General features: G+C 35.4%; 52 protein-coding genes and 1 tRNA gene (2 of these 53 cut by a window edge). 10 read left to right on the forward strand and 43 right to left on the reverse strand.

The features are described 5' to 3' along the window. Positions 1–897, forward strand: partial view of an aminopeptidase gene (locus BLT48_RS04675; protein WP_089975692.1) — the 3' portion only. It extends 342 nt beyond the left edge of the window; 897 of the gene's 1,239 nt are visible here — the last part of the coding sequence; its start codon lies off the left edge, out of view; it ends in the stop codon at positions 895–897. Positions 898–963: 66 nt separating this feature from the next. On the opposite strand, the gene BLT48_RS04680 is transcribed toward BLT48_RS04675, so the two are convergent. After that, the gene (locus BLT48_RS04680) at positions 964–1,851 is read right to left on the reverse strand and encodes a hypothetical protein (protein ID WP_226776616.1); all 888 of its coding nucleotides are present in this window, start codon (positions 1,849–1,851) and stop codon (positions 964–966) included. A gap of 344 nt (positions 1,852–2,195) precedes the next feature. Here BLT48_RS04680 and BLT48_RS04685 point away from each other — a divergent pair, with 344 nt between their 5' ends. Both BLT48_RS04685 and BLT48_RS04690 read left to right on the forward strand, forming a co-directional pair. After that, complete coding sequence (locus BLT48_RS04685; protein ID WP_089975695.1) at positions 2,196–2,810, forward strand: TetR/AcrR family transcriptional regulator; 615 nt, start codon at positions 2,196–2,198, stop codon at positions 2,808–2,810. 89 nt (positions 2,811–2,899) lie between these two features. Further along, a tRNA-Arg gene (locus tag BLT48_RS04690) sits at positions 2,900–2,973 on the forward strand. A 154-nt stretch (positions 2,974–3,127) separates the two neighbouring features. On the opposite strand, the gene asnB is transcribed toward BLT48_RS04690, so the two are convergent. From asnB to BLT48_RS13820, 6 genes are all read right to left on the reverse strand, one after another. After that, positions 3,128–5,020, reverse strand: coding sequence for an asparagine synthase (glutamine-hydrolyzing) (asnB, locus tag BLT48_RS04695; protein ID WP_089975698.1), 1,893 nt, complete (start codon positions 5,018–5,020; stop codon positions 3,128–3,130). 189 nt (positions 5,021–5,209) lie between these two features. After that, the gene (locus BLT48_RS04700; RefSeq protein ID WP_089975701.1) at positions 5,210–6,466 is read right to left on the reverse strand and encodes a hypothetical protein; all 1,257 of its coding nucleotides are present in this window, start codon (positions 6,464–6,466) and stop codon (positions 5,210–5,212) included. 15 nt (positions 6,467–6,481) lie between these two features. Further along, positions 6,482–7,315: a hypothetical protein gene (locus BLT48_RS04705; protein ID WP_089975704.1), complete on the reverse strand. Its 834-nt coding sequence runs from the start codon at positions 7,313–7,315 to the stop codon at positions 6,482–6,484. Then, complete coding sequence (locus BLT48_RS04710) at positions 7,312–8,001, reverse strand: ABC transporter ATP-binding protein (protein ID WP_089975708.1); 690 nt, start codon at positions 7,999–8,001, stop codon at positions 7,312–7,314. The genes BLT48_RS04705 and BLT48_RS04710 overlap by 4 nt, the downstream gene beginning before the upstream one ends. Then, a complete protein-coding gene (locus BLT48_RS04715) occupies positions 7,998–8,378 on the reverse strand; it encodes a GntR family transcriptional regulator (RefSeq protein ID WP_089975711.1) in 381 nt (126 codons plus the stop codon). The genes BLT48_RS04710 and BLT48_RS04715 overlap by 4 nt, the downstream gene beginning before the upstream one ends. Positions 8,379–8,807: 429 nt before the next feature. Beyond that, on the reverse strand, positions 8,808–8,969 hold the full coding sequence (locus BLT48_RS13820; protein ID WP_176944072.1) for a hypothetical protein: 162 nt from the start codon (positions 8,967–8,969) through the stop codon (positions 8,808–8,810). Positions 8,970–9,271: 302 nt separating this feature from the next. On the opposite strand from BLT48_RS13820, the gene BLT48_RS04720 reads away from it, so the two are divergent. Then, positions 9,272–9,865 (forward strand): hypothetical protein, encoded by a 594-nt coding sequence (locus tag BLT48_RS04720; protein WP_089975714.1) that lies wholly within the window; start codon positions 9,272–9,274, stop codon positions 9,863–9,865. A 92-nt stretch (positions 9,866–9,957) separates the two neighbouring features. Here the strand turns inward: BLT48_RS04720 and BLT48_RS04725 are convergent, their stop codons facing one another. The 6 genes from BLT48_RS04725 to BLT48_RS04750 all read right to left on the reverse strand — a co-directional run bounded on the left by BLT48_RS04725 (position 9,958) and on the right by BLT48_RS04750 (position 17,236). After that, a complete protein-coding gene (locus BLT48_RS04725; RefSeq protein ID WP_244885801.1) occupies positions 9,958–11,265 on the reverse strand; it encodes a DEAD/DEAH box helicase in 1,308 nt (435 codons plus the stop codon). Between the two features lie 161 nt (positions 11,266–11,426). Further along, positions 11,427–12,428 (reverse strand): Gfo/Idh/MocA family protein, encoded by a 1,002-nt coding sequence (locus BLT48_RS04730; RefSeq protein WP_089975720.1) that lies wholly within the window; start codon positions 12,426–12,428, stop codon positions 11,427–11,429. A gap of 77 nt (positions 12,429–12,505) precedes the next feature. After that, the gene (locus BLT48_RS04735) at positions 12,506–14,035 is read right to left on the reverse strand and encodes an AcpB/EbpR/MafR family transcriptional regulator (protein ID WP_244885802.1); all 1,530 of its coding nucleotides are present in this window, start codon (positions 14,033–14,035) and stop codon (positions 12,506–12,508) included. A 607-nt stretch (positions 14,036–14,642) separates the two neighbouring features. Further along, complete coding sequence (locus BLT48_RS04740) at positions 14,643–15,533, reverse strand: aldo/keto reductase (protein WP_089975726.1); 891 nt, start codon at positions 15,531–15,533, stop codon at positions 14,643–14,645. Positions 15,534–15,701: 168 nt separating this feature from the next. Beyond that, positions 15,702–16,547: a metallophosphoesterase gene (locus tag BLT48_RS04745; RefSeq protein WP_089975729.1), complete on the reverse strand. Its 846-nt coding sequence runs from the start codon at positions 16,545–16,547 to the stop codon at positions 15,702–15,704. Positions 16,548–16,735: 188 nt separating this feature from the next. Further along, the gene (locus BLT48_RS04750) at positions 16,736–17,236 is read right to left on the reverse strand and encodes a hypothetical protein (protein ID WP_089978658.1); all 501 of its coding nucleotides are present in this window, start codon (positions 17,234–17,236) and stop codon (positions 16,736–16,738) included. A gap of 266 nt (positions 17,237–17,502) precedes the next feature. On the opposite strand from BLT48_RS04750, the gene BLT48_RS04755 reads away from it, so the two are divergent. Then, complete coding sequence (locus BLT48_RS04755) at positions 17,503–18,681, forward strand: IS256-like element ISEf1 family transposase (protein ID WP_089975732.1); 1,179 nt, start codon at positions 17,503–17,505, stop codon at positions 18,679–18,681. Positions 18,682–18,786: 105 nt separating this feature from the next. Here the strand turns inward: BLT48_RS04755 and BLT48_RS04760 are convergent, their stop codons facing one another. From BLT48_RS04760 to BLT48_RS04770, 3 genes are all read right to left on the reverse strand, one after another. Beyond that, entirely contained in the window at positions 18,787–19,287 is a 501-nt protein-coding gene (locus BLT48_RS04760) for a signal peptidase I (protein WP_089975735.1), read from the reverse strand. 98 nt (positions 19,288–19,385) lie between these two features. Continuing rightward, positions 19,386–20,516, reverse strand: coding sequence for a carbohydrate kinase (locus BLT48_RS04765; protein WP_089975739.1), 1,131 nt, complete (start codon positions 20,514–20,516; stop codon positions 19,386–19,388). Positions 20,517–20,580: 64 nt separating this feature from the next. Then, the gene (locus BLT48_RS04770; RefSeq protein WP_226776614.1) at positions 20,581–22,044 is read right to left on the reverse strand and encodes a UDP-N-acetylmuramoyl-L-alanyl-D-glutamate--2,6-diaminopimelate ligase; all 1,464 of its coding nucleotides are present in this window, start codon (positions 22,042–22,044) and stop codon (positions 20,581–20,583) included. A 239-nt stretch (positions 22,045–22,283) separates the two neighbouring features. On the opposite strand from BLT48_RS04770, the gene BLT48_RS04775 reads away from it, so the two are divergent. Beyond that, positions 22,284–22,916, forward strand: a complete 633-nt coding sequence (locus BLT48_RS04775) for a hypothetical protein (protein WP_176944073.1) — start codon at positions 22,284–22,286, stop codon at positions 22,914–22,916. Positions 22,917–23,601: 685 nt separating this feature from the next. Here the strand turns inward: BLT48_RS04775 and BLT48_RS04780 are convergent. From BLT48_RS04780 to BLT48_RS04790, 3 genes are all read right to left on the reverse strand, one after another. Beyond that, positions 23,602–24,270 (reverse strand): P-II family nitrogen regulator, encoded by a 669-nt coding sequence (locus BLT48_RS04780; RefSeq protein WP_035023629.1) that lies wholly within the window; start codon positions 24,268–24,270, stop codon positions 23,602–23,604. After that, positions 24,263–25,753, reverse strand: a complete 1,491-nt coding sequence (locus BLT48_RS04785) for a DUF1538 domain-containing protein (RefSeq protein WP_089975748.1) — start codon at positions 25,751–25,753, stop codon at positions 24,263–24,265. Before BLT48_RS04785 ends, BLT48_RS04780 begins: the two co-directional genes overlap by 8 nt. Before the next feature lie 511 nt (positions 25,754–26,264). Further along, the gene (locus BLT48_RS04790) at positions 26,265–27,527 is read right to left on the reverse strand and encodes a mechanosensitive ion channel (protein WP_089975751.1); all 1,263 of its coding nucleotides are present in this window, start codon (positions 27,525–27,527) and stop codon (positions 26,265–26,267) included. Between the two features lie 224 nt (positions 27,528–27,751). Here BLT48_RS04790 and BLT48_RS04795 point away from each other — a divergent pair, with 224 nt between their 5' ends. Then, positions 27,752–29,098: an MATE family efflux transporter gene (locus tag BLT48_RS04795; protein ID WP_089975754.1), complete on the forward strand. Its 1,347-nt coding sequence runs from the start codon at positions 27,752–27,754 to the stop codon at positions 29,096–29,098. Between the two features lie 69 nt (positions 29,099–29,167). On the opposite strand, the gene BLT48_RS04800 is transcribed toward BLT48_RS04795, so the two are convergent. The 3 genes from BLT48_RS04800 to BLT48_RS04810 all read right to left on the reverse strand — a co-directional run bounded on the left by BLT48_RS04800 (position 29,168) and on the right by BLT48_RS04810 (position 31,227). Beyond that, the gene (locus BLT48_RS04800; RefSeq protein ID WP_089975757.1) at positions 29,168–30,043 is read right to left on the reverse strand and encodes a DegV family protein; all 876 of its coding nucleotides are present in this window, start codon (positions 30,041–30,043) and stop codon (positions 29,168–29,170) included. Between the two features lie 23 nt (positions 30,044–30,066). Beyond that, positions 30,067–30,495: a DUF1801 domain-containing protein gene (locus BLT48_RS04805; RefSeq protein WP_035023639.1), complete on the reverse strand. Its 429-nt coding sequence runs from the start codon at positions 30,493–30,495 to the stop codon at positions 30,067–30,069. Between the two features lie 309 nt (positions 30,496–30,804). Beyond that, positions 30,805–31,227, reverse strand: coding sequence for a VOC family protein (locus BLT48_RS04810; RefSeq protein WP_089975759.1), 423 nt, complete (start codon positions 31,225–31,227; stop codon positions 30,805–30,807). A 252-nt stretch (positions 31,228–31,479) separates the two neighbouring features. Here BLT48_RS04810 and BLT48_RS04815 point away from each other — a divergent pair, with 252 nt between their 5' ends. After that, on the forward strand, positions 31,480–32,322 hold the full coding sequence (locus tag BLT48_RS04815) for a glycosyltransferase family 8 protein (RefSeq protein ID WP_089975762.1): 843 nt from the start codon (positions 31,480–31,482) through the stop codon (positions 32,320–32,322). Between the two features lie 46 nt (positions 32,323–32,368). Here the strand turns inward: BLT48_RS04815 and BLT48_RS04820 are convergent, their stop codons facing one another. The 6 genes from BLT48_RS04820 to BLT48_RS04845 all read right to left on the reverse strand — a co-directional run bounded on the left by BLT48_RS04820 (position 32,369) and on the right by BLT48_RS04845 (position 36,587). Beyond that, positions 32,369–32,650, reverse strand: a complete 282-nt coding sequence (locus BLT48_RS04820) for a DUF503 domain-containing protein (protein ID WP_089975765.1) — start codon at positions 32,648–32,650, stop codon at positions 32,369–32,371. A gap of 98 nt (positions 32,651–32,748) precedes the next feature. Next, positions 32,749–33,468: a pseudouridine synthase gene (locus BLT48_RS04825; protein WP_035023646.1), complete on the reverse strand. Its 720-nt coding sequence runs from the start codon at positions 33,466–33,468 to the stop codon at positions 32,749–32,751. 148 nt (positions 33,469–33,616) lie between these two features. Next, positions 33,617–34,696, reverse strand: a complete 1,080-nt coding sequence (locus BLT48_RS04830) for a S66 family peptidase (RefSeq protein WP_089975768.1) — start codon at positions 34,694–34,696, stop codon at positions 33,617–33,619. Between the two features lie 940 nt (positions 34,697–35,636). Beyond that, on the reverse strand, positions 35,637–36,023 hold the full coding sequence (locus BLT48_RS04840) for a putative periplasmic lipoprotein (protein ID WP_089975774.1): 387 nt from the start codon (positions 36,021–36,023) through the stop codon (positions 35,637–35,639). Positions 36,024–36,072: 49 nt separating this feature from the next. Continuing rightward, the gene (locus tag BLT48_RS13825) at positions 36,073–36,228 is read right to left on the reverse strand and encodes a hypothetical protein (protein WP_176944074.1); all 156 of its coding nucleotides are present in this window, start codon (positions 36,226–36,228) and stop codon (positions 36,073–36,075) included. A 140-nt stretch (positions 36,229–36,368) separates the two neighbouring features. After that, on the reverse strand, positions 36,369–36,587 hold the full coding sequence (locus tag BLT48_RS04845; RefSeq protein ID WP_035023651.1) for a hypothetical protein: 219 nt from the start codon (positions 36,585–36,587) through the stop codon (positions 36,369–36,371). A 456-nt stretch (positions 36,588–37,043) separates the two neighbouring features. Here BLT48_RS04845 and BLT48_RS04850 point away from each other — a divergent pair, with 456 nt between their 5' ends. Beyond that, on the forward strand, positions 37,044–37,439 hold the full coding sequence (locus BLT48_RS04850; protein ID WP_089975777.1) for a hypothetical protein: 396 nt from the start codon (positions 37,044–37,046) through the stop codon (positions 37,437–37,439). 497 nt (positions 37,440–37,936) lie between these two features. Here the strand turns inward: BLT48_RS04850 and BLT48_RS04855 are convergent, their stop codons facing one another. From BLT48_RS04855 to BLT48_RS13650, 7 genes are all read right to left on the reverse strand, one after another. After that, positions 37,937–38,596 carry a DNA alkylation repair protein gene (locus BLT48_RS04855; RefSeq protein WP_089975780.1) on the reverse strand — a complete coding sequence of 220 codons (660 nt, stop codon included), beginning with the start codon at positions 38,594–38,596 and terminating at the stop codon, positions 37,937–37,939. Positions 38,597–38,869: 273 nt separating this feature from the next. Beyond that, positions 38,870–40,246: a 23S rRNA (uracil(1939)-C(5))-methyltransferase RlmD gene (rlmD, locus tag BLT48_RS04860; protein WP_089975783.1), complete on the reverse strand. Its 1,377-nt coding sequence runs from the start codon at positions 40,244–40,246 to the stop codon at positions 38,870–38,872. A gap of 349 nt (positions 40,247–40,595) precedes the next feature. Further along, positions 40,596–41,654 carry a diacylglycerol kinase gene (locus tag BLT48_RS04865; protein ID WP_089975786.1) on the reverse strand — a complete coding sequence of 353 codons (1,059 nt, stop codon included), beginning with the start codon at positions 41,652–41,654 and terminating at the stop codon, positions 40,596–40,598. A gap of 30 nt (positions 41,655–41,684) precedes the next feature. Continuing rightward, complete coding sequence (gene gatB, locus BLT48_RS04870) at positions 41,685–43,115, reverse strand: Asp-tRNA(Asn)/Glu-tRNA(Gln) amidotransferase subunit GatB (RefSeq protein ID WP_089975789.1); 1,431 nt, start codon at positions 43,113–43,115, stop codon at positions 41,685–41,687. 15 nt (positions 43,116–43,130) lie between these two features. Next, positions 43,131–44,585, reverse strand: coding sequence for an Asp-tRNA(Asn)/Glu-tRNA(Gln) amidotransferase subunit GatA (gene gatA, locus BLT48_RS04875; protein ID WP_089975792.1), 1,455 nt, complete (start codon positions 44,583–44,585; stop codon positions 43,131–43,133). 1 nt (position 44,586) lies between these two features. Beyond that, positions 44,587–44,892, reverse strand: a complete 306-nt coding sequence (gene gatC, locus BLT48_RS04880; RefSeq protein ID WP_035024233.1) for an Asp-tRNA(Asn)/Glu-tRNA(Gln) amidotransferase subunit GatC — start codon at positions 44,890–44,892, stop codon at positions 44,587–44,589. 143 nt (positions 44,893–45,035) lie between these two features. Further along, positions 45,036–45,236, reverse strand: a complete 201-nt coding sequence (locus tag BLT48_RS13650) for a hypothetical protein (RefSeq protein ID WP_143019102.1) — start codon at positions 45,234–45,236, stop codon at positions 45,036–45,038. Between the two features lie 81 nt (positions 45,237–45,317). Between BLT48_RS13650 and BLT48_RS04890 the strand changes: the two genes are divergently transcribed. Then, positions 45,318–46,058 (forward strand): alpha/beta fold hydrolase, encoded by a 741-nt coding sequence (locus BLT48_RS04890; RefSeq protein ID WP_089975797.1) that lies wholly within the window; start codon positions 45,318–45,320, stop codon positions 46,056–46,058. A gap of 354 nt (positions 46,059–46,412) precedes the next feature. Here the strand turns inward: BLT48_RS04890 and BLT48_RS04895 are convergent, their stop codons facing one another. The 8 genes from BLT48_RS04895 to BLT48_RS04930 form a co-directional block, all read right to left on the reverse strand. Then, positions 46,413–47,522 (reverse strand): CamS family sex pheromone protein, encoded by a 1,110-nt coding sequence (locus tag BLT48_RS04895; RefSeq protein ID WP_089975800.1) that lies wholly within the window; start codon positions 47,520–47,522, stop codon positions 46,413–46,415. 4 nt (positions 47,523–47,526) lie between these two features. Then, the gene (ligA, locus tag BLT48_RS04900) at positions 47,527–49,548 is read right to left on the reverse strand and encodes an NAD-dependent DNA ligase LigA (RefSeq protein WP_089975803.1); all 2,022 of its coding nucleotides are present in this window, start codon (positions 49,546–49,548) and stop codon (positions 47,527–47,529) included. A gap of 781 nt (positions 49,549–50,329) precedes the next feature. Continuing rightward, positions 50,330–52,576 carry a DNA helicase PcrA gene (gene pcrA / locus BLT48_RS04905; RefSeq protein ID WP_089975805.1) on the reverse strand — a complete coding sequence of 749 codons (2,247 nt, stop codon included), beginning with the start codon at positions 52,574–52,576 and terminating at the stop codon, positions 50,330–50,332. Between the two features lie 239 nt (positions 52,577–52,815). Beyond that, positions 52,816–53,466, reverse strand: a complete 651-nt coding sequence (locus BLT48_RS04910; RefSeq protein ID WP_089975808.1) for a GntR family transcriptional regulator — start codon at positions 53,464–53,466, stop codon at positions 52,816–52,818. A gap of 352 nt (positions 53,467–53,818) precedes the next feature. Further along, positions 53,819–54,718 (reverse strand): DMT family transporter, encoded by a 900-nt coding sequence (locus tag BLT48_RS04915; protein WP_089975810.1) that lies wholly within the window; start codon positions 54,716–54,718, stop codon positions 53,819–53,821. Positions 54,719–54,865: 147 nt separating this feature from the next. After that, positions 54,866–56,164: an adenylosuccinate lyase gene (purB, locus tag BLT48_RS04920; protein WP_035023679.1), complete on the reverse strand. Its 1,299-nt coding sequence runs from the start codon at positions 56,162–56,164 to the stop codon at positions 54,866–54,868. Between the two features lie 15 nt (positions 56,165–56,179). Continuing rightward, complete coding sequence (gene purK, locus BLT48_RS04925) at positions 56,180–57,310, reverse strand: 5-(carboxyamino)imidazole ribonucleotide synthase (RefSeq protein ID WP_411155647.1); 1,131 nt, start codon at positions 57,308–57,310, stop codon at positions 56,180–56,182. Between the two features lie 133 nt (positions 57,311–57,443). Next, positions 57,444–57,671: the final stretch of a DUF2179 domain-containing protein gene (locus BLT48_RS04930; RefSeq protein ID WP_035023684.1), read on the reverse strand. Its footprint extends 330 nt past the window's final position; only the last 228 of its 558 coding nucleotides appear in the window; its start codon lies beyond the right edge, outside the window — the gene reads right to left on this strand; it ends in the stop codon at positions 57,444–57,446.

Genomic DNA, 57,671 nt, shown 5'->3' on the forward strand with positions numbered 1-57,671 from the left:
GACAGCGATAAAATCGCTGCTTATCAATCTGCAGCCGGGAAAGCTTTAAGTGAACAACGTAAAGCAACTCAAGCGAATAAAGTGAGTTGGACAGTGGCTGCAGCTGCTGGTGCTAAATGGGCAGCTAAAGTCTTCCCTAATTTACCAACTGAAGAAGAACAAGTTGATGCATTATGGGATGCTATCTTTAAAGCGGTTAATCTTTATGACGCTGATCCTGTTGCATCTTGGGCTAAAAAAGATATCACGTTGAATGAAAAAGCTGATGAATTAAATAAAGAACAATTTGTAGCTTTGCACTACACAGCTCCTGGTACTGATTTAACGGTTGGTTTACCTGAAGGTCATCGTTGGGAAGGTGCCGGTAGTGATAACGTTCGTGGCGAACGTTTCATGGCAAATATGCCCACTGAAGAAGTCTTCACTGCTCCTGACGCTAATCGCGTTGACGGCGTAGTTCGTAGCACTAAGCCATTAAGCTATGCTGGTAACACGATTTTGAACATGGAATTCACATTTAAAGACGGTAAAGTCGTAAATGTTACTGCTGAACAAGGCGAAGAAGTTTTGAAGAATTTAGTTGCGACAGACGAAGGTTCTGCACGTTTAGGTGAAGTAGCTTTAGTTCCTGATCCTTCTCCTATTTCTCAATCCGGTATCGTATTTTTTAATACTTTATTCGATGAAAATGCCTCCAACCATTTGGCTTTAGGCTCTGCTTACGCTTTTAGTTTGATTGGTGGGACAGAAATGTCAGAAGAAGAATTAAAAGCTGCCGGCTTAAATCGTTCAACGATTCATGTTGACTTCATGATTGGTTCTGACAAAATGGATGTGGATGGTATCCGCAAAGATGGTAGTACTGTTCCTGTTTTCCGTAATGGCGACTGGGCTTAATGTTGAGACTCACAAAAAACGACTAGGCACTTGTCTAGTCGTTTTTTGTATTTATACTGTTATCCATTACTCTTTTTTTACCAAACGAACAATTTTTCCTCGGACCCGTTTGTCTTCTTTTAAGACTTGTGTGATTCTGAAGGAAACTTTATCGCCTTCTCTTACTTCTAAATGTGTCGGAATAGAGCATAATGCATCTAAATTTGGTGCAATTCTTACAAAGATACCCCATTTTTTAATGTTTCTAACAGTTCCTAGCACAACTTGATTGGCTTCCATATCCTCTAAAGAAACGGAAACTTCATTTTTGTATTTCACAATAGGCTCTACTCTTAAATTTTTATTTTCCGTAATCCGGTTAAACCTTACTTTAATTGTATCTCCTATAGTTAAGACATCCCCAATCGTAGTATGATCTTCAGCAAAATCTTTATTCAACATCTGAACAGAGGTATTTCCAATTAAAAAGTAAGCCCCATAACGCAAATGCTTGGTTAATTTAGCTTCGACTATTTTTCCCTCTTTCAATTCTTTATGTAGTAAATCAAATTCTTTTTCTCTTATTTTTTTTACTGAGCCTAGCATCGAACCTTCTTTTTCATTTATACTGATGAGTTGAAACTGAATTTCTCCCCCTACATAATGCATTAGTGACAATTGATGCGGTTTAAAGTCCAGCTCATTCCGTTCGATAAAAACTGGGATTCCATCTATTTCTACTTTTACAACATCGCTGGCTAATCCTTCATCGTATTGAGACGATAAAATAGTGCTGGTCAATTCGACTTCTTGATCGATCATCTTATAATAAACTTCATAGTTTAGAGGTTGAATCATTTCTTCATCGGCAGCAAAAAAAACGTTTTCACTTCTTTCCATGACTGCAACATCTGTTGACCCTACTTCGTTAGTGTGAATTCCTATCCATTTTTTTACTAGATCCCTTATACCCATCTTTAATTTCTCACTCCTCAAAAAATAATAAATGATTTGTTTAGTCAACCTTATTATAGCACATGTTTTTTTATTTTTATGTACTTTTTTCCTTCATTTGACAGCCATCTTTTTTTGAATCGTTCAAAAATTTTTTTTAGGCACAATATCGCTATTTATATTAGCAATTTCTTGAACATTTAATGACAAATTGTTGGGTTGTCACCAATTGTTCACTTATTAATTCTTTCACTTTATCTTTTAAAGATTTTTTTACTGTATACTAATAATCATACATAGCACCATTTAACTATCTTTTATATGTAAATCACATAAACAGCACGCTAATTTCAGGAGGAAACCTTATGTCACAAAAAGAAGTAGTCGATATTCGCTTTATGCGTAGCAAAAAGGCTATATCTGAAACGTTCATCAGCTTATTGAATGAACGCGATTTTAAGACGATTTCAATTACTGAAATTGTCAATAAAGCCGGCGTTAATAGAGGAACATTTTATAAACATTATGCCTATAAAGAAGATATTTTAAAAGAGATACTAGATCAATTTCTAGATCATCTAACGATTATGTTGGAAGATAACTACCGAGATATCTGTTATTCTAATTTAAAAACCATTCCTTTATCAGATGCCCTCTTTGTATTTATCTGTGAACACCGTAATTATTTTCATTTAGCTATTCATTCTGTTGGTTTCCTAAACTTCCAATTGCAATTTTCTGCTGTGTTAAAAAAATTTTTGAACGAAAGCTTTTTCTCCACTGTTCAATATTCTTTAAAATCGCAAAAACCTCTTGGTGCTTATATCGCTAATGGAGTTTACGGTTACTTAGTTGAATGGGATGAAACAAACTACGCTTCTTCTACTACTGAAATGGCACAACAACTGACAGATATCTTTGTTTTAGATCGTAGTATTTTTCAATTGCCACTGTCCAATTTTGTAACTGAAAACGACTAACTTAGGTCATCAATGATACAAATTTGAGCTTTCATTTTAAACCTAGACATTTATTTTAAACTGTGAGAAAATAGAGACTGTGTTCATACGGTCCTATAGCTCAGGTGGATAGAGCAAACGTTTCCTAAACGTTAGGTCGGGAGTTCAAATCTCTCTAGGATCATTTTACATCAATAAAGAGAAAATCAATATTTTTAAAATAGAAAGAAGAGCTATTTTTCTTTCTATTTTAAATTTTATCAAAACTGAGAAAATCAAAAACAGAACCTTGCTTGAATAAGGTTCTGTTTTTGATTTTATTTAGTTTTAACTTTTGATTAATGCTGTACAATAACGCTGAGGGGTTCAGTCAAAAATTCTTGTGATTCTTCGACATAAATACGGTGCCAAACCATAAAAGTTAAAGCTGTCCATATTTTGCGTGAATAGTCTATCTTACCTATGCGATGATTGATTAAAAGGTCTTCAATATAACCTTTATTCAAGATATGTTCTGTTTGAGATTCCCGTATAATCGTCAATGCCCAATCATACATTTCATCTTTTAACCAATGACGGATTGGAACTGGAAAACCTAATTTTTTACGGTAAATAACATTTTCTGGAACAATTCCTTCAACTGCTTTTCTTAAAATATATTTAGTCGTTCCATGAGCAAGCCTTAAATGTGCAGGTATTTCTCTAGCAACCTTAAATACTTCTTTATCTAAAAACGGCGTTCTCAATTCTAATGAATGAGCCATTGTGGTTCTATCTGCATTTAAAAGTAAATCTCCACTTAACCACGTATTAATATCAATCAATTGCATTCTATCTACTGGATGATAGCCAATTGTTTGTTGATAAATCGGTTCTGTTACGTTCTGAAAAGGATGGTTAGGATTATAATTAGTTAATAAGTTATTTTTTTCACGTTCGTCAAAAATCTTTGCATTTCCTACATACCGGTGCTCTAGCGGAATGGTTCCTCTAAGAAGAAAACTTTTTCCTTTTACTCCCTCGGGCATTAGCCGGGCTAACTGATGGATAACTTGATTAGTAACTTTACCATTGCGATTGAACATTCTCAATGCATGCGGTTCGTTATAAATACCATATCCCCCAAATAATTCATCCGCTCCTTCGCCTGATAACGCAACTTTTACATGCTTTCGAGCTAATTCTGACAAAAAGAATTGTGGCATAGCTGCAGGATCAGCCAAAGGGTCATCCATATGCCAAATAAAACGTGGAAATTCAGCCATAAATTCTTCTGCAGTAATCGTGTGACTAAAGTTTTCTACTTTTAACTCTTCTGCCGTTTCTTCAGCTAAGTTAATTTCATTGTATCCATCTCTTTCAAATCCAACGGATAATGTCTTAAGTTTAGGATTAAACTCACGTGCCATCGCTACAATGATTGACGAATCAATTCCTCCTGATAAGAAGGAACCAACTGTAACATCAGATCTCATGTGTTTTTCAACAGAATCCCATAAGCTTGTTCTAATTTCCTTTGCAACTAGTTCTTCTGATTTATTACTAGGTAAAAAATCTGCTTGCCAATATCTAGTAATTTTTACAGTTTCATTTATCTTCTTTGTCATAAAATGACCTGGTGGAAGTTCCTTAATCGCTTGGTGCATCGTTTCTGATCCTGGAACATACTGAAAGGTTAAATAATTTTGTAATGCAATTTGATCTAATTGTCGATCTTGAACCACTTTTAGAATAGCTTTTTTTTCAGAAGCTACATACAAACCTTGATCTTCTACTGCGTAATAAAAAGGTTTGATTCCAAAATGATCACGAGCTCCAAAGAACACTTTTTCTACTTTATCCCAAATCACAAATGCAAACATTCCTCTTAATTTATCCACTACTTTTTCTTTGTATGCTGAATAAGCTGCAATGATGACTTCTGTGTCACTATCCGTTTTAAACGCATAGCCTTGAACACTTAGTTCTTTTCTTAATTCTATATAATTATAAATTTCACCGTTAAAGATAATCCAATAGCGTTCATCTTCATAAGACAATGGTTGATGTCCTTTTTCAATATCGATAATACTTAATCTTCTAAAACCTAACGCAATCGTATCATCGCTATAATAGCCTTCTTCATCTGGCCCTCTATGTACAATCATTTTATTCATTTGATCAATCGTGTTCTCAATTGTTTTTTGTATTGTATTTTCTGTATTAGAAATATACCCAACAAATCCACACATAGTTGTGCTCTCCTTTATAAACAAACTGTTTTATACTTTCTGTTATCAACGGTTAAATAGCTTTTAAATGAAAACACTAAAGACTAGTTTTTAGCGTTTTCATTACATTTATATTACAACTATTACTTTAATATATCAATAGTTTTTTTATTTTATTTAATTTAATAGAAAAAACGCCTGTCTTCTGTTTTACTGTTGAAATAAAATTTCGCTTAGATACAACTCATCTCTTTTAGATGGTTGATTAACTTTTTCATCGATTGTTCCTTCAAAAACAAGTTCCCCTGAATTACTGTCAATTGCCATGATTTGCATAGCTTTATCTGTTACATTAGAACTTTCTGCAAAGAAAACAATCCCATCTTTCACTTGCAGAATGACATCTGCTTTTAAAATTGCTAGTTGTTCTTTAGTTAATTCAACGGATTCAAGCTCTAATAACTCTCTTTGCTCTAAGGAATAAGAGTAAAGAGACAACGTTGTGTCATTCTTTTTGTAAAAATACAAAGTAGAATTTTCAATAAGTATCGTATTTCCTAAAGCTTTGTTATCTAATTTATCTGAAACATCTATTAAAAATTGTTCTCCTGTTTCTATGTTTACACCGATTAGTCCAAAAACAGGTTGAGTTATTATTTCGTTTTCATCATATACTTCCGTTTCTGTTTGTGGAACATCAAGAGTTACACGGTAAACTAAAATTTTTGAAGAATGGATATCATTTCCTGCATTCAGTAATTCAACATATTGAATTTCTTTGTCTTTTGAATCCACTAAATCCATTTTAATTTTTTCATCTTTTTCAATTTTCTCATTTGGCAAATCGATTGAATACAAATGCTGCTCATCTTGTCCGTTTTCGCTATTTATTGAGTACCCATTTGTCACCACAATTAATTTATTATTGGCAACTTGAACGTCTTCAATATACATTGAAAAGTAATCCGTTGCTTTAGGAAAATCTACTGAAAAAGAAATCACATCATTTGTTTTTTTGTCCAATACTTCAATAAGAAATTTTGAATCTTCAGTAACAGCCGACATGGAATCTAACGTTATATCTGCATAAGCTAATATAGAATCGTCTTCAAAATAATTGGCTAATTGTGGTTCTTTTCCACGCATAAAACTCCGATATTTTTTTTGCAATTGAGTCATTTTTTCATTGCCGTTTACACTACCCTGTAGTTGATTTAGATAAGGCTGAGTTGAATAGTAAGTTGTAGCCTCGTTCGCAATTTCTACTTCTGTTCCTATTCCATAAAGATTATTTTCATAGTAATACCCTTCTATGGTCATATCCTCTATTAATGTTTTGTCGCCACTTTTTGCTGAGACTGAAAATTGTGGTCTTGTCTCTCCCGTAAAAATAGGTTGAATATAATAAATACCAATTGAAAGAACAGCTAATCCTGCAATGATGCCTAATTTTCCATAACGTTTCATACTCTCTGCCTCCTCTTAAACTGTTACTTTTTTATTCAATAAGTAATGACTCATCCAGCTACTTATCGCAATAACAAGTACCCCTAGAATAATCTCGGTGATAATGATTTCATTTGGATAAAGCCAGTTTAAACCGACTATATCGTTAGCAATAACTGGTGATAAAAACACAAGAAATAAAACAATACTAAAACCTATTCCCATCATTATTCCTTTTAATCGGAAACTTCTCTCAAATAAGATTGTTGTGTAGGTTAAGAAGAGCAGTATAAATCCTGTACCATAGTAGATGATAAAAGATAGAAATGATTGTGGCATAAAGAGAGAAAGATAATAAGATAGTTCACTTAATTGTTGCAGCGATAGATCTAAGCGAATATCACTTGCAACTAACAGCTTTAATAGTTGACTTTCAACAATTAGTAATATGAGTTGAATAGAAACTAATCCAAAAATCATTAAAGCTATGGTTGTGATTTTAGACCAGAAGATAGTCATACGAGACGTTGGCAGCATCAATAACCGATAAATAAATGTATTCTTCCCCATCCACTCAACGTACCAGATATAAAAACTATAGAATAACACAGCCGTTACACTGATAAGAATAGGCAATAAAAACCAAATATTATTAACTACCCAAAACATGCTCATTTCACCTGTTTCACTTAAAAATTGAGTTTTTGGTATTTTATTTTGATAAACTGCTTCATTTAATTGATTTATGTAATTTTTAGACTCTATAAAAACTGCAATAAGTTGCGATACAATAGTTAACCCAATTAAAGAAACATACAGTTTTATGCAACGGTTAAATTCAAAATTTACTAGTTTTAGATAATTTTTCATGGCTGGAACACCTCTCTCATAACATCAACAACAGACTTTCCTTCTTCTTCGCGTACTTGTTCTGCATTAAATTCTTTCAATACTACACCTTCATCAATCAACACAACTTTATCAATCAAATGCTCAATATCATTAATTTCATGTGTCGTTATGATAACTCCGCGATCTTCAATCAAGTGGCTTGTAAACACATTGGCAATCTGTTCTCGGCTAAAAATATCGATTCCAGAAAAAGGTTCATCCATTAATAAATAATCAACGTCTAAAGCCAAACCTAACATCAAATTCACTTTAGCCGTATTTCCTTTAGAAAGGGTAGAAATTTTATCCTCTTTTGTTAATTTAAAAAAGCCTAGTAATTCTTCAGCTCGTCCTTGATTCCACGATTGATAAAAATTTTGCATAAACTGCATGGCTTGTTCAATTCTAAAACCTGGCAGCATAGTCATTGTATCGGGAATAAATGTGATCTTTTCATAAATTTTTTTATTTATCTTCTCTCCGTCAATCAGAATCTCACCGCTGTTCATTGGAGTTAAATTCATGATTCCATTTAAGATAGTCGTTTTACCCACGCCATTAATGCCGATGATACAAGTGATTTCGCCTTTATTGGCTGTAAACGAAATTCCTTTCAAAACTTTTTTTCGGCCAAATTTTTTCGTGATTCCTTTTACTTCAATCATTTTATTCCTCCTGATTCAGCAACATATTTTTCTTTGATTAACCCTATGACTTTATCTAGCGGTACTTGAATCGGTCGAATCGCAGATACAAAAGAAGAAACAGCTTCTCCCAACAATTCATCTTGGACGGCTCCCAAAACACTTCGATTTTCTGAAATTTTACTTGGTGAATTGCTTTCTGTATATATTAAGCCTTGTTCCTCCATTTCCTTATACGCTCGCTGGGCTGTATTCGGATTGATTTTTAACTGACTGGCTAGCTCCCGTCTAGACGGCATTTCTTGACCCGGCAATAATTTTCCTGCTGCGATTTCTTCTTTAAAATGTCGAACAACTTGTTCATACAGCGGATCTCGTTTATTAAAATTAACGTTCATAGCAGCCTCCATTTTGATTTCATTTTCTTGCGACTGTATTAACCGGTTAATACGCACTAGGTAAAAAAATGCGTATTAAATGATTCCTACATCTCTCTGCTGTATTATATCCTTCATACACTTTTATTGTCAATCACTTTTTTGTTTTGGAATAATGATGGTTTAACTTCAGACGGTTTCTAGGCAACTCAGTAAATGGATGGCTCTCCACAAGCAAACCCGTCTATTCCAAAAAAAATTTCATTTTATTCTTATAATCACCATTTGACGAAGATTCGCTTTCTTTCACTCAAAAAGAAACCAGGAAAGACTAATCAATCTCACTGGTTTCATAATTTTATTTAGTTGATTATTCCTTATATGGAGGATCGTTCTTATTCCATTCTTCTTATCTTTTTGCTACTTCCAGCATGATTTACTTTTGAATAGTTAATCTTCTTTCTTTTCACCTTTATTGTATAACACAAAACCTAAGACAATCAGTATTATGCCAATTCCTAAAATGAGTATGCGGTGCTCGTTTAGGCCTGTGAGCCCCAATATAATGGCAACAAATCCGATTGTCATCATAAACAATCCATTCTTCAGCATGATTCCTCATCCTCGCTATTTTGTATTTCATTCTTCAGTCTATAATTGACTATTCTTCTTCACATATCTATTTTCATCAATATGAAAGCGTGTGTCAAATTTTTGGTCTTGTTTTGGAGGATAATACATAAATAACGCTTCCACTTTATTTCAGGTTGTGCTATCATACGAAAAAGCTTACCAATTCTCGTTACATACCCTTGCCTCGTCAGCTTGTTCAATAGCATATTCCTTTGTTTCTTTACTAAATCTTGTTACACTAATGTTAACAAGTTTGACTAAATTGGAAATGAGGTAGTTCGATGAAACAGTTAAAGGTGAGCCATTATTCCAAGTGGACATATTTCATTCTTATCCTTACTCTTTTTCTTGCTGGATCAATGAGTACTGGCTGTGGAGCAACTGCTAATCACAGTGCAGATAGCAGTTCTACTCAACAAAAAGAGTCCCTTTCTGCTTCTAAATCTGATACCGCGGTAGCTACACCAGTCGAATCGACCATTATAAAAGAAGATGATGGTGTGATTACATTTGATGATTTCAAAGGGTATTGGGCTACTTTTGATTCAAAAGATTCTGTTCCTTTTCAATCGAAAATTGGAAAATATACGGTTGCAATAACAGATGACTCCTTTATTCCAGGTGAGTGGGGAACAACTTTAGGCGGTAGTGATATCCTTGGTTATACAATTGAGGGATCTATGCTAACATTAGAACTTTATACACCTGATTCAGTTTTAGAAGGTGCAGATGAGACCTATTTATTGACACTAGAACTTGTAAAAAAAGACGGTCTGTTTGTTTTAAAATCAGCTAACGGATCAGTTATTTTTTACCCTGTTACTTCCCAAGAATTTCTAGATGCTGGTTGGAAGATACCTAGCGATAGCTTGTAGAATAGGTTAGCTTTCAGCTTAGTTTTTAAATTATCATTAAAAAAAAGACTAGGACAAATACATTTCTGTATTTGTCCTAGTCTTTTTTTGCTTTATTCGACTTCTTTGTTTTTTGTTTTTCTTCGTGCACCCTTATTTTTATCTACTTTTTTGCGGTGTTTCTTCTTTTTCTTAACAGGTTCGATGATTTCTTTTTTAGTTGCCTCAACGATTGGTTTAATCGTCTTTTTCACTTTAACAGGTGCTTTTACTGCTTCAGAGGTTTCCGGCTGTTCCTCAGCTAATGGACGCTCTTTCACAATTTCTCCACCATACAAGTAGACTTGGTTCAATTTGATTTCCAATGAAGAAATTAATTTTTTGAATTCTCTTAATTCACGTTCATTAACCAAGGTCAAAACAGTTCCAGTTTTCCCCATTCGCGCTGTACGACCTGAGCGATGAATGTAACTTTCTTTCGTTTGTGGAACATCGTACTGGATTACGTATGGCAAGTCTTGAATATCTAATCCTCTAGAACCTACATCCGTCGTTAACAATAATTTGATTTTGCCATCGCGAAATTGTTGCAAAGCTTGTTTGCGCTCTGTTTTGTATTTTTCACCGTGTAAAACAGCTACAGAGATGCCTTCGTAATTTAATTTCTCAAAAGCTAATGTTAAATTGGCTACATTGTTTACAAAAACAAGCCCTCTAAAATCTTTCATATGCGTCAACCGTCTAAGCGTCTCTACTCTTTTACGTGTAGGTGTTTCAATATACGCGTGAAGGACTTCACCTTTAGACTGATCCTCTTCTGTTGCATCGATCCATTCCGGTTCTACATTAAACCATTTGGCTAAATCTTGCATCAATTCATTGCTGGTAGCTGAAAAGAAGCCCATTTGGCGTTGCCCAGGCATTTTATTGACTAGCTTTCTTACCGTTGCCAATTGTTCTTGTTGTAGTAGTTGATCTGCTTCATCCAAGATAACCGTTTGTACTGTATGCAATTTCAATTTTTTTGTCTCAGAAATTTCAAAGATTCGTCCAGGAGTACCGACAATAATTTCTGGTTTTTCTTTCAATTTATCCAACTGGCGGTTTAAATTGGCTCCACCAATAATTGTCTGACTGTTTAAGCCTAGTTGGCTTGCCCACTCTTGGACTACTTCTCCCACTTGAATCGATAATTCTTGTGAAGGTGTCAAAATAACTACTTGGACACCAGCTTTTGGTTCAACTCGTTCTAAAGTTGGAAGTGTATAGGCTACTGTTTTACCAGTTCCTGTAGGTGAGATACCCACCACGTCTTTTCCTGTTTTTAGCGGTTCATAAACTTTTTCTTGAATAGCAGAAGGTTCTTTATATGCTAATGCTTCCCAATGCTGTTTAAATGCGGGTAAACTGTTTTCTATCATCATTTAGTCCTCGTTTCTTTGCGTACCTGTTGCTGTCAAGCTCTATCATATCAAAATTATACCTTTTCAGCTAACTTTTCTACTGTTATTTTTTTATTCCACAAAATTAAAAAAGGAAACTCGAATAAATTATTCGGGCTTCCCTTTTAATGAATGTTTCTTTATTTTTCATCTGCCGCAAAAACAATGCCAGCATCTTTACGTAAATCTGTCATCACTTGATTCACTTCTTGGCTTAGTGTCAACCATTCCTTATATTCCTTTTGTTTAGCAATATCATTAGGGGAGTTGATCACATCTGCAAAGTCTTTCGCTTCATCCATCATTGGATTCTCAGAAGCCTTTTGAGCAATGCTTTCTTTCAATTTAGTTTTGCCATTAATCACTTCAATCGTTGTGATCGATTCAATGCTGTCCATCGATAGTGTTTTATTCAAACCATAAATTTCAGCTGGCAAGTAAGAATTCACCATTTTACCGGCTAGTATAGTTACATCAAATCCTTTGTAGCGTAAGATGATGGTTCCCTTTCCATCGACTCCTGTAGCAATTTTCGTACAGAAATAATGGCTAGTTTCCGGCATACCGAACCATGAAATGGCAGCGTATAACGGATAAACACCTAAATCGGCTAAAGCTCCACCTGAATAATTTAACGAGAAAATATTTGGTTCTTCGCCATTTAAAACTGCGTCATATCTAGAAGAATATTTCATATAGGCAAAGGTCGCTCCTTGAAGACTTTCAATCGATTTCACTTCTTTTTTTACAATTTTAAAGTTTTCTTCATGAACATGACGTGCCGCTTCAAATAAAAACACCTTATTATCTTCAGCTACCTGAGCTGCAGCGACCCACTCACGCGGATTAGAAAAAATAGGTTTTTCTACAATAACATGCTTACCTGCGTTCATTAAGGTAACGGCTTGTTCATAGTGCATGCTATTAGGTGACGCAACATATACCACATCAATATCTGAGTTTGTAGCAAAGGCTTCTAAACTTGTTTCAAAAACAGTTGCACGATAAGGTTCTCCAAAAGCTTTAGCTTTTTCAAACGATCTTGAATACACGCCGACTAATTGATACTCTTGCGTTGCGATTGCTGCATCTACAAATTGATTCGTGATCCAATTTGTTCCGATAATTCCTAAATTTAACATCCTATCAACCTCACTTAATAAAACATTCACACGTCAAGTGCAAGCGCTTTTTCTTTTATCATACCATAGTATTCCCTTTAATTGAAATGAGAGTAAGCATTTAACCAGCTTTTGCCATTCTCTTTGGTCTGTTTGATATCGGATAAGCAATCTTGAATATTTTTCCAGTTCCGTTCATTTGGAGCATACTCTATGCCGATGATTGGGATGTCTTTAGCAATCTTTTTCTTTACTACTTCTACTTGAGCATCGGTCACGACAATTTGTATTTTTGTGTTCCCAACTTTTCCCTCTGCACTACTATAGCACACTAGCTCATTAGGAAAAAAGCTCTTTAAAATTTCAGCTAAAAATAATTCATGTGTTTCACCAAATTGAGAGATAAGCAAAACACTTATTTTAGTTTGTAATTCTATGATTTGATTTGTTAACCCTTTCCAATTGATAATCATTAAATATAAAAATTCACTAATATCTTCGTTTTCTCTTGGAAACCATTCATCATTAGCCCAGTTCTCTAGTTCAGCAATAGCCAACATTATAAATGAATGATAGATATTATCTATATGCTGCAAGGTAATTTTTGTTCGATTAACAAGAAAATAATCCTGCCCTTGAAATTCTCTTTTATACACAATATGATGAAAAATAATTTGTTGTAATTCAATTTTATTGGACAAAACAAATTTATTTTTTTCAGAAAAATGAGTTAAAAACAAGCCGACTTGCTGGTAGACTATGACTAGTTCTTTAGATAGATGGCTTGTTTGGATATTTGGCCTCAAAAATTGATTGATAAAACAAAATCCTATATAATAAATTTCTTGCTTAGGTATATGAAAGGGCAATTCATTTAGAAGTTCTTCTATACTGTCTAAAATGTTTTTCTCTATTTTCATGGGCGGCGTATACGTTTCCAACATATGGCCATTACTAATGCGTTCGAGGTTAATCAGTAAATAAAAAGAAAGTTTATTTCCCATGATATCTGATAGCGCTATGTTCATTTTTTTTGCGAATTTATGTACAATTTGTTTTACTTCATAAAAATTAGGGTGTCCCGTTACATCTATTTTGACACCGTATTTTTCCCAGAAAAAAATACTATAAAAGTAACGTATTTGTTTCTCGGGACCGACAATTGCTATAGGATTTTTTTGAATACTTAATTTATATTGGTCAAGAAATAAATTAATCTGTTTTATGCTGCGTATAATAGAAGATGTACTAGTAAATAATTTTCCAGCATAATCATCTATAGAGTAGTGAGTTTCATTATATAAACACTCTAAAAGTTGGAAATTTAAATTTTTAGCTAAAATTTCTTGATAAACACTTTCCATTTGAAAGGTCGTTGGTGCAATTAATTTTACACCACGGTGGTTGGACGTAACTAGTTTAATAGGAAGGTGAGCAGATGTATTGTAGTAGTGTATGTCTGCTTTAACACTACGAACAGAACAATTTAAGCAAAAAGCAATCTCTTCAACAGTCCACCATTCGTCACTAGCATTTAATAATTCAATTAATTCTAAGCGTCTTAATGAACTCGAATCCATCAATAATCTCATGGCACTAATCACTCCCACGTTTTTATTTCTATTCATTCGATTCAATCAATCAGATTTTTTTATTAAATAAAGAATCGTCTTCGCTACGAGACGATTCTTTTGAGGATACTCATAAAACGAGGTTTTTCCAAAGAAAATTACGTCTATCACAATTTGGCATGGGGGATTGTGAATAGATGGGGGTAAATGTAAATTGGATCAATGCAATTATTTAATTATAAAAACCAATCGTACAGATAAGTTTGCCAAACAAATCGTGGATATACGTGGTTATTTTTAAAGGAGAGAAATAAAGTTTAGGGTATTTAGACTAGACAATTATTGGGGTTTAAGGTAGGTATTTTTAATCCTCTAGAATTAGGGTATAGAATCCGATAGGGGTTCAGGCGGTTGGACAAGAAACGATGAAAGTCTAAACAATTGTTTATAATTACGTCGCATCACTCCTCTGAAAGTTAAGTAACACAAGTATAACAAACTCTAATCAAATTTTCATTTCAAAATATGCACTACAACAGGCAATTTATGATTAATTTTTTTTATTATTACCTAACTAAACAATTATCCTTAAAACTAAAAAACCAATGGATAGAATGTCTAAAAACATTCTATCCATTGGTCTTTATTAAAATTTATGCCTTAATTATCTGCGTCCTTGTTTCTTTTCACGACTTGTTCGAACTCTTAAGTTTCCTGCACGATAAGTCTCATTAGGATTTCGATCTCTATTTTGTTTGTCTAAATTGTTAATAGTATTCATATCCTCGTCTGATAACATAAAATCAAATACTTCGATATTCTCTTGCATCCGATCTTTATTACTAGATTTTGGAATCGGAATAACATCGCGTTGAATATCCCAACGTAAAGCAACTTGAGAAGCAGTCTTACCATATTTTTCACCAATGGTTGTCAAGTGACGTTCTTTACTGACATTCCCTCTTTTTAACGGACTATAAGCCATCGTCACAATATTTTCCGAATCACAAAAGTCATTTAAATCCTCGTTGGGATGTCCTGGATAAACTTCATACTGATTGACAGCTGGATTTACTTTTGCTTCTTTTAATAATTCAGATAAATCGCCTCTACTAAAATTGGAGACTCCAATTGATCGTGCTCTACCCGATTCATAGATGTCTTCGAGTGCTCTCCACGTATCTAAGTTTACTGCGTCATCTTTATCCGGCCAGTGAATCAGCAACAAATCAACATACGGTTGGTTTAACCGACTTAAACTTGCTTCAAAAGATTGGATAGCATTATCAAACCCAGCATCCGTTTTCCAGATCTTAGTAACAAGAAAGACTTCATCACGAGAGACACCTGAACTAACTGCGCGGTTGATTCCGCGTCCAACATCTTCTTCATTATCATATTGTGAAGCTGTATCAATTAATCGGTACCCTTTCATGATTGCTGCAAAAACGGCATCCTCAGCTTCTCTTCCTGTCATTCCGCTAGTTCCCAACCCAATTCCAGGAATTGTGTATCCGTTGTTTAACGCCATTCTGTCTAATAAGCTTACTACCATAGTTATCCGCCTCCTAAACTTTGTGTTACCTTTAGTTTAAACAACAGTAGGTAAAACTTCAAAAGAAAACACTTACAAATAAAAAAAAGACAACGCATGAGACACACAATAAGTTAACTATTGTTGTGTCACCACACTTGTCTTTTCAGTTAGGTATGATTTGTTTTCTTAATGTAAAATAATAACTACCATTTCTGGTCGATTGTTGACACGAAATGGGAAAGTAGAATTTCCAATTCCTCGGCTGACCATCATCCGATAAGCAGGCATATTGGGATCGTAATGAATCCCACTGGTGAATGCAGGTAGCTTCCCTTGATCTGGAGCAAACAAGCCACCTAAGAAAGGCAATCTAACTTGTCCTCCATGCGCATGGCCACTTAGCGTAAGCGCTGGAACACGCGTTAAATCCATTAAATATTCTTCAAACAATTCTGGATGGTGTGCCAATAAAATACGCGGCTTTGTACGCAGCGATTCTTCAATAGTCACCTCTCTCAAAATAGGTTTTGGCGTGTTCTCAAAATCTTCTTTCTCAGACAAACCCATAACGACGATTCCGTCGTCTCCAATTGGCAACCAATCCGCTTCATCAATCAATACTCTCACTCCAGCAGAAGTTAGAACCGTTTCCCACTTTTGCAAGTGACCTGACATTAAGTCATGATTTCCGGTCACAGCATAAGTTGGGGCGATCTCCACTAATGCCTTACAAAAAGATTCCAATTCTTTTTCTGGAAAATCACCACGTACATCTATCAGATCACCAGTCAATGCAATCATATCTGGGTTTTCTTTTGCGACTTTTTCAATTAACCGTTTTATAGAAACGCCTTGACGTGGAAAATGTAAATCGCTTAAATGAACAATTTTTGCTCCACTTAATTTTTTCCCTGTGAAAGGCAATTTAATTTCAACTTGCGTTCGTTGTAGCAGTGTATTTTGTAGATATAAATAAAGAACGATACTACCTATAATGGCTAAAAATAGACCAACTATTGTCCATCCTGACATGAATATTCCCCCTTGACCAAACCAAAACTAATTATTTTTACTTCCTACTCTAATGAATTGATTCGTCTAGTATACTAGTCTTGTCTTATTGTATCATAGATTCCTTGATAAAACGGTTACCACGAATGGTTATCCTCAAAAAAAATTCCGTTTCTTATGGATAACAGAATCGGAATTGATTTTTTTATTTAATTTGTGTAAACCATTTTAGTATTTGTTAATGTATCAGCTGTTACTGATTTAAACGAGTACTGTTCCTTGCCACTTTTAATCTCAAGCTCAATAGCTTGGATTTCCTTTTCAGCATTATAGGTCATTAATAAATCTATCAGTCCTTTTGATTGAGTTAATATAGTATCCACACCTAATCCTTCTTCAATCGTTAGTTGAATCGTGAGGACGCCGGTCACTAAGTCAAAATTATTCTGGCTGACATCCCATTGTTTAGAAAGAGCAGTGTCTGAAACAGTATTTGCATTGTGGTAAAAATTTGTGATTTTTACCCCTTCATCTGTTGTTTCAGCTTTATAATTTAGTTCTTTTTTCAAATCCGGTTCTTGCACAGAATCATAATAAGTTAAAATAGCCACTTCTTGACGTTTTTCTTGTTTCAAATTAACTGCTTCTTCTACTAGTTCTTTTTCAGTACTAGCTGAATCAGAAACAATTTCCAAAACTTCTTTCTTCACTACTTGTTCAGATGAAAAAGAAGTCTGATAGGTACTAACTGACTTAATGTAAACCGGATGAAGAAGACCTCTTAACAAAATTAAAATTAAACCACAAAGCAAAACTAAACTTAAATGAAGGTAAATTGCGTTCTTTTTATGTATATGAGTATACTCTGTGAGAGTGTAAAATATTTTGTGTAAATGAAAAAATCCATACAAAAAAGGAAGTCCCTTCTGTAGAATAAAGTTAACGACAACCAATTCACAGAAAAGAGGACTTCCCTATGAATGATTTTACTACAGAAATTGTGCAAACTCTAGTCACTAAAGGCGATTTAAATGAATTATTCCGTTCGCACTTAGAAAAAGCGATAAACACACTCCTACGGACTGAATTAACGGCTTTTTTAGATTACGAAAAATATGATCGCACTGGTTTTAATTCAGGTAATTCGAGAAACGGTTCTTACTTTCGATCAATCAAAACCGAATATGGTGAATTAACATTGGAAATACCTAGAGATCGTAATGGTGAGTTTAAACAACAAACTTTACCAGCCTACAAAAGAACAAACGATACATTGGAAACCACTATTATCCATTTATTCGAAAAAGGTGTTACGATGTCTGAAATTGCTGATTTAATCGAAAAAATGTATGGGCATCACTATACTCCACAAACCATGTCCAACATGACTAAAGTTCTGACTGAAGAAGTAAACGCCTTTAAATCCAGAGCCTTAAATGATAAGTATGTCGCTATTTTTATGGACGCTACTTATATTCCATTAAAACGCCAAACCGTATCCAAAGAAGCGATTTATATTGCCATTGGTATACGAGAAGACGGCACTAAAGAAGTACTGAGCTATGCGATTGCTCCGACTGAATCAACATACGTTTGGAATGAGCTGCTACAGGATATTAACTCCAGAGGAGTTCAAGAAGTCTTGCTTTTTATTACGGATGGCTTAAAAGGCATGAAAGATACCATCCAACAAATTTATCCTAAAGCAAAATATCAGCATTGTTGTATCCATGTATCTCGTAATATTGCTCATAAAGTACGTGTCAAAGACCGAAAAGAAATCTATGATGACTTTAAGGCTGTTTATCAAGCTAACTCAAAGGAAGAAGCGAATACATTCTTATCCTGTATGATTGAGAAATGGAAGAAAAACTATCCTAAAGTGACGCAGTCACTCATAGAAAACCAAGATTTATTGACTTTTTATGAGTTTCCACCCAGTATTCGTAGAACCATTTACTCAACCAATCTAATCGAGTCTTTCAATAAGCAAATTAAAAAGTACAGCCGCAGAAAAGAGCAGTTTCAAAATGAAGAATCACTAGAACGCTTTCTAGTCAGCATTTTTGATACATACAATCAAAAATTTCTAAACAGAAGCCATAAAGGTTTCCAACAAGTAACCGATACATTAGTTTCAATGTTTACTGAGTAACTAATTATTTTGCAGAAGGACGATTTATTTACACAAAATTATTGACGCTCCCAATTTGTTACAATTTAGTAATTAGGTACTTAACAAACAGTCGTTTATTAAGTTTCATTCATTAATCTCTTTTTTTGTTGTTGGATTAAGATATAGGTAGATAAGATAGACACCCATTAACGCGATAATTACTGCAAAAGCAATTGGCTTTTGTAAGAAGGTAATGACATATCCAAAATATGGGATTATCATTTTTTGAGTCCCTATGTAGGAGTCTTCTAGTACAAAACCTTGATCTTGGATGTTATTAGCATCTCCTTTTGTTACTAATCCTTCAGCTGTTCTGTCCACTACTCTGTGCGTAACAAGTTCTTGGTTGTATTGAAACGTAATAATATCATTTTTCTTCACATTATCATAAGGTTCCATTTCGTCGATGATAAAATCACCTACTGCTATTTTAGGTTCCATACTTCCGCTGACGACAGTATATCCTTTGTATCCAAACAATCCGCTGCTGTCAGGAGCAGAAAAGAAGCTGATTCCAGCAATGATTACAAAAATAAGAACAACAACTACTGCTATAGTTGCTCCAATAGTTTTTACTATTTTCATGATTTAATTCCTCACTATCTTTAAACTGATTTAAAGATAGCATATCGCTAGTATAAAATCTAGATTATATCATTTATAATTAAACAAAAATCATTTATTTATTTGTAAAATACTTTATCAACTAAGCATCCATTGTATTCATTTTGCAATTGATTTTTAGATAAATTAGGTCGTACGACATACAGAGATTGAGAAGTATGATAAGCATTTGTTAAACCAAGCTTAATGCTTTCAGATAAAGATTCTCCCTGTAGACGATTAAATACCAATCCCGCACAAAAAGCTTCATTCATTCCCCATGTATAATGGTCATTTTGTTCGCTTGAGTAATTAAAAATATGGATACCCTCTTTTTGAGATCCATACGCAATTTTGGTGCTTCCTTTAGAAATGAAAACGTGATCAGGTCCTTTTCCATTATTCAACCATTTTTTCACAGCATGTATTAACTCTTCATCAGTTTTAATACTCATGTTAAAGTGAGCTTCCGATTCACTGGTTTTCGTAATCAGCATTTTTATTCCATTTAAATAGTTTGGAAGATTCGATAACTTTTGAACAGATACAGTTAATAGCACAATAGGGACATCATATTTAACAGCAAAACTAGTCAAAAATTCAGTTGTTTCCTTAGGGCAGTTTAAGTCGATAATGATGTACTTTGAGCGTTTTAAGACAGATAAGTGTTTATTGATCCAATCAGGAGTCATTTTCTCAAAAATATCCACTTCAGCTAAACCTAGAACCATTTCCCCGTTCTCATCGATTACTTCCATAAATGTTCCAGTAGGACATCCTTCTATTGTATCGACAGCTTTAATATTCATAAAATGTTCCGAATGACTTTCAATCATCTTCCATTCTGAATCATTCCCAGCAACCGAAAACAACATTACTTTTTCTTCTAGACGACCTAAATTTTCAGCAACATTACGTGCTACTCCCCCAACATTAGTCCTTGATAGTACATTATTTGATGTTCCTTGAATTAAGGTATCCTTGACTAGGTATCGGCGATCAATATTTGCTCCACCAATGCAAATAATAGGTTCTTCATCATTTAACACGTATGCCTTTCCCAACAAATAATCTTTTCTTACAAGTCCTGAAATGAGATTTGCTGTAGCGGAACGGGACAAACCAATCATATTTGCCAATTCTAGTTGTGCTATAAATGGATTCTCGCGTATCGTTTCTAAAATCAATTTTTCCTTTTCATTAAGGCTCATTGTATGTTTTCCTTCCTGAGTTGCATTTTTTGGCTGCTGATCAATTATTAGTTACATTAACTCATTAATGATCTGAAATTGATAATTTATTTTTTTGTAAGTATAGAACTGTTTCTTGATCAGATTTTGTGTTTAATGCATAATTTTCTTTGTACTGCTCGTGCCCTTTCCCTAATAATAAAACCCAGTCGCCTGATTGGGCATTTTCAATAGCTGTTTGAATAGCAATTGTTCGGTCCATAATGATACTTGTTGAATCTTCTACTTGGCATTCTTTTTGAATCATTACATAATCTTCGTATAATTTATCAATCGATGAACCAAAAAGTTCTGTTACGGTTAGAATAGACGAGTTGCTCAAGCGAGTCACATTTTCAAGCATTGCTTTTCGCTTAGACGTATCACGGTTACCTGCAAATCCAAATACTGTGATAACATGATTTGCTCCATTAGTGATTGCTGTATTGATTGCTATTTCTAGAGCATCCGGTGTATGCGCATAATCGACAACTACTGTGACTCTATTTTCTAAATAAAAGAGTTCAAATCGTCCTGAAATACCTGTGAAGTCTGACATATACGGTTCAATCTTTTCATACGGAACGCCTAACTCGTGGGCTGCACAGCTGGACATAGTCAAATTATACAAGTTATGCATTCCTGGTAATGGTGTACGTAGATTATACCTTTTAGTTTTATGCATTACTAATACACTGTTTAGTTTTTTACTTAAAATTTGACTATCGTTAGATGACTGTTCGCCCACTGTTAGAATCTTTTTACCTTCTGCAGTCAAACGTTCGATTAGTTTTATCCCCCAACTATCATCACTATTAATGATTGCTGTTCCATTTGGTTTAAGCTTTTGAAACAATAACGCCTTGCATTCAAAATATTCTTCCATAGTATTATGATAATCCAGATGATCATGCTGTAAATTATTAAATAGAGCATAATCAAATTGAATTCCTTCTAAACGATCTTGTTCCAGTCCTTGAGAAGAGACTTCCATAACAACAACTTGATCTGTTGATGCCACTAATAATTGATTGATTGTTTTCGCATTAGGGGTTGTATTAATCGTTTGAATTTTTTTACCGTTGATTTCATTATAGATGGTGCCAATCGAGGAAACACTATAACCTTGTTTTTCTAATAGATGTTTAATAAAAAAACTAATAGTGGTTTTGCCATTTGTTCCAGTAATTCCTATCATAATTTTATCTTTTGAGGGGTCTCTATAAAATAATTTCGCGACTTGCCCTAGAGCCTTTCGGGCGTTTTTTACTTTTAGATAAGGAACTTCTAAATCCATAAGTTCATTTTCTCCGATAATTAAAATAGCTCCATTAGTAATTGCTTGCTGAATATAGATATGTCCATCTTTTTTATATCCTTTTACTGCAATAAAAACATAGCCCGGTTTGATTTCATTTGAATTATCAGTAATTCCCTTCACTTTTAGTGACTGATCCAAGGTGTCGCTGTATTCTAAATGACCCATTGTTAGTATATCTGTAATTTTCATTGTGATCAGCTTCCCCTCTTTTCCTTTGATAGGAAACAAAGCAAATTTATACGATTACGTATGTTTAATCATTTTCATCACAAAATAGTTTTTTGGTTAAATTATCCAGTAGATATTCATTATCTTAACCTAGATAGCGCTTTATTTCAATTTACTTACCTTTGTTTAATTAAAAAATAACAAATTACTCAGGTTTCCATTCTGAGTTGATCGAATTAAGGCTCGTTACATCAACTCAAATGGGAATCGAGTCTGAGTTGATCGAACTGAGGCTCGTTACTTCAACTCAAATGAGAATTGGTGCTGAGTTGATTGAACTAACGCTCGTTGTGTCAACTCAGATGACAATCGAGTCTGAGTTAGTCGAACTAATGCTCGTTACGTCAACTCAAATGGGAATCGGTGCTGAGTTAATCGAACTAAGGATTGTTACATCAACTGAGATGGCAATCGAGTTTGAGTTAATCGAACTGAGGCTCGTTACGTCAACTCAGATGGGAAGCGGTGCTGAGTTAATCGAACTAACGCTCGTTACGTCAACTCAAATGGGAAGCGAGTCTGAGTTGATCGAACTGAGGCTCGTTACTTCAACTCGAATGGCAATTGGTGCTGAGTTAATTGAACTAACGCTCGTTACGTCAACTCAGATGGGAAGCGGTGCTGAGTTAATCGAACTGAGGCTCGTTACTTCAACTCGAATGGCAATTGGTTCTGAGTTAATTGAACTAACGCTCGTTACGTCAACTCAGATGCCAATCGGTGCTGAGTTGATCGCAAATTTTTATTTAGCCTTTGTCAATTTAATATCAATAAAAAAACACAAAGAAGATAAAGCATCTTTTTTGTGTTTTTTTATTTTTATATGGAGCTAAACGGGAAGTTCCGCATCCTTTAGTTGAGCTGCGAGTCCCAGTCATTTTGCAAAAAAGATAAATCTCGCCGAAGATGAAACATCTTCTCTGAGATTTCCTGTTTTTACTGCATGTCTTTCAGGGACTCTCCGCATCCTTTAGTTGAGCTGCACTTCCCAGACACTTGGCTATTTTCTTGAATTGACGCAATGCGCGGGATGCTCTTGCTTTCAATTCCGGAAAATCGCTGCGTGTCTAAACGGGAAGTTCCGCATCCTTTTAGTTGAGCTGCACTTCCCAGACACTTGGCTATTTTCTTGAATTGACGCAATGCGCGGGATGCTCTTGCTTTCAATTCCGGAAAATCGCTGCGTGTCTAAACGGAAAGTTCCGCATCCTGGTTTCTAGTTGAGTTTCGCACACCAGACTTTCGGAAAAAACGTAAACTCTACGAGGATGGAACATCCTCTGCGGGTTTCCTAGAACGTCGCTTCGCTTCTCTCTTGAAGTCGCTGTAAAGATGAAACATCTCAACAGCGACTAAATGTTTTTCTGTCAAGTCTAAACGGTGTGCTACACATCCTTCTAGTTGAGCTGCGAGTCCCAGTCATTTTGCAAAAAAGATAAATCTCGCCGAAGATGAAACATCTTCTCTGAGATTTCCTGTTTTTACTGCATGCCTTTCAGGGACTCTCCGCATCCTGGTTTAGAACAATCCTCTTGTGTTGGTTACGTCCATTGTGAAGAGGACGCCGTTTCCGGGTTGTTCGATTTTTAGTGCATTGCTGATGGATGCGACCACGGCATCTGTGGTGTGTTGTTCTGTAAGGATCATCACGACTTCTTTTTCTGGTTCAATATCCATTGAGAAAAGTCGGCTTGTTTCGTGGCTACCTGAACCACGAGCATTAATGACTGTTCCTCCTTGAGATCCAGCTGCAACAGCAGCATCAATCACTTCTTCTGCTTGTCCACGATCTACAATCGTAAAAATAGCTTGATGCATAATATCCTCAACCTTTCTGCCGTGAGCATCTGTATTGTAGATGCAATTTCGGTTTCCTAATAAATTCGCGATAGGAATCGTAAACGCAATTCCTCGATTTCTTTTTTTCAATTGTAATTTCTCTGTTAAGGCATCTAATGCTGTTTCAGCAGTTTCTTTGCGTGCAGCCATGATTAAAACTTCTTTTTTGACGTCTTCTAGTCCAAAAAATTTCAATGCTGAATTAGACGCTGTACCTAAACCTCGAAAAACCGTTCCTCCTGATACGCCATTCTTTTTAGCAATTTGCAGAGCCTTACTACCTGTCCCGCTATTCACTACTAAAAATAACAAATCATAATCCATACCTTCAATAATCGTGTTACTCATTCGATTGGAGTCCTCCCTTACGAGATTTAATTTTAAACATTATACCAAGTATTTCTAACGTGATGATTGGCATCATAGCCACCATTGCAATCATACCAAATCCATCTAATAAGACATTTGCTCCTTCAATCGATTCAGCTGCTCCTTGTACAAATGCTAAAATGAAGGTTGCTGTCATAGGTCCTGAAGCTACTCCACCAGCATCAAATGCCATCCCGACAAACATTTTGGGCGTAACATACATTAATCCAATGGCCAAAATATAACCTGGTAAAATGAAATGCCATAATTGTAAACCTGGAATTAAGATACGAATCATTGATAAAAGAACCGCTAATCCAACACCAATGGATAGTGCCGTTAAAACTACTTTTCTTCTAACATAACCATTTGTGACATCTTCAATTTGATGTGTTAAAACATAAACAGCCGGTTCAGCCAATATGGTTACAATTCCTAATACAAAGGCGACAATTAACACATAAATGCTGTTGTCTAATGCAGCTACAGTATATCCTACCACACTTCCAACTTCCATGAAACCAGCATTTACTCCAACTAAGAAAATAACTAAACCAACAAAAACATAGAAGGCTCCTTTTAGAATTTTCGTTAATTTTTTCTTTGATAATTTCAAGAAAAAGACTTGGTAAATCAAGAAAATACTGACAATAGGTACTAAAGCAATTAAGATTTCTTTTGTAATAGTAGGAAAATGATGAATAAATGGTTCAATCACCGATTTAGATCCTGTTAGATCTACTGCTAAACTTCCTGAAATCTCATCTTGTCCACCAATAATATTCATCAACATCACAGCTATAATGGCTCCTGAAGAAGAGATAGCTACTAAACCAAAACTATCTTTTTCAGATGCTTTCCCATCTTTTTTCAAAGTTGATACTCCTAATGCTAACGACAACATGAATGGTACTGTTAAAGCACCTGTAGTAGCTCCCGAAGCATCAAACGCCATTGCTAGGAATTCATTTGATGTAAATAGTGCTAGTAAGAAAATAACGAAATAGATCCCAGTCAATAATTTATATAAGGGAATATTAAACACGATTCGTAATAAACCAATGGTCATCATGACTGCGATCCCAATAGAAACATAAATCAATATGCTCATATTGTCGATAACGCCTCCGGTAACATCCGCAATCTGATTAGCTAAAATATGCAAATCAGGTTCAGCGATTGAAATAAAGAATCCCAACACAAGACCGGCGATAACGACGACCCAAACTTTATTGCTCTTGGCGACTCCTTTTCCTAAATTGGTTCCAATGGGGGTAATTCCTATATCCGTTCCTAATAAGAAAATGGCTAACCCAATGACCACAAACAAAGCACCTAATAAAAAGCGCAACAATAAACTAGTCTCAAGCGGTGCTATGGTAAAATTCAGTATTAAAACGATCACAACGATCGGCAATACTGACAGTAAGACTTCTTTAAATTTTTCTGTAAGTATATTCAAATAAATGACACATCCTTTCTAACTTTGATCATGATGCCTTTACCTGATGAGAGTTGCTGAAGAAAACAAAAAGATGAATAATTGAAATTAAACCCTTCTTTTTTGACCGCTCAAAGCCCTATTTTTCTAAGCTGAACTTAATTTTTTGCTTTCATCAACCATCCATGCAAGTACCTGCTTCATTACCTATCTTTAATTGTACCATAAGATTTCCTAGAATTAAAATCTGATTGCCTGTTTTTACGGTTGTATGACAAATAGAGTTGGTGCATCAACCTAAAATTTCTTCTGGAATGAACGGGTTTGCTTATATAGAGCCAAGCTTATAATCTTCAGGCTTACAAGCAACCCTATTCCTCCAAAAATTTTGTATAATCAATTTTAGAAATCTACCAACACTAAAAATTATAGAACCATTTTTACTTATATCTACTGTTGGATAAGTGATTTGTTTAAACAGAAAAAAGACGAACCTCTACTAGTAGAAGTTCGTCTTTTTCATATGCTTATTTTATAAAGTTGGTCCTTGATCGTTTGTTGATTTATTTTCTTTTTCCATCTTTTTATCTAATTTTGCTAATTGACTTTTAGCAAAGTCGCGTCCGCCAACACCAAATGCAATTGCAAAGGCAACTGACAAAGCTCCTAAGATTAAGATGAAGGCTAAGTTAACAATACTTGTAGCAAATTGTAATTGATTTAAAGCCATAAATACTGATAAAACAATTAAGATGTATTTCAAAATTTCACCAGCAAATTTATTGCCAGTAGATTTTGAAATGAACCCGCCTAATGCAGTTCCGCCTACAACACCAATTCCTAAAATAATCAATGCGCTAAGAACAAGTGGCAAGTACGCGATCACTGCTGCACCAATAGAATTTAGAACTTCTAAGTTTAAAACATTTAACGCTTCAACTACGAAGAATACACTGATAACAACTGTAACTGTTTGTCCAATAATTTTAGCTAAATCAAAATTCATATTTCCTGAATTTTTTACATATTTAGTTAAATCATTGATACCAGAACTTGAAAGTAAATCTGTTAACAAATTACCGACAAATTTAGCAATAGCAACCCCAACAGCTAATAGAATTACAGCTACAATAATATTAGGAATAGCAGCTAGAACTTGATTCAATACACCAACAATTGGGCGTGAAATAGAATCAATATTCAACGTTTCTAAAGCAATGGTTACGATTGGAATTAAAACAACAATATATGCAAGGTTTCCTAAAACTTTAGCCATTGTACTCTTTTGGCTAGCAGAAGGTGTTGTATTAGCATCTGAACCAGGGCTAGTGAATTTTGAAACCCATTTATCAACATTTAGAGTTAATGCTAAGTTGTAAACAAGATTTTTAACAAAGCGAGCAACGAATACTCCAACTGCTACAATTACTGCTGCAGCAAATAAGTTAGGCAAGAAGTTTAATGCACTATCAAACATATTTGAAATTGGTTGTGCAACTGCATCTAATCCTAACATACTTAAAATACCTGGTAAGAACAATAGCCAAATTAAGAAATAAAGTACTTGTGCTAAGGAATCAATGGTAGTGTCCGCTTGTTCTTGAGAGTTTGTTACACCCCATTTTGTTAATAGTCGACCAAATCCGGCTGCTTTCAACCCTTTTTGGACAGCTTTTTTAACTAGTGTAGCTACAATCCAAGCCAGTAATAATAATAAAATTGCTCCTAATAATGTTGGCAGAAAATCAAAAAATGAATTTAATCCTGAGTTAACTGAATCTGTTACATTGTCCATACTTTACATCTCCTTTTTTTTTAATTAATATCTTTACATTTATTAGTATAGCGGATGTAATTTTTTAAAGAAAATAATATGCACCATCTATTTCACTTTTTTACACATTAATCGTTTAATACTTACTCTACCACTCTTTAACTCATTTATTTCATTGACTAAAAATACATTCATTGTTATATTTTTAGGAGTATCTACATAAATAAAATAAGAGAAGGTGCATGATGATCAAAAAAAATCGGCTTGAAACAGAATCTATTCCAAGATTATTAGCAGAATTTTCGATACCGGCAATTATTGGGATGCTGGTTAATGCAATTTACAACATTGTGGACCGAATCTTTATTGGAAATGATCCAGTATTAGGATCTTTAGGACTAGCTGCCGTTTCAATTACTTATCCTGTAACATTGGTTTTATTGGCATTTGCCCTTATGGTAGGTGTCGGAGGATCAACTCGTTTCTCTATTAGCTTAGGTAGAAAAGAAACTGAAAAAGCTAAGTTCTTTTTAGGAAATGGAGTTACGCTAGCTATTCTTGCTGGACTATTGTTTATGATTTTAGGAAATACCTTTATTGAACCTATCTTGCGTTTACTAGGTGCAAGTACAGCTGTTCTTCCATATGCAAAAGATTATTTGAGCGTTATTTTATATGGAGCTGTTTTTCAAAGTGTCGCTATGGCATTGAATAACTTCTCAAGAGCGGATGGAAACCCTCGCGTTTCTATGGTCAGTATGATGATTGGTGCTGGATTCAACATCGTATTTGATTACATTTTCATCGTTCAACTCGGTTGGGGTATGAAAGGAGCAGCATATGCTACTATTGGCGGACAGTTTCTTTCAATGATCTGGCAATTAACCTATTTCTTGGGACCTAGAGCAAATATCAAATTGGTTTTCCAAAACATGAAGTTAAAAGTTGCCTATGTAAAAGATATCTTAACAACCGGTATACCGGCATTCTTATTGCAAATCGCAAATAGCGTACTGAATATTGTCATCAATGCTAGTTTAGTTACTTATGGGGGCGACATTGCGATATCAGTTGCTGGTATCATTACTAGTGCAACAACTATTATTATTATGATGGTTTCAGGATTGGTTCAAGGTCTACAGCCTATTATTAGTTACAATACTGGAGCAGATCGAACCGACCGCGTGAAGCAAGCATTGAAAATTGGTAGTATTGTTGGCGGAATTATCAGCACGTCAGGTTTCTTAGTTTTCCAGTTATTCCCCGATTTCGTTATTACATTATTCAACCAGGAGCCTGCTGTTGTTTCATTAGGAGTAGAAGCCATCCGAATCTGGACAGTAGCCTTTCCACTTGTAGGTATCCAAATCGTATGGGCAAGTTATTTTCAAGCAGTTGGAAAAGTTCAACTGGCCAGCTTTTTAAACTTAGCTCGTCAAATTATCTTTTTGATTCCTTTAGTTCTCCTATTGTCTTCTATTTTCGGACTTTACGGTATTTATACCGCTGTTCCGATTGCTGAAGCATTAGCTTTTGTTGTGACATTCACCTTCTTAAAGAGTCAGTTTAAAACGACTCAGCACCCGCTTTAACAATTTAATTGATTTCATTAAAGAGTAACCAAAAAAACGAGTCGAGACGTCTAGTCTTGACTCGTTTTTTTAGTTTTGATACCATTCTGGGCGTTCATCAAAGTAAAAAACGCCAATTCCACCAATTCCAATATGAGAGCCTAGTACAGCCCCTATTCGAAATACTTGAGTCTGGCAGTCCGGCAATTCTTCTTTTAACTTCGCCTCAATTGCTCTAGCTGTTTCTTCATCATCGCCGTGACTAATCCCAATGGTTTGATCCGTAAAGTTTCCTAGCCCGCTTTTAACATCTTCAATTAGTTTTTTGTAGATTTTTTTCTCTCCGCGAACGAGTTTGTGCATTTTGATAAAACCATCGTCAACTATCAAGTACGGTTTAATATTTAACGCTGTTCCGACATATCCCGTAGTTTTATTTACGCGCCCGCCTTTAACCAGCCAGTCCAAGTCCCTTAACGTAAATTTGTAGAGAACATGATCGATGTTCCATTTCATTTGACGAACAATCTCGTCAAATGGCTTTCCAGCTTCGATCATTTTCAATGCTTGTAGCGCAACAAGTGCTCCACCGCCTGCTCCTCCTCTCGAATCAACTAAGGCCATTTTTCGTTCTGGATATTTCTCTTTGTATTCCTCCATAATCTGATGCGCAAATTGGTACGTTCCAGACATTTTTGATGAAAAGGAAAGGTAAATCATATCTTCATTTTCCTGAATCCCTTTATCCAGTACTTTTGTCAAAGACTCATAAGAAATTTGAGAAGTCTTTGGCACTTTTCCAGACCGCATTGCTTCGTAAACGGCGTCTACTGTGATTTCTTCGCCATCCAAATACGATTGGTTGTCGAGTATGATGCTCAGTGGGATGACTTCGAAATCATATTTTTGTTCCATTTCTAAGTTACGATCAATAGTTGTATCAATAATTAATTTTGTCAATTTCATCTCGCCTTATCTTTGGTTAGCCGTTATTTTGTCTCCGGGTAAGTTTCTTCTATATATTTTACGCTGTCTTGTATCAGTTCTTTTAGCACAGCCGGATCGATATCGGTCACTTTTTTAATATATAAGCAGCCTTTCCCCATTTTATGCTTGCCAAGTCGAGTTAACTTCTCTGCTCTTTTTTCGTCATCTGGTTGAGAAAGGTAAATGCTGATTTGAGCTTTTCTAGGAGAGAATCCAACTGGAGCTGCATCTCCCTCATGTCCACTTGCGTACTTGTAGTGGTAATGACCAAAACCAATAATTGCTGCTCCCCACATTTTAGGTTCATAACCTGTTTCTTCACTAATTAACTGGATTAAGCGATGCGCATCTTGTCTTTTCTGCTCATCTTCAATTTCTTCCACAAACTTCGAGACACTTTCTGCCGTTTCTTGCGTTTTATTTTCAATCATTCCATTCACCTCTTCCAAATTAGTTTAATTAGAAGTTACCGTCTCATTTACTCTCATTCTACCGTATTTTATCTTATTCGTAAAATAACCAAAAAGACACGAGAAAACTTTGCTTCTCATGTCTCTTTCTTATGGCTCTATACTTTTTAGTATTGATAGCTTAGTCAAATTAATGGCACGAAAATTCTGAAGGAATAGGTTTTGCTTGTAGCTTGCATTGAATTCAATGCGAATTACAAAGCTTCAGGCGGTTCCATGGCTCTCCACAAGCAAACCCGTCTATTCCAGAAGATTTTTTTCTTCTATCACTTAAATATCCATTGCGCTCATATCCATATACATGATTTCCCATAAGTGCCCATCTAAGTCTTTAAAGCGACGGTAGAACATCATAGCCTCTTCTTCGTCACTTAAAGCAGTAGTTTTATCTTCGGCTCCATTTGCAAGTGCTGTATTTACAAGTTCATCAACTGCATCTTTCGATTTCACTTGTAAAGCGATAATCGCTTCATTTTCTTTTGATGTATCTGTTATTCCTAGGTGGGTAAAACTTGTAAAGAACTCTTCCGTTAGCAACATCACAAAAATCGAATCAGAGATAATCATATTTGCTCCCTTATTATCTGTAAACTCCTCATTAAATTTAAATCCAAGTGCTTTAAAAAAATTCATTGATTTTGTTAAATCCTTAACAGGCAGATTAACAAAAATTGCTTCTACTCCAACAGTCATTTTCCACACCTCCCTTATATCTAGCTTGGTATCTATTCCTATTTGACTAAAATTTATTCACCATTAGTATAATCGTAATGATCATTATTATCCAAAATCTGGTCTTCTTTTTTACACGATTTGTTATAAGATAGGCGTTTTGTTTGATTCTTTAGTGTCAAAAGATTATGATTAAATCACTTATTAACATCAACTGGCACTTAAAACTAGAACGCAATTAAGTCGTTCAGTGCTCAAAAGGAGAAAAATACCATGATAGATTCAGATATTACAATCGTTTCAGCTACAGATGACGGATTCGTTCCACATTTGGCTACTTTATTTTTATCTATTTTAAAAACTAAAAAAGATGAAACCAGAATTAACTTTTATGTTATTGATGACAATATTTCATTAACTTCTAAAGATGCTTTAAACCGCATGGTCAACGAATACAATGCCTCAATTAGCTATTTGCAAATTGATACATTGACATTTGAAGATATGGTTGAGAGTGACCGTATTCCTAAAACAGCTTATTTCAGAATCGCGATACCGAATTATTTGAAACATACAGATATCAAACGAGCAATTTATCTTGACTGTGACATTATTGCTAAAGAAGACGTTGAAAACATTTGGAATATTGATCTAGGTGATAACCTATTAGCAGCTGTTGAAGATGCAGGTTTCCATGAACGGTTAGACGCTATGGAAATTGATGCAGAATCCAATACGTATTTTAATTCGGGCATGATGATTATTGATATCGAAAAATGGCGTGCTGAAAAAATATCAGAGCAAGTTTTAAAATTCGCTACTGATAACTCAGATGAGTTAAGATTTCATGATCAAGATGCATTGAATGCTATCTTACATGATCGCTGGTTAGTCCTTCATCCACGATGGAACGCACAAGCTTACATTATTACGAAAGAACAAAAACATCCTACAAAAATTGGGAACCAAGAATATACTGAGGCACGCAATGAACCGGCTTTAATTCACTACAGCGGACATGTTAAGCCTTGGCAAAGTGAATCAGATCATCCTTACCGAGATGAGTATTTAAATGTACGAGCTGAAACGCCATTCCCTATGGAAGACGAAGGTTAAAAATAAAAATGAGACAGAGGAGATTTTAATTCCTCTGTCTCATTTTTTATAGTTCTTCTCGTTCGATTGAATGGATCTCAACTTCTCCGTTATCTTCAATCTCTTGAATTACTTGATCCAGTGTTTGCTGACATACGATTCGATTATTGCTTACCACAGCAATTCCCAGGACGCCTTGATTGATTGTATCATACGCTTCAACTTCAGAAATACTGACATTAAACTTATTCTGTGTTTTTTTGATAATGCTTTTTATTACACTGCGTTTGTTTTTTAAAGAATACGAATGGTAGATGAGAAAAGATACTTTCATACCTATAATAACCATATTGAGTCTCCCTTAAACACATTTTTATTTTGATATCGAGTTGTACTAATCAAATGACAGATGAAATTCCAGCTCATTAGACTAATACCGATTAAAAATCATTTAAAGTAAGGTTTTAATGCAGCTAGCTCTTCTGAATGCAACGCTCGGTAAGAGCCTAATGGCAATGTATTGTCGAGTTGCAGCGGACCTATCGAAAGCCGTTTAAGGTAGATGACTTTTTTCCCAACCGATAAGAACATTTTCTTAACTTGATGAAACTTTCCTTCGCTAATCTCCACTAACACTTTACTTTCAGTATCACTTTGGCTAAGAATGGTCAATTTTGCTGGTTTACATTTAACGCCCCCATCAAACACAATTCCGGAAGCAAATGCATATTGGTCGTCACTAGTGACTCGTTCATTAACAACAGCTTCATAACACTTTACCACTTTTTTTTGAGGAATCAGCAACTGATAACCCAACTGCCCGTTATTTGTCAGTAAAAGCAATCCCTCAGTATCCTTATCCAGTCGTCCTACCGGAAATAATCCGGGTACGCGTTGGGAAGGTTCTATTAAATCAATAACCGTCTGATTTGACAAGTCAGTTACTGCACTCACTACACCGGCTGGTTTGTGCAGCATATAGTAGACATGTGGTTGATAAAGGATGCGTTCTCCAGAAACACTAACTTCTTGTAACTGCGGGTCCACATTAAGGTTATCCACTAGTGCAATTTTTCCATTTACTTGAACTTGTTTGCTTTTAATCAATCGTTTAACTGTACGGCGTGAACCGAATCCTGTCTCAAACAATAATTTATCTAGCCGCATTCGATTGCTCCTTCTACTTTATCTGTTTATAGTTATAGAATACGGCACAGCTCTCTTATTTGTCAATGTATGATCTATCGTCTTCTAAGGAGACAATCAAAACATCTTAATGGAACAAATTTCTTTTTAGTCGTTGTTTGTTCCGTTCTTATGAATTTTGAAAATAAGATTCATCTAACAAAATGATCTTTTCATCGAGATCAACTGTTGCACTGACACCATAAGGTAACGCACATCTAGGATAAGCATGTCCGAAATTAACATTATATAGAATAGGCAATGTTTCATCATTAATCACTTTTAAATAAATTTCTTTATAGTTTTCGTAATACGCCTCATTTTGTGGTTTTCCAATAATCAATCCGCTAATAACAGAAAAAATACCCGTTTGCTTTAACGTTTCCAGATATTTCTTTAAGGCATCTGGAGTCGGTTTTTCTTCACTTGTTTCTAAAAATAAAATTTTATCTGTCCATTCCTTTAACGAAGGAAACAATTGATAGTTTTTACAAATCTCTGCTTCATCTGAGTACCGTTCTCCTGCCAACACATCATAGAGACTTTCCACGCAACCTCCAAGCAAAGGACCAGAAAAGGTTCCTGTTCCTTGCAAAACTTCATAACCATACTTTTCATCATGCTGCATCCGATCTTGCCCTAAAGCTTTTCTAGAAAAATCAGTACGCTCTTCATACCATAAATTACTGGAACGAATTTCTTGTTGTTCATGACCTTCAAAGTAACCTTGTAATGTTTCTTTTGTGTATGGCAACAAATGATTTGCTAATTCAGCTATATCTGTAATAAAGCTTGGTCCATAAAACGAAACCATACCTAATTTGTAAAACATCAAATGGTTTATTGTCGTGTCAGAAAACCCTGTAAATAATTTAGGCGTCTCTTGTACATTTCGTATAAATTCTTCGTCTTCCAATAAATAGGGCAGCAATCGATAAGTATCGTCGCCTCCAATTGCCGCTATAATGCCTTTAATAGTTGGATCTTTAAAAGCGTCTTTTAGATCTTGTGCTCGCGCTTTAGGGTGATCTCTTAGATAGTCTACTCCTTTAAGTGTATTCGTCATCAATACGGGCTTCAATCCTAAAGCCTCTAAGCGTTTTCCCCCTAATTCTAATTGATGCGCACAAGATTCCTCGCCTAAAATACCACTCGAAAGACTAACTATGGCTACTTTATCTCCATTCTTTAACGAATAAGGTTTTATCATCATTTCCCTCCTTCTATTAGTTCTAAAATAGTTCTAAAATTATTATATGTATTTTTAATAATATACCAAACTTCTTTAAAAATAGCATTTTATTAGATGATTTTTTATTTTTAGTGTTAGTTTGACACCTTGTTCTAAATGCTATTAAAAATACGTCCGCTACTTTATGTAGCAGACGCATTCTTTGGCTCTATACTTTTTAGTGTTGATAGCTTAGTTAAATTAATGGCACGAAATTTCTGATGGAATAGGGTTTGCTTGTAGCCATGAAAAGAATTCAATGCGAATTACAAAGCGTTGGCAATTACGCTTTGTTTAAGGCTTGAAAGTCTGAAGACTATGACTTTTAGGCTTCAGGTGATTCCATGGCTCTCCACAAGCAAACCCGTCTATTCCAGAAGAAATGTTGTTTTCTTCTATCAACGCTATTTGACGAAGAGTAGTATCTTTCAGTTTAAAGATAATCTCAATCGATATCGTAAAAATATGAAATCACCTTAGATACAATAAAAAAGTAACCGCAATAAAGAATTAAAAAGTAGCCCCAAACGTAAAAGTTGTTGCTTACTGTCAAAAAATCAAGTTGTGGAATATGACTCTGTGTGATTGTTGTTAAAGATAGAGCCAAAAGAATTTTTAAAATGAATAGGATAGAATCTACAAAATCTTCAATCATTTTACACCTCTACGTTTATATGTTAGCGTTATCAAATCAACGAAATTATTTTATTTTCACTTTAAAATGACTCTTGATATCTTTTTATATTTTAACTGATTCAGTTTTACTTCTACAACAAATATGCCCATTTTTCATACATATCATTTGATCAACTGCTTAATCGCTTCTTTTTTAATTAGTTCACTAATCCGTTCATACGCACTTATCAAAATCGCCTATTTATTTACTTATACTTCAGATGACTATTGTATATAACGTAGCTTATTGTATGATTAAACTATTTAATATAGCATCTTCACCATTCAATAATACAATTAAGTACTCGTGATCATAATCTTTATCCACATTAATTTCATAATAGAGCGGTGTATAATAGTCATCCGCTTCTTCTGGTAATACTGTATCTGTAAAAGCTATCGTTAATTTATCTCCATCTTCTGTAATCTTTGCATCAACTGTTGGACCAACCGAATTAAAAATGGCATAGGTTATTCCTGACTTTTCAGAGACTATGGTCACATCCCCTGGATTATCTGAAATTGGCTCGAGATTTGAGATTGGATTTACTTCCTGAATAGTTGTCTCGTTATTATTTCCACAACCAATCAAGACGAGTGAACAAAAAAGAAGTAAAATCAAATTTTTCATATAGAGATGCTCCTTTGAACATTCATTTTTATTTAGCTTTAGCCAAATCTTACTTCTCAAAATCCGATTTGCGAAGCAAGTAATATCCAATGGCTATTAGAGCATATCCTAAGCCAAGTCTTTGTTTCAATAGTTCAAAAATCGCTATTCCAAAAATTAAAATAGAGAAATAGAGATACCATTGTGATTTCTTTATTTTTTTCACTTAAACTCCCCCATAGATAATTCCTGAATCTTTTTACTTTCTAAATTATCTATGAAAAGTCTTTCTTTTAAAAGAACCTATTAGTTTACATAGTAGCAACCAGCAGTTGCATCCTTGTAGTAGCAATGTTTATAGGCTCATCAAAATTCTTCTTGTTCATAAAATTGAATTGTCATTCCTTCAAACATTAAACTATCCAATTCACTTTTTTTGATTTCTTTGTCCGCTATTTTAAAAACATCAATCGTTTCGTCCATTATAATTTTTAACACTGAATCTTTTTCCTCTTTATCGATGTACACAAGTTCTGTATACAAGTCCTCTTTATAACAAATTCCAATTTCTTCTCTTTCATCCAAAACGTTCACGCTCCTCTTTATTTAATGAGTACATGCAACCACTAGTTGCAAATTGTAAACTGATCCGTTCTACAAAGCTTCATCAAAATATGGGATAATAGAATTAATAAAGGATTTAGCAAACCGCTTAATTATTTACTCATACATATTAATATAAGAAAGGTAAGTAACTATGAAAAATTACAAACGAAAATCCATTCTACTGGTTGGCATAAATTTAGCTGTTATTTTCGGTTTCATTCTTTACCCTAAAGATATTAATGGAAATCCTCTTATTCTATTGCTAGTAATCGCTATTAATAGTTACGATTTAGCAACCCTTAAAGAACCGTTGTCAAAACCTTATTTATTTTCTAGATATATTTTTATTTTGTTGCTATTTATAGGATTGCTGTTGTCAGTAATAAATCGTTAACCATATTTATAAAATAAACTCTCAAAACGGAGGTATAAATTATGAAAAAAAAATCCATACTCAATCCATTACTTGTTTCGTTATTTCCTGTGCTAGTGCTAGGGATAATTCCATGGCTTATCAACTATGCAAAAACAATTTCTGCTCAGACATATCATTTAACAGCTTTTTGGGCAATTAGTATAAGTTGGATATTCATTGGCATAACTCTAACGTTAATCAGTTACCAATTAATAACTTACTTTGATAAAACAGATAAGCTTACAAAATGGATTCTAATGGCTTGGACAGTTATTTTAATTATCTTATTGGTTGGTAATTACTTTGGTTATAGCCTGCCCATTTATGCAACTCTTAACCTACTGGGTACCTCTTTTGTAGAATTTACCCTTGGATTTTACATAAGTTTAGCCACTCTGCTCTACATCAAACGATAAAATCATTATATAATTTATCAATCAAAAAAAATAGCACCAAGCTTAGAGTTGTTTTCCGGCGCTATACTTTTTAGTGGTGATAGCTTAGTTAATTTAACGGCACGAAATTTTTGGAGGAATAGGGTTGCTTGTAGCCATGCACAGAATTCAATGCGAATTATAAAGCGTTAGCGCTTCAGCGATTACATTTTATTTGAGGTTTGAAAGCTCTGAAGACTACGAACTTTAGGCTTCAGGCGATTCCATGGCTCTCCACAAGCAAACCCGTCTATTCCAGAAGAAATTTTATTTTCCTCTATTAACACCATTTGAGGAAGAGTTTGTTCTCCTAAGAATTGGTGCTACCTTTTATTTATCTTTAATCCGTTTCTTTTAATTTATATAATTTCCCATTCTATCTGCAACCACGCAGTCCCAAGTATGAGTTTAATGCCTAATAAGCCTCTTATTTTGATTCCATAAAACAAAAAAACAACCCATCTATTAGAATGAGTTGCTCATAAATACTTACTTGCTTCTCTTATACTCAGATTACTCATCTCATCAGAATACTTGTTAATAAAAACTCTTACCCATTCAGGATTTACTTTGGAATAATCTCGCAAACTCCAGCCAATTGCCTTATTGATAAAGAACTCATCGCTTCCAAAATTGTTCGTAATAATTTCTTCTAACAATGCTGTTTTTGTTTTTTCTTTTCTGCCAAGTTGATGATTGATTGCCAATCTTCTTACCCAAAAATCTTCATCCTCAGACCATTCCAACATTAAACTGTCGACCCTTCTGTCTCTAAGACCTATGTTTCCAATAATTTTATTAAAAAAATCGATCGTATCCCACCATTGTTTTACTTTGATGTATTTATTTATTCTAGGTATATCTTCAAATTTCAACTCTTTATTCATAGCAATCAAGTAATCCAACACCAAATATTGAAACTCCCTGTGCTCATCTCCATAGCATTTATCAAGAAAATCCCAGTCAGTGGTTTTATTCTTTTTCTCTTCCCTGATAAATTCTTTATAGGTTTCTCTTCTTTTAGGAGATGGGATACCATAAAATTGAAACCTATTTCTCATGTACTTTGCCATCGAATCAGCCTTATCTCTATCTGAAATTTTCTCAAATTTATCTTTTATAAATCTATATTTATCCATATCACTGTCCTCTCAATCGCAGTTAGTCCGAATGAAAGCCATTCAAAGTTAACCTTCCTCACATCAACTGTAGGTACGCTAACATTACTATAATTTATTTGGTTAACAAATACAATAAACTTATTTTAGTTATATAGGTAAAATAAAATCCATCATGCTACTCCAGAATGTGTTATTTAGGTTCTATAATAGTTAATATTGGTAACAAAAAAATAGAAACAAGCGAAAAAACAACCCATTCAATGAATGAGTTGTTCGTTTTGTGATTTATGATTAGTCACGAACGAGTAAAGTAACACTTTCCACGTGTGTTGTTTGAGGGAATAAATCTACAGGTTGAACTTTTTTAACTGTATATCCGCCTTCTGAAAGTAAAGCTAAGTCACGTGCCAATGTTGCTGGATTACAACTTACGTAAATCATTTTTGTTGGTTTCATTTCAAGAACAGCCTCAGTAAATTCTTTTTCAAGACCTTTACGAGGAGGGTCAACAACTAATAAATCAGCTGTACGGCCTTCTTCACTCCATTTAACCATAACTTCTTCAGCAGCACCTGCTTCAAAGGTCACATTATCAATATTGTTTAATTCAGCATTTGCTTTTGCATTTTCTACAGCTGGTTCAATTACTTCGATTCCATAAACATGTTTAGCATTTTTAGCTAATGTTAATGTAATGGTCCCAATTCCACTGTAGGCATCAATAACGGTTTCTTCTCCCGTTAATTCAGCAAAGTCTAAAACAGTTTGATACAATTTTTCAGTTTGAAGTGGGTTCACTTGGTAGAATGAACGGTGAGAAATTTCAAATGTGTTGCCTAATAAAGTATCTCTAAATTTATCTTCGCCATATAAAACAATTGCATCGTCGCCTAAAATCACATTCGTGTGTTTAGGGTTAACATTTTGAACAATACTGACAACTTCTGGAATTGCTTCTAGAATATCTGGAATGATTTTGCTTGTAGGGAACAATTTAGCTGTTCTTGTTACTAATACAATCATGATTTCACCAGTATAGTATCCACGACGAACAATGATATGACGCAGATTACCCGTATTTTCATGTTCGTTATAAGGTTTAACCCCATATTCACGCATGATATCGCGAACTGCGATGATCGTTTCATCAATTTTAGGATCTTGAATGTAGAAGTTTTCCATTGGAATCACTTCATGACTGTTTTTACGGAAAAAACCAGTCGTTAATTTGTCATTGATTTTACGTACCGGTATCTGCGCTTTGTTACGGTAACCTGATGGATTAGCCATTCCAATCGTGTCGTATACGGGTACTTCTGGTAATTTTGCGATGCGTTGCATGCTGTTCTTAACTTGTTGTTTTTTAAAGTTTAATTGTGCTGGGTATCTCATGTGTTGCAACGGCGTAATGCCTACACGTGTATAATTTTCATCTTGGATGACTACACGGTCTTCACTTGAGTTTAAACGGTTCAATACTTTTGCATAACCAAAAGATTTCCCTGTTTTATGAATCTTAACTTCTACTTGTTCACCGGGTAAAGCATTTTCAATAAATAGTGAATAGCCTTGTATTCTTGCTACTCCCATACCCTCATGTGTTAAATCTTCAATTTTAACGGTGTGTTTTTCATTTTTCTTAACTGGTACTATTTTATCTGCTTTCATAAAAAAAAGCTCCCTTCGTTGACCCTATTTCGTGTCATATGTTTGTCGGTATATGTCTATTCAAGAACGTGTTCTAAAAAGCAAAACCAAATCCGCTTTTCTTCACACTCCATTGTCAGTTAGTACGCCAGATATTTGATACTTTCTATCATCCACTTAACTGGGAGTGTTCCTGACTCGACCGGCTAAACGGGATGGGATTAAAAATACGTTCTTATCTAATGATTCTAATCTACACTGTAGTATTGACCTTTTAAATTAACGTTAAAGGCTTCTTCCAATTCTTAATCATAAGTTTGGGTACTGACTCGTAATTATACAAGAAAACTCGCCTTATTTCAAAGTTTTCTTAATAATTCTCATAAGCTTCTTTTTTTGAAGAGTGTATTTCACCATCACCATTGATGTCTTGGTTTGTCAATTCTTCCACTTCTTTGATAAAAGCGTCTTCTACTCCCTCAGCATTTTCGTCTTTTTTATCAACAGCTTTTTGAATGTCATCCGTGGATACAATGATTTCAATGTGTTGATGCAAATTAGAAAACGTAACAGGTGCGTTTCCACCGTATTCGCCATCCAAGTTGATCATCATTTTAGACGAGTTTCCTGGACGTGCAACAATTTTACTTGTTTTTTTGTATAAAATTTTTGAATTGGTTAAATGTTTTCCACCATTCAAAACTTGGGCCACTAAATACATGATATCTGCTAAGTTGGATGTTTTTAGCACAATTAACGTAAATTTCCCATCATCTAATAAAGCATCGGGAGCAATTTGTTCAAAACCGCCAATTGAATTGGTCAGCGCAACTAAAAACATCGTTGCTTCTCCTTCAAATATGCCATCATCATACTCAATGTGCATTGGAATAGGTTTCATCCGAGGCAAAACCTCTGCTCCTTTAACAAAATAAGCTAAATATCCAAAGATTGATTTTAGTTGTGATGGAACGTCATACGTTAATTCTGTCAATAATCCACCGCCGCCAATATTAATGAAATAAGATAAGTCTTCTCCCATAACTGCTTCGCCGATGTCCATGAAAAAAGATTGCTCTTTTTGAATTACTTTTGCTGCTTCTACTAGATTATTTCTTGGAATGTGTAAAGCTCTAGCATAATCATTCGTTGTTCCAGCAGGGATAATGGCCAGTTTAGGTCTTTTTTCTAAACCAGCAATCCCATTTACGACTTCATTGATCGTTCCATCCCCGCCTGCTGCTACGATTAAATCAAAGCCGGCTTTTGCTGCTCTTTCAGCTTCGTTTCGAGCAGAGTTAGGTTCTGGAGTTGTCGCATAAGCACTAGTTTCATACCCTGCATCTTCGTAAACTTGAAAGATTTCTACTAGATTTTTTTTTACAATTTCACGACCCGATGTCGGATTATAAATCACTCTTGCACGCATAAATCTTCTCCTTTACTTTCACACCTAATTCTAGCGTTTGCTCAATTCATCCATTAATAATTTATTCACGACTCCTGGATTAGCTTGGCCTTTGGTAGCTTTCATAATTTGTCCTACTAAGAAACCAACTGCACGGTCTTTCCCATTTTTAAAGTCTTCAATTGATTGTGCATTATTGTCTAATATGTCATTGATAATTGGCAATAATTTTGCAGGGTCGCTTAATTGAACCCAGCCATTTGCTTCAACGACTCCTTGAGCGTCTCCACCGTTCATGATCAGTTCGCGGAATACTTTTTTCGCCATTTTTGAACTAATGGTTCCATCCGAAATCAATTTGATCATACCAGATAAGTTTTCAGGTGTTAATTTTGTCTCATGCAACTCTAGCTTTTCACTGTTTAGGTACGCTGAAACTTCACCCATCAACCAGTTTGAAGCTTGTTTTGCATCTGCTCCATTTGCTAACATGCCTTCAAAGAAATCTGACATTTCTTTTGTTGCGGTTAAGACCATTGCATCGTATTCTGGTAATCCTAATTGACTGATGTAACGAATACGACGATCTTTTGGCATTTCTGGAATGGTTGCTTTCACACGGTCGATACATTTTTCATCAATCACGATGTTTGGCAGATCAGGTTCTGGGAAGTAACGGTAGTCGCTTGACCCTTCCTTGACACGCATTAAAAGAGTATCTCCAGTTGTTTCATCGTAACGTCTTGTTTCTTGCTGGATCACTCCACCAGATAAAAGAACTTTTTCTTGGCGTTTTTCTTCAAAAGCTAACCCACGACGAACAAAGTTAAAGGAATTTAAGTTTTTCAATTCTGTTTTGGTTCCAAATTCTTCTTGCCCAATTGGACGAATAGAAATATTGGCATCACAACGCATTGATCCTTCTTCCATTTTTACATCACTTACACCAGTATATTGAATGATTTGTTTGATTGCTTCTAAATAAGCATAAGCTTCTTCCGGTGAACGCATATCTGCTTCAGATACGATTTCAATCAGCGGTGTTCCTTGACGGTTTAAGTCGACATAAGAATAGCCGTCTGTTCCATGCGTATTTTTACCAGCGTCCTCTTCTAAATGTACGCGTTCAATACGGATTTTCTTTTTCTTACCATCAACTTCAATTTCGATCCATCCATCATGTCCGATTGGTTGATCAAATTGTGAGATTTGGTATGCTTTTGGATTATCTGGATAAAAATAGTTCTTACGATCAAATTTGGTATCTTGTGAAATCACACAATTTAAAGCTAGAGCAGCTCTCATTCCAAATTCAATTGCGCCTTTATTGATAACGGGTAAAACTCCTGGGTAACCCCAGTCAATAACATTTGTGTTTGTGTTCGGTTCCGCACCAAAGTGAGCTGGAGCAGGTGAGAACATTTTTGAGTCGGTTTTTAATTCTACGTGGACTTCTAGTCCAATTACTGTTTCAAAATTCATATCTATTCTCTCCTCCTACAAATTTGGTTTTTCTTTATGAAAGTCAGTAGCTTGTTCAAAAGCATAGGCTGCTTTATAGATTGTTTCTTCATCAAAATGCTTTCCAATCAATTGCAGACCTACTGGCAGATCATTTGAAAAGCCGCATGGAATAGAGATAGCTGGTACACCTGCTAAATTAACAGGAACGGTTAAGATATCGCTTAGGTACATTGCAATTGGATCATCGATTTGTTCGCCAATTCCAAATGCAGTCGTTGGTGTTGTAGGCCCTACTATCAAATCAAAATCTTTAAACACATTATCAAAGTCTTGTCTGATCAAGGTTCTAGCTTGTCCAGCTTTTTTAAAGTGAGCATCATAAAAACCTGAACTCAACGAGAATGTTCCAAGCATGATACGACGTTTTACTTCCATACCAAACCCTTCAGTACGTGATTTCACATAAACTTCATCAAGTGTTTTCGCTTCAGGTGAACGGTAACCATAACGAACACCATCAAACCGTTGTAAGTTTGAAGAAGCTTCTGAAGAAGCAATAATATAGTAAGCAGGCACACCATGTTTTGAATGTGGCAAGCTGACTTCTTCAACGATAGCCCCTAATGATTTGAAGGTATCAATAGCTTTAAGAACAGCTTTTTTAACGCCTTCTTCTAATCCTTTTTCATTTAAGTATTCAGTTGGAACACCAATTTTCATTCCTTTAACGCCAGACTCAATCCCAGCAGTAAAATCTGGAACGTCTCCTTCATAACTCATTGAATCACTTGCATCATGTCCGCTGATCGCATTTAAAACTAACGCATTGTCTTTAACTGTACGTGTAAATGGTCCAATTTGATCCAAACTAGATCCAAAAGCAATCAAACCAAAACGTGATACACGACCGTAAGTTGGTTTCATCCCAACGATTCCGTTAAATGCTGCTGGTTGACGGATTGATCCACCAGTATCTGTACCTAATGAAACCGGAATTTGACCCGCTGCTACTGCTGCTGCAGATCCACCTGAAGAGCCACCAGGAACTTTATCTAGATTCCATGGGTTACGTGTTTTTTTGTAATATGACGTTTCAGTACTTCCGCCCATAGCGAATTCATCCATGTTTAATTTTCCAACTGAAATCATTTTCGCTTCTTTTATTTTTTTCGTAACCGTTGCATCATAAATTGGAACAAAATCTTCCAAAATTTTACTAGCTGCTGTTGTACGTGTACCATTTGTTACAATATTGTCTTTGATACCGATTGGAATACCTGAAAGAATATTACTCGGATCAATGCCTTCTTCGTCTACTTTGCGAGCTTGTTCAAGAGCTTCTTCTTCAGTCAACGTAATAAAAGCACCAATTTTATCTTCTGTTTCGTTAATACGAGTAAAAACAGCTTTTACGATTTCTTGAGCGGTTACTTCTTTTTTTACAAGCAATTCATGTAATTCTTCTACTGTGTAATTTGTTATATCCATATTATGCTCCTGCCTCCCCATTGTCCATTATTGCAGGAACTTTAATTAAGCCGTCTTTTTCTTCTTTAACATTTTTAAATAACAATTCGCGATCAGTTCCTGGAACGGCTTTGTCTTCACGCATAACGTTGTACGTACGCAAGCCATGAACCATTACGGGCACATTTTCAGTATCTAACTCATCTAATTGTTCTACCATATGCATAATAGCATCCATTTGTTCTGTGAAATGGGTAATACTTTTATCACTAATTTCTAGTTTTGCTAATTTTGCGACGTGTTTTACGTCCTCTTCAGTAATAGCCATCGGTTTGTTCACTCGCTTTCTTTGAATAGATTATCTTAGTTCAAACTCCTTTACTATCATACCATAAACCACTTATATGCTGTACGTAGAATTTACTTTGGCTAAAAATAAATGAAAGACTTTCCCTTTGGTTTTCTTGATAACTACAAAATGGGACAAACTCTTGGTAAACCGACTCCTGTTTGTCCCGGAATCACGAAAACGGGACAAACTCTTGGTAAATCAGCTCTTGTTTGTCCCATAATCACGCAAATGGGACAAACTTTTGGTAAACCGACTCCTATTTGTCCCATAATCACACAAATGGGACAAACTCTTGGTAAATCAGCTCTTGTTTGTCCCATAAAGTGACTAATGTAAGAATATGTGCTAATCCATTCACTTAATGCTACTATTTTTGATATGATAGCTTTGAGGTGGATAAATTGAAAATAACCATTCGAAAAAGAACATTAGGAACCATACCGTTACTGGAAGTCGTACCAAGGAAACAGCGAAATGATCTATTGCCATTGATCATTTATTATCATGGCTGGCAATCATCAAAAGAATTGAATTTGACACAAGCTCGTTACTTAGCACATCAAGGATTTCGTGTATTACTGCCCGATGCCGTAAATCACGGAGAACGCAAACAGCCGATTTCAAAAATTCCTTCCTTGACCTTTTGGCAGAGTATTCACTCGAATCTATTTGAATTTGGTTTCATCATTGATTATTTCCGTAAGATTGGGTTCGTTAATGACGTGATTGGGATTGGGGGAACATCCATGGGTGGAATCACGACCTGTGCCCTATTGACCCATCACCCCGAAATCAAAGCAGCAGCTTGTTTGATGGGATCGCCCAAATTACTAGCCTATCAAGAACGTATTGTAGAACATGCCAAAAGATTAAACCGATACTTGCCACAAGACTATGATGAATTATTGAATTGGATTCCAAATTACGATCTGTCGTTACACCCAGAGACACTACAAGGTCGGCCATTATTTCTTTGGCATGGAAAACAAGACCAGATCGTACCTTATCAACACGCTGCTGATTTTGCTGAAGAACAAAAGGAACTGTCCAATATTTATTTTACGGACGAAGACGAAGTTCATCTGGTGAAGACAAGCACTATGAGAGAAGTCACAACATTTTTTGTGAACGAACTAATGTAAAAAAAATGTGTGAATAGTTACTAGCACGAAAACTGTTGTAATAAATTTTTCTAAAAATAATAAAAACCTTCCAAAAATCTGGAAGGTTTTTATTTTATTGTTTATTCATTCATGTGGATTCGACTGACTCTCTTAAAATCACTATAGAGATGAATTTCTTCTCGCGGCCTTAGCCTCTTGCGGGAATTCCCTATTTTTCTACGGAGCTAAGCGGGACACTCCACATCCTTTTTTAGTTGAGCTGTGTTCGACAGGCTCTCGGAAAAAACGTAATCTCTACGAGGATGAAACATCCTCTGCGATATTCCTTGTTTTTCTATCGATCCTAAACGTCGAACTCCGCATCCTCGCATCCTAATCAAATACGTGGGTATAGAATTCGGTTTCGCCTGATTTTCGAGATAAAAATGCTTCCGTACCGTTTACTGATTTTATCGTAATTTCTATTGGTATATTGGGTAATAGATACGAAGAGGCTTTTTCAGCGACATTTTGGGTAAACGCAATGATCTCACTTTCTCCATAAAATTGTGTATTGATGGCTACTTTCATATTCACAATTTGGTCATCCGTATAAAGTGCTTCAGCTGTGACACCACTTAAGTTTGGAAAGAAATTTTCAATTTCTGATTTGAAATTTTCAAAGCTGGACAGCTCCGTACTTTCTTCTCCACTAGTTGGAAAAATCACTTTCTTTTGATTGATAGACTTCCAATCCTGTACTGTAGTTGCCCCATCTTGGCTTATTGTTTCTGAAATATATACTCCGCCAGCTAAATTATCTTTTGTAGATTGTTCAAAGATACCGACAACGATTGGAATATCCCCAACACCTTCCGTTTCCCGTAAGCGTTGCACAATCTTATCAGCCATTTTTTTTCCTTCTGCTAATAATTCTTCTCGCGAAATTTTTGTTTCATATTCTGCACCGAACTCTTTTTGTGTGTAATAATCTACCGTATTCATTGCTAAACCGATAGAAATCCCACCTAGTGTGAATCCATCCCCATCCTTTACCATATAATTCTGTTCCAACAATGAATCTAAATAAATGGGATTTCGCTCATTCGGTTCAAGTTTTCCATTGTCTTCTGGGTTTAAGCCTTCTGGATTCTTTTCAGTCGCGCGGGCTAACCATTTACTAGTGGTTTCAGCATCAATGTATTGACCTTCTTGAAAGTAATAAGAATCTGGTGAAAAATGGCTTTGTGATAAATCCATTAATCCAGTCTCAAATGCCTTTAAGTTTACATTTGAGTTTAAACCTAATGTTATCCCTCTGTTTAAACTGGTTTTGTAAGTTCCATCCGTAATGATTGCACTGTAATAATCGCCTGATAATTGGCTTGTTGTTTCAGTTTCTTCACCAACAGACTCTGTTTCTTTTATATCCGGATCTTTTGTTTGGCAGGCACTTAAAAGAAATACACAGGCAGCCATTAAGGCAATTGCTTTTTTGTTCATTTACTTATTCCTCTCCTTCTAATGTTTCCAACAACTGATCTTCATCCCAGACAAGAATATTTAACGATTCAGCTTTTGTCAACTTACTGCCGGCTTCTTCACCCGCAACAACCAAATCCGTTTTCTTAGAGACACTCCCAGTTACATTTCCTCCAAGATTTTCAATGCGTTCTTTGGCTTCTTCTCGAGTAAAATGTGTTAATTTCCCTGTCAAGACAATCGTTTTTCCATTAAAATAAGAATCGACTGTCGCGACTTCTTCTTTTTTCTTTCCCAAATAAGTCATGTTGACCCGGCTATTTTTCAATTCCTGAATCAGCTCGTTTACTTCTGGTAGGCTGAAATACGCGACGACACTTTCAGCGATAATTTCTCCAATACCCTCAATTGAAATAATCATGTCTTTTTTCGCTTGCTGTACAGCTTCCATTGTTTCAAAGCGTTCTGCAATTAATTTAGCCGCTTTTGCTCCTACATGACGAATGCCTAATCCAAAGAGCAGTCTTTCTAATGAATTGCTGCGACTTGCATCAATAGCATTTAGTAGATTATTAGCTGATTTTTCTTTGATTTTATCTAACGTAACCAGTTGGTCAAACGTTAATGTATAAAGGTCTGCTACATCGTGAACCATATCTTTTTCAAACATTTGCATTAATACTCTAATGCCTAAGCCGTCAATATTCATCGCGTTACGAGAAACAAAATGAGATAAGCCTTCCGTAATTTGAGCTGGACACTTGGGATTCATGCAGCGCAAAGCTACTTCTTCTTCCAAATGAATCAAATCACTGTCACAAGCCGGACAGTGTGTCGGAATCAAATAAGGTTGGCTGTCTTCAGGTCGTTCATCCAAAATGACGCGAGTGACTTCTGGAATAATATCTCCTGCTTTATGAACGACTACAGTATCCAATAAACGGATGTCCCGTTCGTGGATCAAATCTTCATTATGCAGACTTGCTCGCTGAACCGTCGTGCCCGCTAATTGGACAGGATCCATAATAGCTGTTGGCGTCACGACTCCCGTTCGGCCGACTGACCATTCGATATCACGAATTACTGTATGAGCTTCTTCTGCCGGAAACTTATAGGCAATCGCCCATCTAGGAGCTTTAACGGTAAAACCAACTTCTTCTTGAACTGCAAACTCATTTATCTTGATTACGATGCCATCGATTTCATAAGGCAAAGCCGTTCTTTTTTCTTGAAATTCTTGAGTATATGCCCATACTTCTTCAATTGTTTGGAACACTTTGCGGTCATGATTGGTTCGCAGTCCCAATTCATCTAATTGGTGCAATGCGTCTTCTTGGCTTACAGCTGTTAATTCACCAAAATCGCCAATCGTATATAAAAAGGTATTTAAATTTCGTTTAGCTGTCACTTTTGGATCTAAATTACGCAATCCGCCAGCTGCTGCGTTCCTTGGGTTTGCAAAAATCGCTTCTCCATTTTCTTCGCGTTCTTGGTTCAATTTAATAAAGGAATCTTTGGGCATGTAGCATTCTCCACGTACTTCAATAGAATAAGGATTTTTTAAGCGCAACGGAACCGACTTAACGGTACGAATATTTTGAGTCACGTTCTCACCCACGGTTCCATCACCACGTGTAGCAGCACGAACCAGCTTCCCGTTTTCATACTTTAACGATACGGCTAAACCATCAATTTTCAGCTCACAAATGTAGCTAAATGGTTGATCCGTTATTTTTTTGATACGGCGATCAAAATCAAGTAGGTCCCCTTCGTTAAATGCATTTCCAAGACTTAACATAGGTACTTCATGAACCACTTTTTCAAAACCAGGCAGAATTGTTCCTCCAATACGTTGTGTAGGAGAATCATTACTGATTAAGTCCGGAAATGCTTCTTCCAAAGCAACTAATTCATGGTATAACTTATCATAATCCGTGTCGGGTATCGATGGCGCATCCTTCACATAATATTCATAGCTGTATTTATCTAATAACGACCGCAAATCGAATACCCGTTGTTTTGCAGATTCAAAATCTTGTGTGGACATACCCTTAATTCCTTTCGTACTTTAGATTTTATGAGAAAATAGTAATGATTATTTAGTGTTATTGCGTGTCTATACAGGAAGTTCCGCATCCTGTAGTTGAGTTTCGCACACCAGACTTTCGGAAAAAACGTAAACTCTACAAGGATGGAACATCCTCTGCGAGTTTCCTTGTTTTTCTGTCAAGTCTAAGCGGTGTGCTACACATCCTGTAGTTGAGCTACGAGCCCCAGACACTGTGTAAAAAAAGATGAATCCCGCCGAAGATGAGACATCTTCTCTGTGATTCCCTGTTTTTACTGTGTGTCTTTCAGGGGCTCTACGCATCCTGTAGTTGAGCTACGAGCCCCAGACACTGTGTAAAAAAAGATGAATCCCGCCGAAGATGAGACATCTTCTCTGTGATTCCCTGTTTTTACTGTGTGTCTTTCAGGGGCTCTACGCATCCTGTAGTTGAGCTACGAGCCCCAGACACTGTGTAAAAAAAGATGAATCCCGCCGAAGATGAGACATCTTCTCTGTGATTCCCTGTTTTTACTGTGTGTCTTTCAGGGGCTCTACGCATCCTGTAAGTTGAGCTGCACTTCCCAGACACTGGGCTATTTCAAAAATTGACGCAATGCGCGGGATGCTCTTGCTTTCATTTCCTGAAAATCGCTGTGCGCCTAGACGAGAAGTTACGCATCCTGTTTTAATTGGGCTGCAAACGACAGCCTCTCGGAAAAAACAGAATCTCTGCGAGGATGAAACATCCTCTGCGAAATTCTTTGTTTTTCTGTCGAGCCTAAGCGTCGTTTTCCGCACCTTGTTTTTCTATTGGTGCAAATGCTGCTAGGAGGCGTTTGATGCCTTGTTCTTTAAAGGCTATATCGAGTTGGAGGTCATTGGCTGCGCCGGTAACTTTGACTACTGTACCGACACCCCATTTTTTATGAACAGCTTTATCTCCAACATTCCATGCTAATTTATCAGCTCCGCTTGACGTTTTGCTGGCTACTGGTGCTTTGTATACTTGACTAGTAGCTCGAGTCGCTTGATTGCGTTGCATAGAACTGGCTGTGGAACGGCTAAATGGTGTATTTAGAGTCTGTTGATTTCCTAATTCTAAGACTTCATCCGTGATTTCATTGATAAAGCGAGAAGCTGAATTGCTTTGTGTACGGCCATATAAAACTCGTGAATAAGCATTTGTAATGTATAGTTTTTTTTCTGCTCGTGTTATCCCAACATAAGCCAGGCGACGTTCTTCTTCTAGTTGGTCTTCTTCCATCATTGAACGAGACAACGGGAAGATGCCTTCTTCCAGACCAATCAAGAAAACGATTGGAAATTCTAATCCTTTTGCTGCATGAAGCGTCATTAAAGTTACTTCGCTTTGAGGTTCTTCTTCCAAATTATCCAAATCAGAAACCAATGCCAAATCTGTTAAGAATGTCAGCAATGTTTTGTCTTCCGTATTTTCTTTTTCAAATTGTTGGGTTACGGTCAAGAACTCTTGAATATTTTCTAAGCGCGTTTCAGATTCAAGTGTCCGTTCTAATTCTAGTGCCTTTTGGTAACCACTACGTTTTAATACTTCTTCCACTAATTCCGTAACAGGTACATATTCTTGCATTTGGCGCAGATCTTTCATCATGAATCCAAATCCTTCAAGTTCATTAGCCGCTTTTCCAGTTATCGGTGTAATAGAAACATTTAAAGCTGTTTCCAAAAGAGACCAGTCATATTGATTGGAAGTATCTCTCAACTTTTCTATCGTTCCTGGGCCAATACCTCGCTTAGGCACATTAACGATCCGTTCAAAACTCATGTTGTCATCGGGATTGGCAATCAAGCGAAGATAAGCCAGAACGTCTTTGATTTCTTTACGATCGTAGAACTTGTGTCCTCCGACCATTTTATAAGGAATATTCGATTTTAACAAGCTGTCCTCAATAACACGCGATTGAGCATTGGTACGGTAAAGAACTGCAAAATCACCATAATTGTAATTGTTTTCTTTCATTTCTTCTTGTATCTTAGAAATAACGTAACGTGATTCGTCCCCTTCAGATTGCCCACGGTAATACGTAATTTTTTCGCCATCGTGGTTATCCGTCCAAAGTTTTTTAACTTTACGTTTTGAATTATTTCCGATCACGTCATTGGCCGCTTGTAAAATCAACTTAGTTGAGCGGTAATTTTGTTCTAGTAAAACAGTATTTGCGTCTGGATAATCTTTTTCAAAGTTCAAGATATTTTCCATATTTGCTCCGCGCCATCCATAGATACTTTGGTCAGCATCTCCAACAACACATAGGTTTTTAAATCGATCTGCCAACATATTTACTAAAGTATACTGTGCTTCATTTGTATCTTGGTACTCATCCACATGAATGTAATGAAATTTATTTTGATAGTGCTCTAATGTTTCAGAGCTTTCTTTGAATAGGCGGATAGTCAACATGATCAAATCATCAAAATCCACTGATTGGTTGCGACGTAGTTCTCTTTGGTAATCATCGTAGCAATCTGCAACAATCTTCTCAAAAAAACTTGCTGCCGTTTTACGGTAATCTTCGGGTGTCTGCAACTCATTTTTAGCGTTACTGATTTCGCCTAAGATTGCTCTAGGATTGTATTTTTTAGGATCGATATTCCGTTCTTTTAAAATTCGTTTCATTAAGGTTTGTTGTTCACCTGGATCACTGATTGTAAATGCACGCGTATAGCCTATACGATCAATGTCACGACGTAAAATACGGACACACATCGAGTGGAAAGTAGAGACCCAGACATCGTTTCCGCCTTCTTTTAAAAGACGTGCTACTCGTTCTTTCATTTCCTTAGCCGCTTTATTTGTAAATGTAATCGCTAAAATATTCCATGGGTTAACATTCTTTTCTTCAATCAGATAGGCAATACGGTGTGTTAAGACACGTGTTTTTCCGCTTCCTGCTCCGGCCATAATTAAAAGAGGTCCTTTTGTGCATACAACTGCATCTTTTTGCTTGGGATTCATCCCACTTAATAAGTCATCTCTTGATACCAATTTATTTACATCCTCTCTTCTTATAACATTCCATTTCAAATTAAAAATAGAATGTGGACTTCACCAGTCTAGCAAAAACTTTTAAAGTTTTGCATAATTTCTCAAGAATAATTTTACCACAAACCAAGCCTCTTGGAGTAGTAAATGAACAGTTTCAAATGAAGAAAGTAAAAAAGAAAAAAGACTCTAAAAAAAAGAATCTTTTTTCTTTCAACTTATTTTTTAGATTATAGGAGTTCCTAAATCCCCTGTATCGCAATTAAACTCAGCTGATTGATTAAAATCCGCACTTCTTTTCTAGCTAACGCGTACTCACTCTGTTTCAAAAAAATCAAAATCTGATTAAAATGTTTTATTTTCGTTGGTTGGCTTATCTGCAGAAAACCTTGAATTTCTTGGTCTGCTTGTCCGTTAATACTCCTAAATGTATCTAAAAATAGTGACGTTGTATATGTATTTCTAGCATACTGGTAAAAACCAGTCCAATAGTCAAATTCTATATCTGAAAAAACATCAATTTCTTTTACAAGAGTTACCCTTTTTAATTGATCAACTATCGTCTCCAAAGAATTTGTTTTAAATTGAATTTCTTTAATTTGCAAAAAGTGGAGATAATCAATTAATAGGAGTTCCATAAATTCTAAACGTTCACGAAATCCTTGCAACGAGATCTGCTTTTCACGAATTCGTATGCCTTTATTTTGTTCAATAACTATGTACCCTTCTTCTTCTAACCTCAGAAAAGCATGTCGAATCGGAGTCCGGCTAATGCCTAGCTTTTTTGACAATCCAATTTCAGTAATATGTGTTTGAGGTAACCATTGCTTGGTTAAAATTTGCTTCTTACTATATTGGTAAGCTGCTTCTTCTAGTTTTTTCGGTTTAGACATTTTACTCACCTGCCTATTTTTAGTTGCCGTTCTTTTGTCAACACAAAAAAATTAGCCTTTTTATTTTTTTATGCCTGTACCAATTATAAGATTTTTCTTATCTAACTTCAAGTCTACTTCTATACCTTTATGTATTCAACTCATTCTAACCCTTTAAAATAAAAATTTACTTAACCACTACTAAATATTTACATAGAATTTATACTAGAACGATATAATAAACTTGTTCCAAACAGAAACTATTTCTTTACTTTTTTTATAATTGTAAAGATCCCCCATCCTGAGGTCCGCTTTCTAAAGCGGACCTTCAATCATTGAAGGCCACATAAAAGACAAATTCTCATTTGTCTTTTTATTTTATTTTCTCCTCTAGTGTTACTGAAGTTTTTTTAGGCCATTTCAGCCCTCCAATGAACGTTGAACTCAATATTAACGCACCCCCAACAACTTGAATCCCACTCATTGCTTCTCCCAAAAATAGTGCTGACATTATTACTGCAGCAACTGGGTCAATGTAACTCAACAGAGCAACTGTTTGGCTCTTTAATTTTTGCATCGCTGAAAAATACAATACATAAGCTAAACCAGTATGTACGATTCCTAAAACGATAAGATAAGGAACTGACGTGATCGTTATCCCTACTACATCGAACCCTTGTGTAAAGAAGACATACGGAGCAAGTATCACAGAAGCAACCATTAGTTGAATCATTGTGCTCTCTAAACTAGTTAAATCTTTTACAAATTTATTTAACATAATCACACTTGCATATAAAATAGCTGCACCTAAGCCATAAATGATCCCAATCGAATGTGTGTGACCTCCGCTAGATTGATTGCTTGTTCCTACGACTAAAAACATTCCCAACATAGCTACCAAAATGCTTCCTACTTTATTCAGCATCCATTTTTCTTTTAGTAAAAAAGGAGAAACAACCATCACGATTACCGGGGCAAAATAATAGCTCAATGTAGCATTGGCAATTGTTGTGTAATTATAGGCTTCAAATAATAAAATCCAGTTTAAACCAATAGCTGTTCCAGAAAAAAACAATACAACTGCATTCTTTTTTAACATCCCATACGAAACTTTATTTCTCTTAAAGAGCATGAAAACCAATAAGAATAAACTCCCCAATACTCCACGGTAAAGAGCAATTTCACTTGAAGTCAATTCAATATTTTTGACCATCAACCCAATTGATCCAAATAGCAACATTGCTATCACAACTTTTACCTTTTCTATTCCCATTTTCCACCCTCCTTAATCTTCTTTTATCCGTTTTTATGTCGCCAATTCTCCTAAAAATGGTGTTAAAAAAAGCATAGGAACAATAAAGATTCCTATGCTTTTATACTTTAGTTAGTAGTTATATTACGCTAAAACTTACATAAAGAGTTATTCACCTAGACCAACTCTTTGGAAGATTTCATCTACATTTCTTAAATGATAGTTGTAATCAAAAGCATCATCAAGGTCTTCGGTCGTCAATACAGACATGATTTTTTCATCTTGTTCAAGTAAAGGACGGAATAATACTTGTTCGTCCCAAGCTATTGCTGTTTTTGGTTGGATCAAATCATATGCAGCTTCACGGCTCATGCCATTATCAATCAACTTAAGCAATACACGTTGGCTGTAAATCAATCCAAATGTTGCATCCATATTACGTTTCATGTTTTCTGGAAAAACCGTTAATTTTTCAACAATCGTTCCAAAACGGTTTAACATGTAATTTAATAAGATAGTTGAATCTGGAAGAATAATACGTTCAGCAGATGAATGAGAGATGTCACGTTCATGCCATAGAGTAACATTTTCGTATGCTGTTACCATGTGTCCTCTAATGACACGTGCTAATCCTGTTACATTTTCAGAACCAATAGGATTGCGCTTATGTGGCATAGCTGATGATCCTTTTTGGCCTTTTGCAAAAAACTCTTCAACTTCACGCGTTTCGGATTTTTGCAATCCCCGGATTTCTGTAGCAAATTTCTCAATACTTGTAGCAATTAAAGACATTGTAGCCACATATTCAGCGTGTAGATCACGTGGCAGAACTTGAGTTGAAATTTCTTGTGCTCTTGTACCTAGATTTTCACAGACATACTTTTCAACAAAAGTTGGGACATTGGCAAATGTTCCAACTGCTCCACTTATTTTTCCAGCTTCGACACCTTTTGCTGCATGTTCAAAACGCTCAATATTGCGTTTCATTTCTGAATACCAAAGAGCTAATTTCAACCCAAAAGTAGTCGGTTCAGCATGCACGCCATGAGTACGGCCCATCATAACTGTAAATTTATGTTCTTTAGCTTTTTCACCAATGACTTCAAGAATTTTTTGCAAATCTTGACGCAAAACGTCATTTACTTGTTTCAATTGGTACCCATAAGCAGTGTCCACGACATCCGTACTTGTTAATCCATAATGAACCCATTTACGTTCTTCTCCTAATGATTCGGAAACGGCACGTGTAAAAGCTACAACGTCATGTCTGGTTTCTTTTTCAATTTCTAAAATACGCTCAACTTCAAATGAAGCATTTGCACGAATCTTTTGAACATCTTCTTTTGGGATCTCTCCTAGTTCAACCCAAGCTTCAGCAGCAAGTATTTCAACTTCCAACCAAGTGTTGTAACGATTCTCCTCTGACCAAATGGCCGCCATTTCAGGTCTTGTATACCGTTCTATCATAATTATCCTAACTCCCTATTCATATATTCCTGTATCCGAAATGGTAGACAGTGTTTTTTCGATATCTTTGGTTGCTACTGTAATATGGCCTATCTTTTGCCCTTTTTCTGGGTTTTCTTTGCCATAATAATAAAAGTTCCAATCCGGCTTTAATTGAATTTGGACCTTTGCTGCTGCTTCATTTTCACTTAAAATAGTCACAGTGACTGCTGGGGTAATTAACTCAATTTCAGGTAATGGCCAACCGCAAATCGCACGAATATGGGCATCATATTGCGACATAGAACAGGCTTCAATACTATAGTTTCCTGAGTGATGAGGTCTTGGAATCACTTCATTTACATAAAGTGTACCACTGGAAGTGATAAACAGTTCAATTCCTAACACCCCTATCAATTCAAACTTTTCAGCAACAGCTCTAGCGATGCGTTCTATTTCTTCTTCAACATACTGATTCACTCGAGCTGGAACGATACTTTCCTGTAAAATTGAATTTCGATGGATATTTTCTGATACTGGAAAAACGACTACTTCATTAGCATGATTTCGTGCAACCATGACAGATAATTCCCGTTCAAACGGTATCCAAGCTTCCATTACACATGTACCCATTTTCAATAGATAAATTGCTTTTGGAATATCTTCTTCACTTTGAAGAACAAAACGATCTTTTTCATTATGTCGTTCATTAATGGTCTTCAATACACAAGGAAATCCAATCCCGTCTATTGCTCCTTTAATGTCTTCCACTGTAACGATTGTGGCATAAGGGGCCAAATTGATATTGCTGGCTTCTAAATAAGCTTTTTCTAATAATCGATCTTGAGTAATAGACAATAAATCAGCACCTTGTGGAACAGATACTGTCTTTTTCATTCTTATTATTGAATTTGCATCAATCGTGTCACATTCATATGTAACTACATCGCATTTCATTGCAAAATCCATCAATGCTTTTTGATTATCAAATGAAGCAATTATTTGCCAATCTGCAACCTGAGCTGCTGGACACCCTTTTTCAGGATCCAATACACCTATCCGATAGCCCATTTTTTTAGCAGATAAAGCTAACATGCGTGCTATTTCTCCGCCACCAATGATCCCAATCATTTTCCCTGGACTAATTAGATTAGACAAAACTATCACTACCTTCTAAAACTATTTGTTTTATTTTTTTGCTTCTCATTCCTAGTTTATCAGTTATTTTGTCATCTGTCATTGACAACCTTTAGAAAGTTGATTCTCTATTCATCAAACAGTTTAAGATAACTTATTGCTTTTATTTATTCTCTTCATTTCTAATTTCCTTACGGCGTTTTTTTACTTTTTTAGTCCAAAATCCACCATTGATATACTTAGGTTCATAAGAAATAATAAACGTTTTAGGTTCAATTTCACTGATTTGTTTATACAGTTTGCGTTCCGTTTTTCTAGGTGTCAAGATTTCTAAAACCATTCGATCGCCTTCACGACCAAATGCAAGACTTGTTGTCACACCGTATCCTAA

It is taken from the genome of Carnobacterium viridans (assembly GCF_900102725.1).
In the GTDB taxonomy this organism is placed as follows: Bacteria; Bacillota; Bacilli; order Lactobacillales; family Carnobacteriaceae; genus Carnobacterium_B; species Carnobacterium_B viridans.

Excerpts from the sequence above, each read along its gene's own strand:
- BLT48_RS04680 (WP_226776616.1), bottom strand. The coding sequence starts at position 1,851 with ATGGGTATAAGGGATCTAGTAAAAAAATGGATAGGAATTCACACTAAC.
- BLT48_RS04685 (WP_089975695.1), top strand. The coding sequence starts at position 2,196 with ATGTCACAAAAAGAAGTAGTCGATATTCGCTTTATGCGTAGCAAAAAG.
- asnB (WP_089975698.1), bottom strand. The coding sequence starts at position 5,020 with ATGTGTGGATTTGTTGGGTATATTTCTAATACAGAAAATACAATACAA.
- BLT48_RS04700 (WP_089975701.1), bottom strand. The coding sequence starts at position 6,466 with ATGAAACGTTATGGAAAATTAGGCATCATTGCAGGATTAGCTGTTCTT.
- BLT48_RS04705 (WP_089975704.1), bottom strand. The coding sequence starts at position 7,315 with ATGAAAAATTATCTAAAACTAGTAAATTTTGAATTTAACCGTTGCATA.
- BLT48_RS04710 (WP_089975708.1), bottom strand. The coding sequence starts at position 8,001 with ATGATTGAAGTAAAAGGAATCACGAAAAAATTTGGCCGAAAAAAAGTT.
- BLT48_RS04715 (WP_089975711.1), bottom strand. The coding sequence starts at position 8,378 with ATGAACGTTAATTTTAATAAACGAGATCCGCTGTATGAACAAGTTGTT.
- BLT48_RS13820 (WP_176944072.1), bottom strand. The coding sequence starts at position 8,969 with ATGCTGAAGAATGGATTGTTTATGATGACAATCGGATTTGTTGCCATT.
- BLT48_RS04720 (WP_089975714.1), top strand. The coding sequence starts at position 9,272 with ATGAAACAGTTAAAGGTGAGCCATTATTCCAAGTGGACATATTTCATT.
- BLT48_RS04725 (WP_244885801.1), bottom strand. The coding sequence starts at position 11,265 with ATGATAGAAAACAGTTTACCCGCATTTAAACAGCATTGGGAAGCATTA.
- BLT48_RS04730 (WP_089975720.1), bottom strand. The coding sequence starts at position 12,428 with ATGTTAAATTTAGGAATTATCGGAACAAATTGGATCACGAATCAATTT.
- BLT48_RS04735 (WP_244885802.1), bottom strand. The coding sequence starts at position 14,035 with ATGAATAGAAATAAAAACGTGGGAGTGATTAGTGCCATGAGATTATTG.
- BLT48_RS04740 (WP_089975726.1), bottom strand. The coding sequence starts at position 15,533 with ATGGTAGTAAGCTTATTAGACAGAATGGCGTTAAACAACGGATACACA.
- BLT48_RS04745 (WP_089975729.1), bottom strand. The coding sequence starts at position 16,547 with ATGTCAGGATGGACAATAGTTGGTCTATTTTTAGCCATTATAGGTAGT.
- BLT48_RS04755 (WP_089975732.1), top strand. The coding sequence starts at position 17,503 with ATGAATGATTTTACTACAGAAATTGTGCAAACTCTAGTCACTAAAGGC.
- BLT48_RS04760 (WP_089975735.1), bottom strand. The coding sequence starts at position 19,287 with ATGAAAATAGTAAAAACTATTGGAGCAACTATAGCAGTAGTTGTTGTT.
- BLT48_RS04765 (WP_089975739.1), bottom strand. The coding sequence starts at position 20,516 with ATGAGCCTTAATGAAAAGGAAAAATTGATTTTAGAAACGATACGCGAG.
- BLT48_RS04770 (WP_226776614.1), bottom strand. The coding sequence starts at position 22,044 with ATGAAAATTACAGATATACTAACAATGGGTCATTTAGAATACAGCGAC.
- BLT48_RS04775 (WP_176944073.1), top strand. The coding sequence starts at position 22,284 with ATGGGAATCGAGTCTGAGTTGATCGAACTGAGGCTCGTTACTTCAACT.
- BLT48_RS04780 (WP_035023629.1), bottom strand. The coding sequence starts at position 24,270 with ATGAGTAACACGATTATTGAAGGTATGGATTATGATTTGTTATTTTTA.
- BLT48_RS04790 (WP_089975751.1), bottom strand. The coding sequence starts at position 27,527 with ATGGACAATGTAACAGATTCAGTTAACTCAGGATTAAATTCATTTTTT.
- BLT48_RS04795 (WP_089975754.1), top strand. The coding sequence starts at position 27,752 with ATGATCAAAAAAAATCGGCTTGAAACAGAATCTATTCCAAGATTATTA.
- BLT48_RS04800 (WP_089975757.1), bottom strand. The coding sequence starts at position 30,043 with ATGAAATTGACAAAATTAATTATTGATACAACTATTGATCGTAACTTA.
- BLT48_RS04805 (WP_035023639.1), bottom strand. The coding sequence starts at position 30,495 with ATGATTGAAAATAAAACGCAAGAAACGGCAGAAAGTGTCTCGAAGTTT.
- BLT48_RS04810 (WP_089975759.1), bottom strand. The coding sequence starts at position 31,227 with ATGACTGTTGGAGTAGAAGCAATTTTTGTTAATCTGCCTGTTAAGGAT.
- BLT48_RS04815 (WP_089975762.1), top strand. The coding sequence starts at position 31,480 with ATGATAGATTCAGATATTACAATCGTTTCAGCTACAGATGACGGATTC.
- BLT48_RS04820 (WP_089975765.1), bottom strand. The coding sequence starts at position 32,650 with ATGGTTATTATAGGTATGAAAGTATCTTTTCTCATCTACCATTCGTAT.
- BLT48_RS04825 (WP_035023646.1), bottom strand. The coding sequence starts at position 33,468 with ATGCGGCTAGATAAATTATTGTTTGAGACAGGATTCGGTTCACGCCGT.
- BLT48_RS04830 (WP_089975768.1), bottom strand. The coding sequence starts at position 34,696 with ATGATAAAACCTTATTCGTTAAAGAATGGAGATAAAGTAGCCATAGTT.
- BLT48_RS04840 (WP_089975774.1), bottom strand. The coding sequence starts at position 36,023 with ATGAAAAATTTGATTTTACTTCTTTTTTGTTCACTCGTCTTGATTGGT.
- BLT48_RS04850 (WP_089975777.1), top strand. The coding sequence starts at position 37,044 with ATGAAAAAAAAATCCATACTCAATCCATTACTTGTTTCGTTATTTCCT.
- BLT48_RS04855 (WP_089975780.1), bottom strand. The coding sequence starts at position 38,596 with ATGGATAAATATAGATTTATAAAAGATAAATTTGAGAAAATTTCAGAT.
- rlmD (WP_089975783.1), bottom strand. The coding sequence starts at position 40,246 with ATGAAAGCAGATAAAATAGTACCAGTTAAGAAAAATGAAAAACACACC.
- BLT48_RS04865 (WP_089975786.1), bottom strand. The coding sequence starts at position 41,654 with ATGCGTGCAAGAGTGATTTATAATCCGACATCGGGTCGTGAAATTGTA.
- gatB (WP_089975789.1), bottom strand. The coding sequence starts at position 43,115 with ATGAATTTTGAAACAGTAATTGGACTAGAAGTCCACGTAGAATTAAAA.
- gatA (WP_089975792.1), bottom strand. The coding sequence starts at position 44,585 with ATGGATATAACAAATTACACAGTAGAAGAATTACATGAATTGCTTGTA.
- gatC (WP_035024233.1), bottom strand. The coding sequence starts at position 44,892 with ATGGCTATTACTGAAGAGGACGTAAAACACGTCGCAAAATTAGCAAAA.
- BLT48_RS13650 (WP_143019102.1), bottom strand. The coding sequence starts at position 45,236 with ATGGGACAAACAAGAGCTGATTTACCAAGAGTTTGTCCCATTTGTGTG.
- BLT48_RS04895 (WP_089975800.1), bottom strand. The coding sequence starts at position 47,522 with ATGAACAAAAAAGCAATTGCCTTAATGGCTGCCTGTGTATTTCTTTTA.
- ligA (WP_089975803.1), bottom strand. The coding sequence starts at position 49,548 with ATGTCCACACAAGATTTTGAATCTGCAAAACAACGGGTATTCGATTTG.
- BLT48_RS04910 (WP_089975808.1), bottom strand. The coding sequence starts at position 53,466 with ATGTCTAAACCGAAAAAACTAGAAGAAGCAGCTTACCAATATAGTAAG.
- BLT48_RS04915 (WP_089975810.1), bottom strand. The coding sequence starts at position 54,718 with ATGGGAATAGAAAAGGTAAAAGTTGTGATAGCAATGTTGCTATTTGGA.
- purB (WP_035023679.1), bottom strand. The coding sequence starts at position 56,164 with ATGATAGAACGGTATACAAGACCTGAAATGGCGGCCATTTGGTCAGAG.